Origin of the sequence: Actinospineispora spinosispora DSM 44797 (assembly GCF_000429025.1) — a bacterium.
GTDB lineage: Bacteria > Actinomycetota > Actinomycetes > Mycobacteriales > Pseudonocardiaceae > Pseudonocardia > Pseudonocardia spinosispora.
In genome coordinates, this window is record NZ_KE386833.1 from 705,948 (window position 1) to 762,146 (window position 56,199).

Annotated in this window: 58 protein-coding genes (2 of these 58 running past the window's edge); 34 read left to right on the plus strand and 24 right to left on the minus strand. The window is 70.1% G+C overall.

Annotated elements, in window-relative coordinates; translation table 11 throughout:
* The 6 genes from G406_RS0126935 to G406_RS0126960 all read right to left on the minus strand — a co-directional run.
* Positions 1-529, minus strand: partial view of a YlbE family protein gene (locus G406_RS0126935; protein ID WP_028936164.1) — the 5' portion only. 878 nt of this gene lie to the left of the window's left edge; the window shows 529 of its 1,407 coding nt (coding positions 1-529); the start codon lies at positions 527-529; its stop codon lies beyond the left edge, outside the window.
* A 31-nt stretch (positions 530-560) separates the two neighbouring features.
* Positions 561-1,748: an MSMEG_0568 family radical SAM protein gene (locus G406_RS0126940; protein ID WP_028936165.1), complete on the minus strand. Its 1,188-nt coding sequence runs from the start codon at positions 1,746-1,748 to the stop codon at positions 561-563.
* Between the two features lie 59 nt (positions 1,749-1,807).
* Positions 1,808-2,779 carry an AIR synthase related protein gene (locus G406_RS50200; protein ID WP_051342729.1) on the minus strand — a complete coding sequence of 324 codons (972 nt, stop codon included), beginning with the start codon at positions 2,777-2,779 and terminating at the stop codon, positions 1,808-1,810.
* Positions 2,772-3,392 (minus strand): helix-turn-helix domain-containing protein, encoded by a 621-nt coding sequence (locus tag G406_RS0126950; RefSeq protein ID WP_028936166.1) that lies wholly within the window; start codon positions 3,390-3,392, stop codon positions 2,772-2,774. The genes G406_RS50200 and G406_RS0126950 overlap by 8 nt, the downstream gene beginning before the upstream one ends.
* A 100-nt stretch (positions 3,393-3,492) precedes the next feature.
* Positions 3,493-4,311 carry an enoyl-CoA hydratase/isomerase family protein gene (locus tag G406_RS50205; RefSeq protein WP_051342730.1) on the minus strand — a complete coding sequence of 273 codons (819 nt, stop codon included), beginning with the start codon at positions 4,309-4,311 and terminating at the stop codon, positions 3,493-3,495.
* Entirely contained in the window at positions 4,311-5,426 is a 1,116-nt protein-coding gene (locus G406_RS0126960) for a hypothetical protein (RefSeq protein WP_156935186.1), read from the minus strand. The genes G406_RS50205 and G406_RS0126960 overlap by 1 nt, the downstream gene beginning before the upstream one ends.
* 131 nt (positions 5,427-5,557) lie before the next feature.
* On the opposite strand from G406_RS0126960, the gene G406_RS0126965 reads away from it, so the two are divergent.
* Both G406_RS0126965 and G406_RS0126970 read left to right on the plus strand, forming a co-directional pair.
* The gene (locus G406_RS0126965; RefSeq protein WP_028936168.1) at positions 5,558-6,289 is read left to right on the plus strand and encodes an RNA polymerase sigma factor; all 732 of its coding nucleotides are present in this window, start codon (positions 5,558-5,560) and stop codon (positions 6,287-6,289) included.
* 29 nt (positions 6,290-6,318) lie between these two features.
* Positions 6,319-6,612, plus strand: coding sequence for a hypothetical protein (locus G406_RS0126970; RefSeq protein WP_156935187.1), 294 nt, complete (start codon positions 6,319-6,321; stop codon positions 6,610-6,612).
* Positions 6,613-6,619: 7 nt separating this feature from the next.
* Here G406_RS0126970 and G406_RS0126975 read toward each other — a convergent pair whose 3' ends face one another.
* Both G406_RS0126975 and G406_RS0126980 read right to left on the minus strand, forming a co-directional pair.
* Positions 6,620-10,300, minus strand: coding sequence for a serine protease (locus G406_RS0126975; protein ID WP_028936170.1), 3,681 nt, complete (start codon positions 10,298-10,300; stop codon positions 6,620-6,622).
* A 154-nt stretch (positions 10,301-10,454) separates the two neighbouring features.
* Complete coding sequence (locus tag G406_RS0126980) at positions 10,455-10,826, minus strand: FliH/SctL family protein (RefSeq protein WP_028936171.1); 372 nt, start codon at positions 10,824-10,826, stop codon at positions 10,455-10,457.
* Positions 10,827-11,164: 338 nt separating this feature from the next.
* Between G406_RS0126980 and G406_RS0126985 the strand changes: the two genes are divergently transcribed.
* Together G406_RS0126985 and ppk2 are read left to right on the plus strand one after the other, a co-directional pair.
* Positions 11,165-11,413 carry a hypothetical protein gene (locus tag G406_RS0126985; protein ID WP_028936172.1) on the plus strand — a complete coding sequence of 83 codons (249 nt, stop codon included), beginning with the start codon at positions 11,165-11,167 and terminating at the stop codon, positions 11,411-11,413.
* A gap of 191 nt (positions 11,414-11,604) precedes the next feature.
* On the plus strand, positions 11,605-12,585 hold the full coding sequence (gene ppk2, locus G406_RS50210; protein WP_084216402.1) for a polyphosphate kinase 2: 981 nt from the start codon (positions 11,605-11,607) through the stop codon (positions 12,583-12,585).
* A gap of 65 nt (positions 12,586-12,650) precedes the next feature.
* On the opposite strand, the gene G406_RS0126995 is transcribed toward ppk2, so the two are convergent.
* From G406_RS0126995 to G406_RS0127005, 3 genes are all read right to left on the minus strand, one after another.
* On the minus strand, positions 12,651-13,682 hold the full coding sequence (locus tag G406_RS0126995; protein WP_028936173.1) for an NADPH:quinone reductase: 1,032 nt from the start codon (positions 13,680-13,682) through the stop codon (positions 12,651-12,653).
* A gap of 50 nt (positions 13,683-13,732) precedes the next feature.
* On the minus strand, positions 13,733-15,583 hold the full coding sequence (locus tag G406_RS50215) for an AMP-dependent synthetase/ligase (RefSeq protein WP_051342731.1): 1,851 nt from the start codon (positions 15,581-15,583) through the stop codon (positions 13,733-13,735).
* 87 nt (positions 15,584-15,670) lie between these two features.
* Positions 15,671-16,285, minus strand: a complete 615-nt coding sequence (locus G406_RS0127005) for a TetR/AcrR family transcriptional regulator (RefSeq protein ID WP_037078489.1) — start codon at positions 16,283-16,285, stop codon at positions 15,671-15,673.
* Positions 16,286-16,360: 75 nt separating this feature from the next.
* On the opposite strand from G406_RS0127005, the gene G406_RS0127010 reads away from it, so the two are divergent.
* Positions 16,361-17,107, plus strand: coding sequence for an SDR family oxidoreductase (locus G406_RS0127010; RefSeq protein ID WP_028936175.1), 747 nt, complete (start codon positions 16,361-16,363; stop codon positions 17,105-17,107).
* A 39-nt stretch (positions 17,108-17,146) separates the two neighbouring features.
* A complete protein-coding gene (locus G406_RS0127015) occupies positions 17,147-18,037 on the plus strand; it encodes an SDR family oxidoreductase (RefSeq protein ID WP_028936176.1) in 891 nt (296 codons plus the stop codon).
* Between the two features lie 50 nt (positions 18,038-18,087).
* Here the strand turns inward: G406_RS0127015 and G406_RS0127020 are convergent, their stop codons facing one another.
* The 5 genes from G406_RS0127020 to G406_RS0127040 all read right to left on the minus strand — a co-directional run bounded on the left by G406_RS0127020 (position 18,088) and on the right by G406_RS0127040 (position 23,267).
* A complete protein-coding gene (locus G406_RS0127020) occupies positions 18,088-18,993 on the minus strand; it encodes a Vgb family protein (protein WP_037078492.1) in 906 nt (301 codons plus the stop codon).
* A gap of 71 nt (positions 18,994-19,064) precedes the next feature.
* Positions 19,065-20,417 carry a BPG-independent phosphoglycerate mutase family protein gene (locus G406_RS0127025; protein WP_028936178.1) on the minus strand — a complete coding sequence of 451 codons (1,353 nt, stop codon included), beginning with the start codon at positions 20,415-20,417 and terminating at the stop codon, positions 19,065-19,067.
* The gene (locus tag G406_RS0127030) at positions 20,414-20,956 is read right to left on the minus strand and encodes an adenylyltransferase/cytidyltransferase family protein (RefSeq protein ID WP_028936179.1); all 543 of its coding nucleotides are present in this window, start codon (positions 20,954-20,956) and stop codon (positions 20,414-20,416) included. Before G406_RS0127030 ends, G406_RS0127025 begins: the two co-directional genes overlap by 4 nt.
* Entirely contained in the window at positions 20,953-22,023 is a 1,071-nt protein-coding gene (gene selD, locus G406_RS0127035; RefSeq protein ID WP_028936180.1) for a selenide, water dikinase SelD, read from the minus strand. Before selD ends, G406_RS0127030 begins: the two co-directional genes overlap by 4 nt.
* A complete protein-coding gene (locus G406_RS0127040) occupies positions 22,020-23,267 on the minus strand; it encodes an acyl-CoA dehydrogenase family protein (protein WP_028936181.1) in 1,248 nt (415 codons plus the stop codon). The genes selD and G406_RS0127040 overlap by 4 nt, the downstream gene beginning before the upstream one ends.
* 89 nt (positions 23,268-23,356) lie before the next feature.
* Between G406_RS0127040 and G406_RS0127045 the strand changes: the two genes are divergently transcribed.
* A complete protein-coding gene (locus tag G406_RS0127045) occupies positions 23,357-23,983 on the plus strand; it encodes a TetR/AcrR family transcriptional regulator (RefSeq protein ID WP_028936182.1) in 627 nt (208 codons plus the stop codon).
* 85 nt (positions 23,984-24,068) lie between these two features.
* Complete coding sequence (locus G406_RS50220; protein ID WP_051342732.1) at positions 24,069-25,634, plus strand: AMP-binding protein; 1,566 nt, start codon at positions 24,069-24,071, stop codon at positions 25,632-25,634.
* Here the strand turns inward: G406_RS50220 and G406_RS0127055 are convergent.
* Positions 25,618-26,538, minus strand: a complete 921-nt coding sequence (locus G406_RS0127055; RefSeq protein ID WP_028936183.1) for a LysR family transcriptional regulator — start codon at positions 26,536-26,538, stop codon at positions 25,618-25,620. The genes G406_RS50220 and G406_RS0127055 overlap by 17 nt on opposite strands.
* A 115-nt stretch (positions 26,539-26,653) precedes the next feature.
* Here G406_RS0127055 and G406_RS0127060 point away from each other — a divergent pair, with 115 nt between their 5' ends.
* The 14 genes from G406_RS0127060 to G406_RS50240 all read left to right on the plus strand — a co-directional run bounded on the left by G406_RS0127060 (position 26,654) and on the right by G406_RS50240 (position 40,020).
* Positions 26,654-27,172, plus strand: coding sequence for a flavin reductase family protein (locus G406_RS0127060; protein WP_051342733.1), 519 nt, complete (start codon positions 26,654-26,656; stop codon positions 27,170-27,172).
* 18 nt (positions 27,173-27,190) lie between these two features.
* Positions 27,191-28,435 carry an acyl-CoA dehydrogenase family protein gene (locus G406_RS50225; protein WP_037078494.1) on the plus strand — a complete coding sequence of 415 codons (1,245 nt, stop codon included), beginning with the start codon at positions 27,191-27,193 and terminating at the stop codon, positions 28,433-28,435.
* Positions 28,432-28,809, plus strand: coding sequence for a hypothetical protein (locus G406_RS0127070; RefSeq protein WP_028936185.1), 378 nt, complete (start codon positions 28,432-28,434; stop codon positions 28,807-28,809). Before G406_RS50225 ends, G406_RS0127070 begins: the two co-directional genes overlap by 4 nt.
* The gene (locus G406_RS0127075) at positions 28,809-29,555 is read left to right on the plus strand and encodes an SDR family oxidoreductase (protein ID WP_028936186.1); all 747 of its coding nucleotides are present in this window, start codon (positions 28,809-28,811) and stop codon (positions 29,553-29,555) included. Before G406_RS0127070 ends, G406_RS0127075 begins: the two co-directional genes overlap by 1 nt.
* Before the next feature lie 85 nt (positions 29,556-29,640).
* Positions 29,641-31,959: a CaiB/BaiF CoA-transferase family protein gene (locus G406_RS0127080; RefSeq protein WP_028936187.1), complete on the plus strand. Its 2,319-nt coding sequence runs from the start codon at positions 29,641-29,643 to the stop codon at positions 31,957-31,959.
* A 14-nt stretch (positions 31,960-31,973) separates the two neighbouring features.
* A complete protein-coding gene (locus tag G406_RS0127085; protein WP_064743088.1) occupies positions 31,974-32,759 on the plus strand; it encodes an enoyl-CoA hydratase/isomerase family protein in 786 nt (261 codons plus the stop codon).
* A 157-nt stretch (positions 32,760-32,916) separates the two neighbouring features.
* Positions 32,917-34,116, plus strand: coding sequence for a Rieske 2Fe-2S domain-containing protein (locus tag G406_RS50230; RefSeq protein WP_051342735.1), 1,200 nt, complete (start codon positions 32,917-32,919; stop codon positions 34,114-34,116).
* Positions 34,116-35,045 (plus strand): DODA-type extradiol aromatic ring-opening family dioxygenase, encoded by a 930-nt coding sequence (locus tag G406_RS0127095; RefSeq protein WP_028936189.1) that lies wholly within the window; start codon positions 34,116-34,118, stop codon positions 35,043-35,045. The genes G406_RS50230 and G406_RS0127095 overlap by 1 nt, the downstream gene beginning before the upstream one ends.
* Complete coding sequence (locus G406_RS50235; protein WP_051342736.1) at positions 35,042-36,346, plus strand: M20 family metallopeptidase; 1,305 nt, start codon at positions 35,042-35,044, stop codon at positions 36,344-36,346. Before G406_RS0127095 ends, G406_RS50235 begins: the two co-directional genes overlap by 4 nt.
* 12 nt (positions 36,347-36,358) lie before the next feature.
* The gene (locus G406_RS0127105; RefSeq protein WP_028936190.1) at positions 36,359-37,216 is read left to right on the plus strand and encodes an alpha/beta fold hydrolase; all 858 of its coding nucleotides are present in this window, start codon (positions 36,359-36,361) and stop codon (positions 37,214-37,216) included.
* On the plus strand, positions 37,213-37,359 hold the full coding sequence (locus tag G406_RS57365) for a hypothetical protein (RefSeq protein ID WP_156935189.1): 147 nt from the start codon (positions 37,213-37,215) through the stop codon (positions 37,357-37,359). Before G406_RS0127105 ends, G406_RS57365 begins: the two co-directional genes overlap by 4 nt.
* The gene (locus G406_RS0127115) at positions 37,356-38,213 is read left to right on the plus strand and encodes an alpha/beta fold hydrolase (RefSeq protein ID WP_028936191.1); all 858 of its coding nucleotides are present in this window, start codon (positions 37,356-37,358) and stop codon (positions 38,211-38,213) included. The genes G406_RS57365 and G406_RS0127115 overlap by 4 nt, the downstream gene beginning before the upstream one ends.
* Positions 38,213-39,175: a quinone oxidoreductase family protein gene (locus G406_RS0127120; protein ID WP_028936192.1), complete on the plus strand. Its 963-nt coding sequence runs from the start codon at positions 38,213-38,215 to the stop codon at positions 39,173-39,175. Before G406_RS0127115 ends, G406_RS0127120 begins: the two co-directional genes overlap by 1 nt.
* Entirely contained in the window at positions 39,172-40,020 is an 849-nt protein-coding gene (locus G406_RS50240; protein WP_156935190.1) for an IclR family transcriptional regulator, read from the plus strand. The genes G406_RS0127120 and G406_RS50240 overlap by 4 nt, the downstream gene beginning before the upstream one ends.
* Positions 40,021-40,075: 55 nt before the next feature.
* On the opposite strand, the gene G406_RS0127130 is transcribed toward G406_RS50240, so the two are convergent.
* The gene (locus tag G406_RS0127130; protein WP_037078497.1) at positions 40,076-40,891 is read right to left on the minus strand and encodes an alpha/beta fold hydrolase; all 816 of its coding nucleotides are present in this window, start codon (positions 40,889-40,891) and stop codon (positions 40,076-40,078) included.
* Positions 40,892-41,127: 236 nt separating this feature from the next.
* Here G406_RS0127130 and G406_RS50245 point away from each other — a divergent pair, with 236 nt between their 5' ends.
* On the plus strand, positions 41,128-42,573 hold the full coding sequence (locus tag G406_RS50245; protein WP_156935191.1) for a purine-cytosine permease family protein: 1,446 nt from the start codon (positions 41,128-41,130) through the stop codon (positions 42,571-42,573).
* A 17-nt stretch (positions 42,574-42,590) separates the two neighbouring features.
* Here G406_RS50245 and G406_RS59065 read toward each other — a convergent pair whose 3' ends face one another.
* Together G406_RS59065 and G406_RS59070 are read right to left on the minus strand one after the other, a co-directional pair.
* On the minus strand, positions 42,591-43,181 hold the full coding sequence (locus G406_RS59065; protein ID WP_245607227.1) for an MFS transporter: 591 nt from the start codon (positions 43,179-43,181) through the stop codon (positions 42,591-42,593).
* Complete coding sequence (locus tag G406_RS59070; protein WP_051342739.1) at positions 43,145-43,657, minus strand: MFS transporter; 513 nt, start codon at positions 43,655-43,657, stop codon at positions 43,145-43,147. The genes G406_RS59065 and G406_RS59070 overlap by 37 nt, the downstream gene beginning before the upstream one ends.
* Before the next feature lie 85 nt (positions 43,658-43,742).
* Between G406_RS59070 and G406_RS0127145 the strand changes: the two genes are divergently transcribed.
* From G406_RS0127145 to G406_RS50255, 3 genes are all read left to right on the plus strand, one after another.
* Positions 43,743-44,633 carry a LysR family transcriptional regulator gene (locus G406_RS0127145; protein WP_084216405.1) on the plus strand — a complete coding sequence of 297 codons (891 nt, stop codon included), beginning with the start codon at positions 43,743-43,745 and terminating at the stop codon, positions 44,631-44,633.
* 319 nt (positions 44,634-44,952) lie between these two features.
* The gene (locus tag G406_RS0127150) at positions 44,953-45,798 is read left to right on the plus strand and encodes a family 2A encapsulin nanocompartment shell protein (RefSeq protein ID WP_245607228.1); all 846 of its coding nucleotides are present in this window, start codon (positions 44,953-44,955) and stop codon (positions 45,796-45,798) included.
* Positions 45,773-47,563: a family 2A encapsulin nanocompartment cargo protein cysteine desulfurase gene (locus G406_RS50255; RefSeq protein ID WP_037078499.1), complete on the plus strand. Its 1,791-nt coding sequence runs from the start codon at positions 45,773-45,775 to the stop codon at positions 47,561-47,563. Before G406_RS0127150 ends, G406_RS50255 begins: the two co-directional genes overlap by 26 nt.
* Positions 47,564-47,569: 6 nt before the next feature.
* Here G406_RS50255 and G406_RS0127160 read toward each other — a convergent pair whose 3' ends face one another.
* The 3 genes from G406_RS0127160 to G406_RS0127170 all read right to left on the minus strand — a co-directional run bounded on the left by G406_RS0127160 (position 47,570) and on the right by G406_RS0127170 (position 50,821).
* Positions 47,570-48,472, minus strand: a complete 903-nt coding sequence (locus G406_RS0127160; protein ID WP_028936196.1) for a LysR family transcriptional regulator — start codon at positions 48,470-48,472, stop codon at positions 47,570-47,572.
* A 232-nt stretch (positions 48,473-48,704) separates the two neighbouring features.
* Positions 48,705-50,117 (minus strand): NAD(P)/FAD-dependent oxidoreductase, encoded by a 1,413-nt coding sequence (locus tag G406_RS0127165; protein WP_051342740.1) that lies wholly within the window; start codon positions 50,115-50,117, stop codon positions 48,705-48,707.
* Complete coding sequence (locus G406_RS0127170; protein ID WP_028936198.1) at positions 50,114-50,821, minus strand: TetR/AcrR family transcriptional regulator; 708 nt, start codon at positions 50,819-50,821, stop codon at positions 50,114-50,116. Before G406_RS0127170 ends, G406_RS0127165 begins: the two co-directional genes overlap by 4 nt.
* A gap of 70 nt (positions 50,822-50,891) precedes the next feature.
* Here G406_RS0127170 and G406_RS0127175 point away from each other — a divergent pair, with 70 nt between their 5' ends.
* From G406_RS0127175 to G406_RS0127185, 3 genes are all read left to right on the plus strand, one after another.
* Positions 50,892-52,025, plus strand: coding sequence for an FAD-dependent oxidoreductase (locus G406_RS0127175; protein WP_028936199.1), 1,134 nt, complete (start codon positions 50,892-50,894; stop codon positions 52,023-52,025).
* Positions 52,026-52,080: 55 nt separating this feature from the next.
* A complete protein-coding gene (locus tag G406_RS0127180; protein ID WP_028936200.1) occupies positions 52,081-52,278 on the plus strand; it encodes a hypothetical protein in 198 nt (65 codons plus the stop codon).
* A gap of 227 nt (positions 52,279-52,505) precedes the next feature.
* A complete protein-coding gene (locus G406_RS0127185) occupies positions 52,506-53,228 on the plus strand; it encodes a GAF and ANTAR domain-containing protein (RefSeq protein ID WP_245607229.1) in 723 nt (240 codons plus the stop codon).
* 4 nt (positions 53,229-53,232) lie between these two features.
* On the opposite strand, the gene G406_RS50260 is transcribed toward G406_RS0127185, so the two are convergent.
* Positions 53,233-53,478 (minus strand): hypothetical protein, encoded by a 246-nt coding sequence (locus G406_RS50260; RefSeq protein ID WP_037078501.1) that lies wholly within the window; start codon positions 53,476-53,478, stop codon positions 53,233-53,235.
* Between the two features lie 177 nt (positions 53,479-53,655).
* Between G406_RS50260 and G406_RS0127195 the strand changes: the two genes are divergently transcribed.
* From G406_RS0127195 to G406_RS0127215, 5 genes are all read left to right on the plus strand, one after another.
* Positions 53,656-54,147 (plus strand): DUF6328 family protein, encoded by a 492-nt coding sequence (locus tag G406_RS0127195; RefSeq protein WP_028936202.1) that lies wholly within the window; start codon positions 53,656-53,658, stop codon positions 54,145-54,147.
* Positions 54,148-54,214: 67 nt separating this feature from the next.
* Complete coding sequence (locus G406_RS50265) at positions 54,215-54,685, plus strand: hypothetical protein (RefSeq protein WP_051342741.1); 471 nt, start codon at positions 54,215-54,217, stop codon at positions 54,683-54,685.
* Between the two features lie 118 nt (positions 54,686-54,803).
* Positions 54,804-55,010 (plus strand): CsbD family protein, encoded by a 207-nt coding sequence (locus G406_RS56155; protein ID WP_084216406.1) that lies wholly within the window; start codon positions 54,804-54,806, stop codon positions 55,008-55,010.
* Between the two features lie 176 nt (positions 55,011-55,186).
* Entirely contained in the window at positions 55,187-56,137 is a 951-nt protein-coding gene (locus tag G406_RS0127210) for an acyl-CoA dehydrogenase family protein (RefSeq protein WP_028936204.1), read from the plus strand.
* Positions 56,134-56,199, plus strand: the 5' end (the start) of a protein-coding gene (locus G406_RS0127215; protein ID WP_028936205.1) for a bifunctional PIG-L family deacetylase/class I SAM-dependent methyltransferase. The gene runs 1,218 nt beyond the window's last position; 66 of the gene's 1,284 nt are visible here — the first part of the coding sequence; the start codon lies at positions 56,134-56,136; its stop codon lies off the right edge, out of view. The genes G406_RS0127210 and G406_RS0127215 overlap by 4 nt, the downstream gene beginning before the upstream one ends.

Consider the following 56,199-nt stretch of genomic DNA (forward strand, 5'->3'; position numbering starts at 1 on the left):
GCGTTCCGCCTTCGGCGTTCTCCACGACCAACACCGGCTGGCTCGGCCCGAGTGCGCTGGCCATCGGGACGACGGTGTCGTGGTGGTTCGCCGCGTCGAGTGCCACCGCGCCACGGCTCAGCAACCCGTCGGCTTCGGCCACGTCGTCGGCCCATCCCTCGGCGACCACGGCGGCACGCATGGAGCGGCGCAGCGGATCGCAGTGCTCCGGGTAGGGCAGCGGCGGTCCGCAGTGCAGCAGCATGCGGCCTTCGACACCCGGCACCGCCGCGCCGAGTGCGGATACCGTGACCAGCCGGGGGACCCCCTCGTTGAGTCGTCGGACCACCTCGGTGTTGGCGGCGTCGATCGCCTCGGCCGCGCGACCGTAGGTCAGGCACAGCGCGCGTACCGCGGCCAGGTCGCCGTCGGCCGGGATCCGCCAGTCCACCTGCTCGACCGGGCGATCCTGCGCACTGACCGCGTCGGCGAACATGGGCAGCCCGATGTTGACCACCTCGACGTTCTCCGGCAGCGTCAACTGGGTCATCGCTTGTCTCTCCTAGCCCGGTGTGGGGTCGTCAGTTCCGTCTGCCGATCTGCAGGAGCGGCGCGGGGCGCGTCGCTCCCGTCGGGCTCGCGCACGGGGGTGCGGCGCCGGCCCGCTGGACCAGGTTCAAGGACGAACAGGCCTGGCAGCGTGCGCAGCCCGCGACCGCGGTGTCCGCACCGAGCCCCCGGGCGGCCAGGAAGCCGGCCACCTTGCGGTAGATCGGCTCGGTGTACTCCCGCGACGGTGCCGGGACGTGCTCCATGAGGGAGCCGGCCACCGGCCGCAGCGGTACCACGAACGGATAGACGCCGATGTCGACGGCTCGGCGGCACATCTCGACGGTCAGATCGGGGTCCTCGCCCATGCCCAGGATCACGTAGGTCGACACCCGGCCTTCGCCGAACACCTCGACCGCGCGCTCCCAGGTCTGGAAGTAGCGGTCGACCCCGGTGCGGAACTTGCCGGGCGCGACCCTGGCCAGCACCGCCGGGTCGAACGACTCGATGTGCACACCCACGGCGTCGATGCCCATGTCGTGGACCCGATCCAGCACGGTGAGGTCACGCGGCGGCTCGAACTGCACCTCGACCGGAAGCCCGGCGGCCTCCTTCACGGCCTGCCCGCAGCGCGCGACGTACAGGGCGCCCCGGTCGGGCGCGACCGACGAGCCCGTGGTCAGCGTGGCGTCCACCGCGCCGTCCAGCTCCTTCGCCGCGACCGCGACCTCGGCGAGCATCGCCGGTGTCTTCTTGGCGATGGTGGCGCCCGAGGCCAGTGACAGGCCGATCCCGCAGAAGCCGCACTGGTCGGAGTTGCCCCAGTAGTTGCAGGTCTGCACGACGGTGGACGCCAGCGAGTCGAGGTGCAGCAGCGCGATCTGGTGGTAGGGCACGCCGTCCGCGGTGGTGAGGTCATAGAACCGGGGGCGGGAGGTCCCGGACACCGAGGCCACCTTGACCCCGTGGAGATAGATGCCCTGGCTGCCGTCCTCGGCGCGCAGGGCGTAGGGCGAGTCGGCGCTCGGCGGCACGGTCACCGGGACGCCCTCGACCCACAGCATGCCCGAGTCGGACGGACCGGCGCCGCCCTTGCGTGAGGTCTCCAGGGTCGTCTCGATGCGCATCCCGACCGCCTGGAGCTCCATGATCAAGGCGGCGACGTCGGCGGTGTTCGAGCCGGTCGACGACGGGGGCGCGGTGCTCACGACATCGGTCATTCATTTATTATAGTGGTTGCCGCCTACTATCCGATACATCAGTTCAGGTTGCTCGGATGTCAGTGTGGTAACCCGGTGACGGTGAACTCGTCGATGCGCAGCACGAGAGCGCGCTCACCATCGCGTTCCAGCGCGAGCTCGCCACTGCCGTCCAGGGTGCCGACCACCGCCGCGGCCAGGTCACGGGCCTCGAACGCGCCAACGCATTCCGCCTCTCGGCCGGGCGGCACACACAGCAGGAAGCCGTAGCTGGGGAAGCAGTTGAACCAGCGAACCAGCGGTACCCCGAGGGGACAGGGCACGGCGTCGACGTCCACCGTCACGCCGAGGCCGGTCGGCTCCAGCAGCATTGCGAGCGAACCGACCAGGCCCGCCATGCTGATGTCCTTCGCCGCCACCACGAGGCCCTCGTCGGCCAGCGCGGGCAGCAGACGTACGTCCCCGGGGCAGCGGTCGCCCCGCGCGCCGAACGCGGGGAAGAAGGGGAAGTCGGGACGCATCTCCCCGTCGAGGGCCGCCGCCACGACGAGGGACTGGCCCTCGGCGGCGCGGGTGACCGACAGGGCTCTCGGCGTCGTTCCGATCCCGAACGCGGAGATCGCCGGCTCACCGTCATGGATGGTCAGGTGGCCGCCGACGATCGGTACCTGAAAGAGCTCACTCGCCTCACGCATGCCGGCCAGCGCGGCCCTGGCCGTCGCCTCGGTGCCGACCACCGTGTCGACGATGCCCAGCGGTTCGGCGCCCATCGCCGCCAGGTCGTTGACGTTGGTGAGCACCGCGGCGAAACCGGCGCCGCGCGGGTCCGCCCGGACGAACGGCGGGAACATCGCCTCGCCGCAGGCGACCGTGCCGCCGGACAGCACCGCGCCGTCGTCGCCCGGCCCCGCGACCCAGTCGGTGCCCCCGAGTACCTCGCCGACCAGTGCGATGTCGGCCTTGGCGCGCAGACCGGGGTTGGCGAGCACCGAGGCCACGAGGTCGTCGAGGGACGCGGTGTCGACCAGCGTCCGGGGCGCCCGATCAGCCATTGAGCTGCCACCAGAGCGTGACGGCCGGCTCGTCGCCCGCGTTGTGCCAGCTGTACGGGCAGTCGGTGGGGTGGGTCAGCGTGTCACCCGGCTGCACCACGTGCTGTTTGCCCGCCACCTCGACGGTCAGCGTGCCGCCGAGGACCAGCAGCAGCTGCTTGCCTTCCCGTGCCGCAACGAGCCCGCCGCTCGATCCGCCGGGCTCGATGACCGCCTGTACCGCGTCGGATCTCAGTCGTTCTTCGGGCAGGGACAGTGACACCGAGGTCACGCCCCTGGCCTCGGGAGCCCAGTCCCGAGGGGCTGGTGGGCGGCCCGCTGCCCGGACGTGCACCGCGACCGGAGCCGGTCGATCGGCGTCGTCGACGAAGTGCGAGATCGGTCGGCCGAGTGCGCCGACGATCTTGAGCAGGGTGGTGATCGTGGGAACCATGTCGCCGCGCTCCACCTTGTGGATCGCGGCGGCAGAGACGTTCGCGCGCGCGGCGAGCTGCTGCAGGGACAGCCCCTGCTCCTGGCGTACCTCGTGCACCTTCGGGCCGATCGCCCGCACGATCGGCTCCCAGTCCGGCGTGGCTTCGGACGAGTCGCTCTGGGGATCCGGCAGGGTCATCGACGGCTTCTCCGGTGATCAGGTGTATCCATCATTCTAGATGAGATTTCCTATGATAAACGGTCGCCGTCGGATGTGGAGCACGGAGAACGACGTACGGTCACTCCCCGGTGGGCGACCGGCCGTCGGACTCCAGCCACGCCCGGCGATCCGGCTCGGGCACGGCGAGGTAGGCGCGCATCCGTTCACGCGCGTCGTCGGACAGCATGGTGTTCTGGAAACTGTCGCTCTCGATATCGAGGCCTTCGGCGAGTGTGGTGTCCGTTCCCTGGTACACGGCGGTCTTGATGTTGGCGACCGAGGTCGACGGGAGCGCGGCGATCTCCGTTGCGACTCGCGTGGCCCGCTCCACCGCGTCGTCCGCGAGCTCGTGCACCATCCCGAGTCGCAGCGCTTCCACCGGGTCGACGACGCGTCCCCTGAGCACGAGCTCGAGCGCGCGGGCCGGGCCGATGAGCCGGGGGAGCCGCTGGGTGCCGCCACCCCCGGGCATGATGCCCAGTCGCGCCTCGGGAAGGCCGTAGCGGTGATCACCGTTCTGGCCGATCCGGATGTCGCAGGCCAGGGACAGCTCGAAGCCGCCGCCCATGGTGTCGCCGTTCATCGCCGCGATCACCGCCTGGGGAAGCCGGTTGAGTCCGTCGAGCAGCGCGTGATAGCCCCGGCTGACCTCCGCGCTGTCCCGCGCCGCGTCCGGGTCCGAGGCGATCTGCTCCAGCGTCTCGACGCTGAAGTGGGTGATGAACCCGGTCGAACGGCCGTCACCGCACAGCACGATCGCCCGCAGCGAGCGATCGGTGTGCCACGACTCGATGAGCTGCCCCAGCTCCTGGGCCGCTTCGAGGGTGAAGTAGTTCATCTCCGGGTTCGAGTACGTGGCGACGGCAACACCGTCACCGGGTGTCGAGAGCGTCCACATCACCGGTTGAGCTCCTGGGCGAGCGTCGCGGTGGAGAGGCCGCCCTGTTCGCGTCCCCGAAGCTCGGCGTAGGTGACGACGAGCATCGCGGTGCCCAGCACCGCGACCGGAACTCCGACGACGATGCTGAGGACGAACGACAGGACCGAGCCGGAACCCTGGTTGAGAAGCTGCATCACGATGAAGATTCCCCAGAAGACGACGAAGCTGAGCACACCGTAGACGGCCATGCGCCCGAGGGTCGGGAAGAAGCGGGGATTGACGAGTGTGAAGCAGCGTCCGATGCCCTTGCGTTCGAGGGCGACGACCCCGATCCAGCTGCCACCCAGCACCGTCCCGAGATAGATGCCGGGCAGGAAGAACAGGAAGCAGCCGAGCGCGATGAGGAACCCGACGAGCAGCCCCCAGCCGATCGCGGGCCCCGCTCGTCTGCCGGCGAACCGGAGCGCGTCGGGGATCGCGGCGGACTCACCCGCGGCGTTGCGCACGACCAGGTACACCGACGCGACGAAGGTCGGGGCGAGTACCGCGAACATGCAGACCAGGTAGGCCAGGCCGAACAGGATGCTGGAGGCCATCATTCCGGCGAGGCTCGGCGCCTCGGCCGAGGGATCGAACTCGCGGGTCAGCCCACCGCCCGAGGTGTCGTAGCCCATCCCACTGTCACCGAGGCCGGACAGCAGACCGAGTATCGCCACGAGGATCGACAGGACCACCGCCGCGATCACCTGGAGCAGCGCCAGACGGCCGAAGTTCTGGCCGGTCACGCTCATGACACGGCTGAACCAGCCGGAGAAGTCGCCGGGGATCAGCGGATCGTTCGGGGGTGGCGCCCAACCTCCGGGCCCGGCGTACGGCGGGTAGCCCTGGGCCGGCCCGTACCCCTGGGGTGCGCCGTATCCCTGCGGCCGCGGGTAGCTCGGCGGCGACGGATAGCCCGGGGGAGGGGGATAGGCACCTGGATGACCATGGGGTGCCGGGTGACCGGTGGGCGGTGGGTATGCCGGATAACCCGGGCCGAACGGCTGGCCCTGGGGCGGCGGATAGCCCCCGCCGGCGGGCGGTTGGCCCTGGTTCGGGACGTACGGCGGATCCTGGCCGGGCGGATTCGTCATCATCGAACTGTAGTGAGTCGATACTCCGATCGGAATACCGTTGAGTCCGCAAATGATCGAGAGACTCGCGGTGACGACGCGCATCGGGAGATCGGGACAACTTTTCCGAGCCCGCTACCGTCAGACCGGTTATGACTGTCCTGACGATCTCCGAGCCGCTCGTCGTCGACGTCGTCGTGATGAGGGCGACCGGCATGTCCGTCGACTGGGACGGATGGCTCGCGGCCCTCGCTCGTGAGTTCGATGTGCGATGGCTGGCCGCGGTGCCGCGCCCGGCCCCTGCCGACCGGGAGCGGCGCGCCGGGCTGGTCCGGATCGGCCGGGACGAGAGCACCGAGCTCCGTGAGCTGGTCGAGGGGTTCTACCGGGATCACCGCGCCGAGCTGGTGCGGACGGCTCGCGGCCGGTTGTCGAACGTCGAGGACGCGCAGGAAGCGGTCAACGAGGTCATCCGCCGGATACTGACCAATCCGCCCCGCCTGAGCCATTCGGACATGCTCGGTCCGTACCTGCACAAGGCGGTGCGCAACGAAGCGATCGAGCGGCTGCGCCAGTTGATCAGGCGGCGGGAGAACGAGGACGCCCGCGTCGAGGTCACCGCTGAGCTGGTGGACCGCGTGCGGCCGTCCGGGGCCGCGGTGGAGGACACCGTGATCCGCCAGCTCGTGATAGCGAAGGCGCTCGGCCGGCTGCCGGACCGGCAACGAGAGGTGTTCCTGCTGGTTGAGCGCGAGGGGCACACGATGCAGACGGCGGCCGAGGTGATCGGTGTCAGCGCCGGATCGGTCAAGCGCTACCTGCATGAGGCACGGTCGGCGCTGCGTGCGGACGTATCGCTGCGCCAGCTGCGTTCCGTCGCCTGAACAGAGTCCGTACCGCGAGGAGAGTCCCGATGCGTCAGAGTCATGCCCTGTTGTCGATGACCCTCGCGGTGGCGGCGGCCCTCACGATGGCACCGGACGCACACGCCGAGGGTGACCTGGGATGCACCACTCGGACGACGTACAACAACGGGGTCAACGTGCGGAACACGTGCGATCGCCAGATCGCCGTCCGGGTGGTGTGGTCGAACCCCTCGTGGGTGACGGACTGCTGGCGGATCGACCCCTACCTGACGCGCCCCTTTCCGAAACCGAAGCCGACCTCGCAATACCAGGCAACTGAGGCGTGCACACCGCGCGGCTGACCGCCACTCACAGGTCGGCCTCGCACGGTGGATCGGTACCGACACCCAACGGAAGTACCGAGCGCTCGAGCGCGGTGAACGGGCGGTTCTGCGCGGCGCAGATGCGCTCGAACCAGCGTCGAGGTTCCAACGGGATCGTCGTGTCGGAGAACGGCAGGACGAGACTGAGGCGATCGGGGGTCAGCCGGTCGATGTCCTTGCTGCCCAGCAGCCCGATCGGACCGACTCGCGCGCCGTCGGCGTTCCACAGGAAGATCCCGTCGGAACTGGAGATGACCAGTTCGCCTGCCCCGTCGAAGTCGAGAAGGTGGGGTGCGAACAGCGACAGCCGCTGCAGACGGGTCCCGCTGGCCATGTCCCAGAGCTGAATCCGCTGGGTGTCGTCGACGAATGCGAGGTGCTGGCCGTCCGGACTGATGACACAGTCGACAGGCGCCGATGGGGCGGGCCCGTTGCGTCGGGTTTCCATGATCAGACGCGTCACCAGGGCCGCGGCCGGAGCATCCGCCGGTAGCGGACAGGGCCGCCGCTCGGCGGCAGGTGTTGCGGTCCCGACCGGTCCGGGCGGGGGTTCGAGGCGATAGATGTTCTGACCGTCGGCGATGATCGGGACGGGCCGCCCGGACCCATCACGGATCGCACCCAGAGTGTTGAGTGGCCGGAATGGACTCTTGTCCTGGGCGTAGTACGCCGAGGGCGGCAGGAACAGCGGATACTGCCGCCCGTCGCTCAGCGAGTAGATGGTGACGAGGGAGTGCGAGTCGTTCGCCAAGCCGGGCGAGTACGAGCGTAGGTATTCGCGGTCGCCCGACAACGACACGGTGCCCCGAGTGGACTCGACGCAGCTTGTGCCCTCAAGGCCGGGGAAGCTGAGGGCCGGAGTCCCGTCCGATGCCCGGACGATCGAGATCGTGGGATCACAACCGACGACGAGTGTGCCCTGCCGGGCGATCGCGCTGCCCGGTGCCAAACTGCGGAGTTCGGCTCCGCTGGCCACGTCACGGATGACCAATCGGGTGTCCGGGGACTGTGGATCGCCGTAGCGCAGCGCGATACGGGCGGGGTCGTCGGTGAGCCAGGCTTCGCTGACGGTGACGCCAGGGGAGATGCTGATCTGGTGCGGGACACCCTGGTTGGTCCGGAGATCCCAGATATGGACCTGCGGTGGGCCATCGGGTGTGCTGGTGATCCACACCGCCCGCGTGCTGTCGGCTGAGACCGCCGGTGCGGAGGACACGGCGAGTGGTGGCAGGTCGAGGTCGGTCAGGACGTCCGGCCCGGTGTGGTCCGCGACGTTCCAGGACAACAACCGGTTCGACTGGTCGACAGCGAGGACACGGCGACCGTCGGGGGTCAGCACGGGTCTGCCATCGATCGGGAGTTCGGGCGGCTTCCAGTGGTTCGGCGAGGTGCTGAGGGACGTGACCACCGCGTAGCCATTTCCCTGGGGAACCAAGACGGTGTCCGTCTCCGGGCCGGTCACGAGGTGGTCGATGGGTTTGTCCGCGACGTCGGTCAGCACCGCGCCGACGGACATGATGGCCAGGTACGCGCGGCCGAGTGCGGTGCGTGCTTCCGGGCTCGACGGGTCGGCGCGGAAAGCGGCCAGTGCGAGTTGGGCCGCGAAGCTCGGATCCCCTGTCTCCCGGCTCGAGTTGCTGGCCAGGATCCGGGCGTCGACCTGCCGGTTCGCGTCACGCAGCTGCAGGCCGGCGACGACGATGCAGACGACCAGGGCTGCCACCGCGGCCCCGGCCAGGGCCCTGCGTCTGACACCGCGACGTTGGTGGGCCACGCTGGCGCGGACGTAGTCCCGGTACACGCCGGGGATGTCGTCGGGCCGGGTCTCGGTCATCTCCCGAGCGGTGCGCAGGGCACCTCCGGTCAACAGGGCGGCGGACTCCCTGCCCCGGGTGAGCCAGTTCTGGCGGTGCCGCTGTAGTTCCCTGCGCCAGGTGAGGAACTCGCGGTCCTCGGTGAGTCGGGCACGGAACTGCGGCCAGTGATCGATGAGCGCCTGGTGCGCGAGTTCGAGGGACTCGCTGCCGTCGGCGTCGGCGGTGATCACGATCAGGCGTCTCGCGGCGAGCTTCCTGGCCACCGGGCGGAGCGTGGCGGGCAGTGAGCCGAGCTGCCGTGAGGTGCGCAGGAACTGGTCACTCGCCGAGGGCTTGACCAACAGGGTCAGCACCCGCCAGGCGGCCGCGCGTTCCTCGGGTGCGGTGAGCTCGGCCCAGACCTGCTCGGCACGCCGGGCGATGGCGGTGTGGACGCCGCCGAGCTGTTCATAGGTCGAGGCACGCAGGACACCGCCGTCGCGTTGTTCCCACAGCTGCGCCAGCAGCGACTCCAGCAACGGCAGCCGGCCGGGCTCCTCGCCGGTGTCGTCCAGGATGCGGTCGACCAGACCTGGCTCGAAGTACAGCCCGGGTGCGCGCACGCTGGGCGCGACGATCGCCTCGCGCAGCTGCGCCCTTCCCATCGTGCGGAGCACGACGGTGCCTTCGTCGAGCATGTCCGCGAGCGGGCCGGAGGGCAGCTCGATCATGGCGGCCCAGCGCAGCGTGACGAGCACACGCATCCGGCGCCTACCGTCCACGGTGTGTGCCTCGACGAGCTGCGCGAGCATGCGCAGCAACGCCCGGGCGTCCTCGGGCCGGTCCGCTGCCAGCTCTTCGAACTGATCGGCGACCATGACCAGCTCCGCCTCACCCACGCGGGTACGTAGCCGGGACGCCACGGCCGGTAGGTCCCGCTCCAGCTGCTGGCTCAGAGCGGAGGCGTAGGTACCGGCGGACTCCTCGACGAGGGTCGGTTCGAGGACCGGGGCCAGCGCGCCGGCCAGCATTCGGGCGGCCGACGTGGCGCCGACGGTACGGAACTGGCCGATCCGTGCACCGCGCTCACGCAGCCTCGGCAGTACACCGGCATACAGCAGCGACGACTTGCCGACACCGGAACCACCGGTCACCGCGACGACCGGTGACCGCGACAACGCGCACAGGACTCGGTCGATGTCGGCGTCGCGGCCGTGGAAGAACTCGGCGTGATGCTCGTCGAACGGTTCGAGGCCCCGGTACGGGTTGGGCAACAGCGTGGGATCGATGCCGAGCACCTGCTGGATCGGCATGGCGAAAGCGCTCGCCGGGCCGTCCGTGCGGGCCGCGACGGCCATGCCGACGACGGCACGGGACTCGACGTCCCACACCGGGGCTCCGCTGAACCCGTGTACCAGGCGGGGCGATCCAGGCGCCGGCCGTAGCTGCAACCATCCTGAGCCCTGCACATGGAGGAACTGGCCGGTGGCCCACTCGCCGTCCCTCAGATCGGTGGGGAAGCCCAGGACCCGGTATTCACGTCCGGACACGTCGTCGGGTCGCAGCATGGGCGGGACCGTCGCCTCGGACGGAGCCTGGGCCGCCAGCTCGAGCAGCGCGACGTCGCCCGAGCCGTCCTCCCGCATGGGCGACCAGCGGGACACTCGCGCCGTGACCTCTGTACATCTGGTGACCAGCGGAAACGTCAGTGTCAGTGTTCCGGCGGGCGTGCTGCCGGACTCTGGGTCCGCGTCCAGTGCTTCAGCGACGACGTGTGCACAGGTGGCGACCAGGCCGGGCGCGACGATGAAACCGGCGCCGAGAACCTCGCCATCCGGCCGATGGATCCGAACGACGGATACCCCAAGCACCCCACAGCCCCCTCTGGATTCGCCCGACAACATATATCACTGCCGCCTGCGTGCTGGATTCGCCAGCGCAGGCCCGTCGGACCGCGCGGAGGCGGGTGGCTCCGCGCGGTCCGCCCCCCTCAACTCAGCTGGTCAGGCGCGATCGTCGCCTGCCTCAGCGGTGGCACTTCTTCTCACCGGCCGCGAATCCCTCGCGGTACCCGTCCCGGTAGCCGTCGTCGCGGGCGCTCTCCGACTGGAGGCCGCGGTCTCCCCGGCACGACTTCTTGCCGTCGGCGAATCCGTGCCGGTAGCCCTCGCGGTAACCCTTCCGGTAGTCCTTGCCGGCGGGTCGGAGGCTTCCGAGTGCAACGCCGTCCGGGCTCGAGGGCCGCAGCTCGCCGAGCGCGATTCCCTCCGGGGCCGCCGGTGCCGGGACGATCTGGGCCGGCGTTGCGGCGAGCGCCATCGGGGCCGTTGCCACCATCGAGGCGGCGAATGCCGCCGACAGGACCGCTGCGACCCCGAGCTTCTGAATATTACGCATTTCTGTATCCCCTCATCGGTGAACTGAACACTACGACCATAACCTTGTCCGAGGCGAACTGTTCATCGTTCTTTAGTAGGTATCGGCAATAAATAGTTGCATTCTTTTTTTCGGGCACGACAAATGCTGCGAGTGCTTCACGAAAAGCTTGCTCGCAGGCTCGACAATGGTATTGATGAGGTAATCGTCCGGTCGATCCGGATCGCCGTGCAACCGTATATCGGCCGAGGTCAGAGCTTCGTTACACCAGGTCAAGATGCATATCGAGAGGGCGGTTCGACTCAACCCGCGCATGCCGAATCGCGCGTGACCTCGATGGGCACGCGCGACGGGAGACGGTGGCCGTCTACGGTGACGAGTGGTATTCGCTCTCGTGGCGCCCGGAGTCGGCCGGCCCGGTGGCGATCTGTGCGGTCGCCGGAGCGGACGACGTGAAATCGAACGCGGACGGAATTGCCGCCGCAGTTGCGGTGACGCACCATAAGGCGAGAGTCGTGCAGATGTTGATCCGTCGAACGGTCGAGACCATCGGGCACCCACTTCCGCTAGGCGACGCCGGTTCCGGTGCTGGAACCGGCCTCACCTGATCTGACGGGAGAGGTGACGATTTGGTTGTGCCGGCTCAGTCTCGGGCGGTGCTGGACCGGAGTCGCCGGCGTCGACTGGCCGCGCGAGTGTGTCCGAACCGACTGTGCGTCACTACCCTGTTGGGCAGCAGTTCACCGTCAGTTCGTTTTCTGTGTTTAGCGTTCCGTACCTCAGGACGACAGGGGTGGGTATGACATCGGTCGAGGCGGCGGTCAACGACTTCCGGCGCACTACCCGGGCGGACGGGCACTCCCAGAAGACCCGGCACGAGCTGCGCGAGGCATTGCGCGGTGTCGATCTGCTCGATGACCTGCACACCTGGCGGGTGCGCGAGCTGGACGACGACGACGCGGTGTTGATCGATGCCGACGGGCTCGAGAACACCACCTGGAAGCAGGACTATCCGTACCAGGAGCGGATGACCCGCGACGAGTACGAGGACATCAAGCGCACGCTGCAGATCGAGCTGCTCAAGATGCAGTCCTGGGTGAAGGACAGCGGGCAGCGGGTCGCGGTGCTGTTCGAGGGGCGCGACGCCGCGGGCAAGGGCGGCACGATCAAGCGCTTCCTCGAGCACCTCAACCCGCGTGGCGCCCGCGTGGTCGCGCTGGGCAAGCCGACTGAGCTCGAGAGCGGCCAGTGGTATTTCCAGCGCTACATCAGCCAGCTTCCTTCGGCCGGCGAGATCGTCCTGTTCGACCGCTCCTGGTACAACCGCGCCGTCGTGGAGCGTGTGATGGGGTTCTGCGACGAGGACCAGTACCAGGAGTTCATGGCCCAGGTCCCCAGCCTGGAGTCGCTCCTGGTCGACTCGGGACTGAACCTGATCAAGCTGTGGTTCTCGGTGTCGCGGGCCGAGCAGCGCACCCGGTTCACCGTGCGGGTGATCGACCCGCTGCGTCAGTGGAAGCTCAGCCCGGTGGACCTCGGCTCGCTGGACAAGTGGGACGACTACACCAAGGCCAAGAACGCCATGTTCGCCGACACGGACACCTCGGTGGCGCCGTGGACGGTGGTCAAGAGCAACGACAAGAAGCGCGGCAGGGTGAACGCCCTGCGGTGGGTGCTGACCCAGCTGGACTACCCGACCCGCGACCTCGACGCGATCGGCAAGCCGGACCCGCTGATCGTCGGCCCGCCCGCCCAGGTGTACGAGCAGAGCGAGCGGTGACTCTCATGATCACCACCGCCTGAGGGCTGATTTCCCGCCCGGTGACAGCCCTCAGGCGGTGGTGATCATGGGTGTACGTCGATGAGGACCTTGCCGACAGCGCCGTTCTCGCTGGCGCGATGGGCCTCGGCGGTGTCCGCCAGCGGATAGCGGTGCAGCGGCAGGCCCCGCTCGGGTCCGATGGCGAGCGAGCCGTCCTTCAGCGCGGCGTTCACGTCCTCGGCTCCGGCGCGGAGCTTGTCGGTGCCGACCGTGTACAGCACCAGGAACTGGTAACGGGAGTTCAGCCACAGGTTCGGGCCGAACTCGAGGGCGATCGTCCCGGTGCCCCGGTCGTCGCCGTAGACCGCGACGGTGCCGCGCGTGCGCAGCAGCTGGGGGTGAAGGGCCGCGTTGGTCCCCGCCGCGACCTCGACGATCAGGTCGAGCCCGTCGGGCGCGATCTTGCGGACGTCGGCGACGAAGTCGTCCGAGGTGTAGCGCAGGACGTAGTGAGCGCCCGCGCGCCGGGCGAGCTCCGCCTTGTCGTCCGTACTGACCGAGGTCAGGACCGTGGCGCCGGCCCAGCGCGCCAGCTGGATGGTGGCGTTGCCGACCGCGCCGGCACCGCCGGTCACCAGGATCGTCCTGCCCGCGAGCGCACCGGGACCGAGCCGGGTCGGACCGTCCTCGGCGACCGTGAGCGCGCGGTGCGCGGTGAGCGCGGGGATGCCGAGCGCGGCACCCTCGTCGAATCCGACGCCGTCGGGCAGCGCAATGACCTTCTCGACCGGCAGCACCGTGTACTCCTGGGCCGTGCCGGAGGTAGGCGCATGGTAGGCCGCCAGGATCAGCCACACCCGGTCACCGACGCTGAACTCGGAGACTCCCGGACCGACCGCGTCCACGACGCCGGCGCCGTCCTGGTTCGGGACGGTCACCTCGGAACCGCCGTCTCCGGACAGGCCGCCGGTGCGCCGCCTCTTCCAGTCGGTCGGGTTCACCCCCGAGACCGCGACACGGACCCGGACCTGCCCGGCCGCCGGTTCGTCGAGTTCACGTTCGGTCAGGGACAGCACATCGGGGCCGCCGGTGCCGCGATAGGTGATTGCGCGCATGTCACGTCGAACCTGGAGCGATCGAGGTCTATTCCGGGAGCCCGGGCTCCTCAGCCGTCCTCCCACGCCTCCGCGGTGAGCGGGTCGTAGAGCTGCTCGATCTCGTCGCGGTAGCGCTCGGCGATCACCGACCGCTTCATCTTCATCGTCGGGGTCAGCTCACCGGACTCGACGGTCCACAGCGTGTCGAGCAGCGTCCAGTTCTTGACCTGTTCGACCCGGGACAGCGCCGCGTTGCCGGCTCCGATCGAGCGGGCCAGGTCGAGCCGGACGCGTCCGTCGGCGATCGCGTCGGCGAGTGAGTCCGCCGCGATTCCGCGCGACTCACACCAGCTCCGCCAGTTGGTCGGATCCAGCGTGACCAGTGCGACGAGGCAGGGTTTGTCGTCGCCGTGGACGTACACCGAGCCGATCAGATCGGAGCCTCGGGCCAATGCCTGCTCCACGTTGCCCGGCGAGATCGTCTTGCCGGACGCGGTGTTGATGAGTTCCTTCTTGCGGCCGGTGATCCGCAGGTAGCCGTCCTCGTCGACCGTGCCGAGGTCGCCGGTGTGCAACCAGCCGTCGGCGTCGATGGCCTCCTCGGTGGCGTCCGGTCGGTTGAGGTAGCCCGGGGTGATGTTCGGGCCTCTGGCGAGAATCTCGCCGTCGTCCGCGGTCTTGAGCTCGATGCCCGACAGCGCCCGGCCCACCGAGCCGAGGCGCGGTGCGTCGAGTGGGCTCGCGGTGAGCATCGCGCTGGTCTCGGTCATGCCGTAGACCTCGATGATGGTGATCCCGATGCCCGCGAAGAACGCCATCACGTCCGGTGAGAGGACAGCCGCGCCGCTGACCGCGAGCACGACCCGGTCGAGGCCGAGTGCGTGCCGGATCTTCCCGTAGACCAGCCGTTTCATCACCGGGTAGAGCATGCGGTTGGTGAAGCCGGGCGAGCGGTTCTCCAGGCGGGCGGTGCCGACGACCTGCGCGATCGCGATCGCCTTTGCGCCCACCACACGGCGCACCGGGCTCTTCTGCGTGCTCGCGCGTTCCCGGATGCTGCTGTGGATCTTCTCCCAGACCCTCGGCATCCCGAGGAACATGTACGGCCTGGCGACCGGAAGGACCTGCGGCAGCTGTCCGATGTCACGGATGTAGGTCACGGTGAGCACACAGGACAGCGACTGGTAGTGCGAGAAGACCCGTTCGGCCACGTGTGCCAGCGGCAGGTACGACACGGTGGACCAGCCGACCGGCACCGGCGCGCCGGTGCTCTCCTGCAGCTGTCGGTCCACCTCGTCCAGCACCCACAACACCGCTGTGTGGGTGATGATCGTTCCCTTGGGCGGCCCGGTGGTCCCCGAGGTGTACACGATCGTGAGCGGATCCTGCGCCTGAACCTTCTCGCGGGACCTCTCGACCTCCGAAGCGCGCTCGGGTAACTGTGCCTCGGCCGCGGTGATCCACTGCTCGAACCGGACGACACCCTCGGGAAGCGGATCCTGGGGGGCGGTGTCCAGGACCACCAGGTGGCGCAGCTCGGGAAGGTTCTTCCGGATGGACAGCCACAGGGGCAGCTGCGCGGCGTCCACGATGGCGGCGACGGCGCCGGAGTCGCGTGCGACGAACTCGAGCTGTTCGGCTGCCAGGGTGTTGTAGTAGCTGGTCGGGGTCGCGCCGGCCATCAGCGCGCCGATGTCGGCCAACGCGTGCTCGCCCCGGTTGACCATGTGCAGACCGACGACGTCACCGTGGGCGACGCCCAGATCGATGAGCGCCAACGCGATGATCCTGGCGTGCTGCCGGTACTCCGCCCAGCTGACCCGGGTCTCGCCGTCCACGATCGCGACGACGCCGGGGTGCGCCCTGGCGTTGCGCTCGACGAGGTCGAGCAGCGTCTCGCGATAGTGCCGATTTCCCACTGCCGGAACTCCCTTGAGGCTGCCTGGTTACCGGGCAGTATCGGTCGTCTCCGCACATAGTCTCAAGTCACGGGACCGGCCGCTATGTCAGCGAGGTCGCAGCCCCGCCATGATCGTGGCGACCAGGGCGTCGGCGAACTCGACCGTGAGTGGCTGGTCCGGAATGAGGAGCCGGTGGTAGCCGGCACCCCACAGCTGGTCGACGACGACCTCGGGGTCGACGTCGGCCCGGATCTGTCCCCGGCCCTGCGCGATGCCCAGGGTATGGACGGCGAGCGCGCGGCGCGGGGCGGAGTACCGCTCGCGGAAGGCCGCCGCCAGCTCGTGATCGGTCTGTGACTGGCCGATCAGCTCGGCGATCGCTCGCCCGGCCGGACCGTTCAGCACACCGATGAATGCGCGGACCTGGCTGGTCAGGTCGGCCTCGACGTCTCCGGTGTCGGGGAACTCGAGGTCGTGGCTCACCGCGTGGGTGTAGCCGTCGAGCGCCAGCGCCCCCTTGGACGGCCACCACTTGTAGAGCGTCACCTTGCTGGCTCCGGACCTCGCCGCCACCCGCTCGATGGTGAACGCCGACATCCCTTCCTCCATCAGGATCTGCCCGGCCGCCGCGACCACCTCGGCCCGCACCTCGTCCGCCGGTCGCCGGCCGCGGCCTCGCCGTCGAGCCTCACTTCCGTTGTGTCCTACATCACTGGACATCTTATGGACGCTCCGTTCATTTCTTGATTATATGAACGCATCGTACACAACGGAACGACATCGGGGAGGCTCCCAATGACCAACACCCAGACGACCCAGCGCACCGCGATCGTGACCGGCGCGTCCGGCGGTATCGGTCGCGCGGTGGCCGAGCGGCTCGCGGCGGACGGCTTCGCGGTGGTCGTGCACTACGCGGGCAGCGAGCAGCGAGCACGGCAGGCCGTCGAGACCATCACCGAGGCCGGCGGGACCGCGGTGGCCATGCGCGCGGACGTCGCCGACGAGAAGGAGGTCGCCGAGCTGTTCGACCGCACCCGCGAGCGGTTCGGCGGCGTGGACGTCGTCGTGCACACCGCCGGGATCATGCTGCTCGCCCCGCTCGCCGAGGCCGACCTGACCGATGTGGACCGGATGTTGCGCACCAACATCCGGGGGACGCTGGTCGTGGCCCAGCAGGCAGCCCGGCAGCTGCGACAGGGCGGCGCGATCATCACCTTCTCGTCGACCGTGGTGCGGCTGGCCCAGCCCACCTACGCGGCATACGCCGCCAGCAAGGGCGCTGTCGATGCCATGACCCTCGTGCTGGCCCGGGAGCTGCGCGGGCGCGACATCACGGTCAACGCCGTCGCCCCCGGCCCCACCGCGACACCACTGTTCCTCAAAGGCAAGGACGACGCGACCGTCGAGCGTCTGGCGAAGCTCCCGCCGCTGGAGCGTCTCGGCACCGGCGAGGACATCGCCAGGACCGTCGCCTTCCTCGCGGGCCCGGACGGCCGTTGGGTCAACGGCCAGGTGCTGGCCGTCAACGGCGGCATCGCCTGAACTCCTCTTCGATCACCTACTCAGCCAAGGAGAACCGTCATGTCCACAGTCATCCTGATCAGCGGCGCGTCGAGCGGATTCGGCAACCTGAGTGCGCGTGAGCTCGCCGACGCGGGGCACACCGTCTACGCCGGAATGCGCGATCTGGCCGGTCGCAACCGGGACAACGCCGAGCAGGCCACGGCCTACGCGTCCGAACACTCGGTCACGTTGCTGCCCATCGAGCTCGACGTCGCCTCGGAGGACTCGGTCCGCGCCGCCGTCGACCGCGTGTACCGCGAGCAGGGCAGGCTCGACGTACTGGTCCACAACGCGGGCCACATGGTCACCGGGCCCGCCGAGGCATTCACCCCGGACCAGATGGCCGCGCTCTACGACACCAACGTGCTGGGCGCCCAGCGGCTCAACCGGGCGGCCCTGCCGCGCATGCGGGCGGCGGGTGACGGGCTGCTCGTGTGGGTCAGCTCGTCCAGCTCCCGTGGCGGCACGCCGCCCTACCTGGCGCCCTATTTCGCGGCGAAGGCAGGCATGGACGCGTTGGCGGTGTCCTACGCGGGCGAGCTGGCGCGGTGGGGAATCGAGACGTCGATCATCGTGCCGGGCTCCTTCACCAGGGGCACCAACCACTACGCGCACAGTGGCAGCCCGTCCGACACGCAGGTGGTCGCCGAGTACGAGACCCGCTACGCGGGCCTGCTCGACCGCCTCGCCGTCACGATGCAGGAGATCGAGCCGCCGGACGCCGATGTCACCGAGGTGGCGAAGGCGATCGTCGACGTCGTCAACACGGAGAAGGGCCGAAGGCCCTACCGCGTGCACATCGACCCCTCCGACGACGGCGCCTCGGTGGTGTTCGCCGTCGGGGACCGGGTCCGGGCGGAGTTCCTGCGCCGCGTCGGGCTGGAAGACCTGCTGCACCCCGTGGGATGAGCATGACCCCACAACCGCCCCGGCCGACGCCGAGGCGGTTGTGTAGCGAGCTACGAGTCGTCCGTGGTGAGCCGAGCGATCGACCCGGACTCCAACGCCACCCACACGTGCCCCTCCACCCCGATGGCCAGGCCGTGTGGTTCCGAGGACGGGGTCGGCAGCTCGTAGCGGCTGATCTGCCCGTGCGCATCGCGCCTGCCGACCCGGTTGGCGCCCCACTCGGTGAACCAGCAGGCACCTCGGGCGTCGAACGCGAGCGCGTGCGGTCGCGCGTCGCGGTCCGGCAGGGGGAACTCGGTGATGTCGCCGTCGGTCGTGATCCGGCCCAGCTGACCGGCGAGGAGCTCGGTGAACCACAGAGCGCCGTCCGGACCGGACGTGATCCCCACCGCTCCGGAGCCCTCTGTGGGGATCGGGAACACCGTGACGGCACCCTCGGTGGACATCCGGCCGATCTGGTTCGCCTGGTTCAGGGTGAACCACAGCGCCCCGTCCGAGCCCGCGCTGATCATGGCGGGGAAGGTGCCCGAGTCCGGCAGCGGGAACTCGTCGATCGACCCGTCCTGGGTGATCCTGCCGATCTTGTCGGTGTTCATCTCGGTGAACCACACGGCCCCGTCCGGGCCGACGGCGATGCCGTACGGGCCCGCGGCCTCGGTAGGGACCTCGAACGACGCGATGTCCCCGTCGAGGGTGATGCGGCTGATCCGGTTGGCGTGAATCTCGGTGAACCACAGGGCGCCGTCGGGGCCCGCCGTGATGACCGACGGACCGCCCGATGCCGGGTCGAGCCGGTAGGAGCGGTACTGCCCGGCCGAGGTCATCCGACCGATCCGGCCCCCGTGAACCTGGGTGAACCACACAGCCCCGTCCCCGCCGACCGCGACACCGTATGGCCCCTGAGCCTCACCGGGCACGGGGTACTCGACGACCGACACGGACGGCTGCGCGACCACTGACTGACTCCTCGGCGACTTCGCATATCGGGATCCACTTCGCATACCGCACAACCTGTGCGGAGTGCAGCTTAGGTGTGCGAAGCCGGGCCGGGGGCGAGCGGCATGGGGTGGGGGTGGTCTGCCAGGGACAGGGCCGGCCTTCGGGTTATCCGGTGGCCCAGGAAGACCGGGCGGTTGGCGTGGCCCAGCAGGAGAGGGAGCAGCTCGTCTGCTCGGACCTGGCCGTACCAGCCCCGGTGTGCCGGCTTCTCGCCGAACTCGGACACGTCGTCCGCGCGTACCGTCGGGCCCGAGACGACCAGCGGGGTCGGCTCGCCCGCGTGCATCAGGCCGTGGGTCGAGGGCGTGGCATGGTCGCCGGTGACCGCGATGATCGCGTCGTCCGCCAGGTGGAGCAGGTCCGCCAGCCCACGGTCGATCGCCTCCAGTGCGTCCCGCTTGGCGTAGGGCAGTTTGCTGTGGCCCGCCTCGTCGGTCGCCTTCGTGTGGACGTGCACGAACCGGGCACCGTCGGCGATCAGCCGCTCGGCCGCCTGTACCCGCGCGGCGAGGTCCGTCGTCAGATCGGGAACGGGGGACAGGTGGGTCGAGGACATACCGAGCGTGGCCGCCAGTCCTCGGTACAGCCTGGTGCTGGTGACCAGCGCACCGGCGATCCCGACCTGCTCGACGAAGCTCGGCAGCTCCCGGTGGGTGCCCGCCCATTTCGTCGTCAGCACGTCCAGGGCGGGAAGGCCGCGTGTCCGTCGCGCGGCGTTGACCTCACTGACCAGCAGCTGATCGCGGGCGGTCGCCAGTACCTCGGTCAGCTTGTCGGCGAACGCCGAACCGTGCTCGCTGGTCGCCACCGGGCGCAGCCAGGGGTGGAATGTCTCGAAGAACGGGTCCGAGTCCGTGATGTCGGCGTTCGGGTACCCGGGCGCGGTCAGCACGGCCTCGCCTCGGCCACCGAGCGGGTCCAGCCGGACGCCGTCGAGGACGGCGTCGAGCTCGGCCAGGAGCGCGGTCGCGTCGGCCTCGTCGTCCCGTCCCGCGCGGCCGGTGATCCACAGCAGCTCACCGTCCCGGTGGGAGGTCCGCAGAGCGGCGTGCGCGAGAGCGGTGTCCCGGGGGACCGACAGCCCGGCACCGAGCGCCTCCAGCACCGCGCGGCCGGGGAACGGGACGTCGGAGAACCCGAACATCGCCCAGTGCGCGAGCTCCGAGGTGGGGGCTCGCCCCCAGCCGAACGGCAGGTGCCAGCCGCTTGCGCCGCGCAGCGCCAGCGCGTCGAGGTTCGGGGTGTGCGCGGCCTCGGACGGAGTGCACCCGCCGAGCTCCGGGATCGGCCGGTCGCCGAGCCCGTCGAGCACGACCAGGATGATCGGGAGGCGGTCGTCGTCGAGACGGGGCTGGGTCTCGCCGTGGCCGGGTGGTCTCACGGCCGGTCCTCCTTCGTCGTGTGGGGCAACAGCGCGCGGAGCACCGGGACCACCGCTTCGGGCGTCAGCTCCTCCCAGCCGGCGCCCTGCTCGATGCGTGCCCGGATGTCGGAGGAGGACAGTCTCCCCTCGGGATCGCCGTCGAGCACGCGAACCGGGTAGCCGGCGTCGGCGAGCAGCCGTGCCTTGTGCCGTTCCCAGTCGCTGTAGGCGCGCACCAGCTGGCGCGCGTGCAGCGGCACGTACTCGGGCCAGTGCTCCGGCCGGGTCAGGTCGAACGGAACGATCGTGGTGCGCTCGGTGAGACCGCGCGCGGCCAGCGCGGCGGCCAGCAACCGCGCCCGTTCGTAGTAGGTGAACGGGTTGGCCGAGCGACGGTGACGATGGTCGGAGGTCACCTCCCGATGGCGTGCTCCGAGGTCGGGATTGGTGATCGCCACGATCAGCCCGTCCGCGTCGTTCAATGCGATCTCGAACAGCTCGAGGTGCTGGGCATGGACGGGCTGGAAGCGGCCGGTGACGCAGACCAGGCCCGTCACCGGGTGCCACCGGCAGCCACGGCGCCGGGTTCCCCGTCGATGAGCTCCCCGATCACCGCCGACCGAGGGTCCCCGCGTTCGCGCAGCCGGGCCACCACCTGGTCGGCGTGCTCGCGCGGGACGGCGAGCAACAGCCCGCCCGAGGTCTGCGCGTCGCAGAGCAGCAGCTGGCGGGTCGGGTCCAGACCGCCGGGATCGAACCAGCCGCTTGCCAGGGCGTTCGCCAGGGTGCGCCGGCTGCCGTCCGGTCCGAAACCTCGTTCGACCAGCTCCGGTACACCGGTGAGAACCGGTACCGCGTCGGCGTGGACCCTGGCCGCGAGGCCGGCCGCCGCCGTCATCTCGTGCAGGTGCCCGACCAGCCCGAAGCCGGTCACATCGGTGCCGCCGCGCAGCCCGAAGTCCCGCGCCACCTCGGCGGCGTCGGCGTTGAGCCGGGTCATCGTCCGCACGGCGTCCCCGACCAGCGTGGGATCGGCCGAGCCGTGTTTCAGCGCGGTGGTGACGACACCGACCCCCAACGGTTTCGTCAGCACCAGCACGTCCCCGGGCCGACCTCCGCCCTTGAGCAGAATCGCGTCCCGCTGCACCTGGCCGACCACCGAGAGCCCGTACTTCGGAGCCGGGTCGACGATGCTGTGTCCGCCCGCGATCACCGCTCCCGCGTCCGTGACGGCCCGGGCCCCGCCCCGTAACACCTCGGTCAGCAGCGCACGGTCCAGCTCCGAGGGCCAGGCCAGCAGGTTGAGAGCCAGCAGCGGTCGCCCACCCATCGCGTACACGTCGGACAGGGCGTTCGTCGCCGCGATGCGTCCCCAGTCGTACGGGTCGTCGACGACCGGGGTGAGGAAATCGCAGGTGGCGACCAGCGAGCCGTCGGCGGGACCGTCGAAGACGGCGGCGTCGTCGGCCGGGTCGAGCCCGACCCTCAGCGCACCGCCCGGCCCGGCGAACGCACCGTCGGCGCGGAGATCGGCCATGACGTCACCGAGCAGGGACTGAGGCATCTTGCACGCACAGCCACCGCCGGGCGAGTAGCTGGTCAGCGGTCGGGCCGGAACGGTCACGACACCTGTTCCCGGTCACGCAGCAGTCCCCGGGCGATCGCGTTGCGCTGGATCTCCACGGTCCCGGCCGGGATGCGGAGGTTGCGCGCGAGCCGGAACAGTTTCTCCTCCGGAGAGCCCAGCAGCAGCCCGCGCGCGCCGCGCGCCTGGACCGCGTTGTCGGCGACCCGGTAGAACGACTCGTCGTTGATGACCTTCACCAGGCTGATCAGCCTGGGTGCGTCGTGGTGGAGCGGGATGTCGAACGGCCCCAGCCGGTCCAGCTCGGCCTGCGCGATGAGCGAGGTGGCCCTGGCCTGGTAGATGGCCGCGTCCATGTCCGCCAGCAGGTGCTGCACAGCCTGCAGCGACCCGATCGGCTTGCCTCCGGACATGCGCTGCCGCGTGTAGTCCAGGGCGCGGTCGAGCAGCCATGCGCCCCAGCCCGCGCACATGCCTCCCCGGCAGAGCCGACGCCAGTTGATCCACGACATGGCCAGTGCGAACCCGTCGCCGATCTCGCCGACGATGTTCTCAGCGGGTACCCGGACGTCGGTGAACTCCAGCTCGCCGGTCAGCCCGTCGTTCAACATCGTCGGAATGTCGCGGCCGCGACGGAAGCCTTCGGCAGCCGCGTCGACCAGGAACATCGACAGCGACCGCGTTCCGGCGCCGGGCTCGGTGACCGCGACCACCTGGATGACATCGGCGAAGTGCGCGTTGGTGATCCAGGACTTGTGGCCGTTGAGGATCCAGTCGGAGCCGTCGCGGGTGGCGGTGGTCGACATGGCCAGCACGTCGGACCCGACGTCGGGTTCGGTGTTGGCGAAGGCGGCGGTGATCTCGCCGTTCATCAACGGGGTCAGGTACTGCTCGCGGGCCGTCTCCGAGCAGTGCTCGACCGCGGGGTTCGGTCCTTCGGTCCAGGCCAGGGCGGCCAGGCCGAGTCCCAGTCCGGACTCCCGGTAGACGAACTCCTCGACGTGGTGCATCTCCACCCGGGACAGTCCGCCACCACCGGCGGCCTCGCTGTTGTGCGGCGTGTAGAGGCCGGCGCTCGCCGCGCGGCGCTGGACCTCCCGTCGTGCCTGCCACACCTGTGGATGCATGCGGCCCGACTCGTCCAGGTGCGGCTGCCATGCGGTCCCGGCTCCCGCCGAGGCGAGCTGCTCCTCGAGCGGCGTGACCTCGTCGTGGAGGAATCGGCGGAAGCGCGCGGTGTAGTCGCGGACCCGGTCGGTGACGCCGACGCCTTCAGCGGCCATCGAGTTCCACTCCCTTGTGAACATCATTCATTTTATTGAACCTCGTTCGCACGCTAGCATCACGGACCGCTGACCGGAAGGAACGATGCATGTCGGAGGGCACTCGCGCGGATCGACGCGAGGCAGTCGGGAACCTGAAGCGGGGAATCATCCTGGAGGCCGCGCTCCGGGTCTTCGCCACGCACGGACTGCGCGGCGCGAGCATGCGGGCGATCGCCACGGAGGCCGGCTACGTGCCGGGCGCGATCTACGCCTACTTCCCGAGCAAGGAACACATCTACGCGGCCGCGCTGAGCGAGTCACTGACCCGACTGCGGGACGCGACCGAGACCGCGGCCTCGACCGCCGCCGACGCCCAGGGCCGAGTGGTCGCCGCGGGCCTGGCCTTCTTCGACTTCTACGACGCGAACCCGCGCGACCTCGACCTCGGCTTCTACCTGTTCGGCGGTGGAATCCAGCCGCGCGGGCTGTCCGAGGAGCTCAACCGGGAGCTCAACGCCGCGCTGCTCGCCACACTCGATCCGCTGCGCCGCGCCGCCGTCGAGCTGGGCGCGGACGCGGCCACGGCGACCGCACTGACCGCGGACGCGTTCGCCCATGCCTCGGGCCTGCTGCTACTGGTCCACACCCGCCGCCTGGAGCTGTTCGACCTGGATGCGAGGTCCCTGATGCGCCGCCACCTGGAGCACCTCTCAACCCGCACCGGGCCCGCCTGAGCCACGCCGCGTCGTCCGCCGGAACTGGTCCGGTCAGCGGGATACGCATGGACCCGGAGCGTGTTCTCTTGCCAGACTGCTCGGAATGGCGGGACCCGAGACGCTCCTGGATGTGCTGGCCCGGCGCGCGGTCGACGACCCCGATGCCGAGCTGCTCCGCTTCGGCGACGATCCCTGGTTGCGGGTCGGGCAGATCGACGAGGGCGCGCGTGATCTCGCCGCTCGGCTGGCGCCTCTCATCGGGCGCGGTGACCGGGTAGCCACGTGTCTGCGGCCGGGCCGCGTCAGCGTGGAGCTGATCTTCGGGCTGGCGATGCTCGGCGCGGTCGAGGTGCCGCTCGCGCTCGACGTCACCGAGTCCGCCGCCCGCGCGGTACTGAACGCGGCGCGGGTCGACCTGGTCGTGGTGGGCACCGGGGCGCTGGCGGGTAACAGCGCGTTGGCCGGTGTGCTCACCGAGGTCCGGACGGTCGTGGGCGTACCGGAGCCGGGCGCGCGCACACCGCCCGACCTGGCGCTGCTCGAAGACCTGCCGCCGGGCGGGTACACCGCGCGGTCACCCGGCCCTGGCGACCCGTTGGCGATCCTGTCCACCTCGGGTACGACCGGCAGGGCCAAGGCCGCCGTGCTGCCGCACTACGCGGCCGTCCGCCACGCCGGAAGGGTGTGCGCGACGATGGGCTACGGCACCGAGGACGTGCTGCTCAACGTCTTCCCGTGGAACCACATCAACGTCCGGCACGCCGCGCTGCTGCCCGCATTGCTCAGCGGGGCACGGCTGATCGCGCGCCCCCGGTTCTCCGCCTCCCGCTTCTGGGACTCCTGTCGCCTCGACGGCGTCACGGCCTTCAACTTCATGGGCGCGATGCTGGCTATCCTCGACCGGCGTCCGCCGGACCTCGGCGACTCCACACATCCCGTTCGTCTCGCCTACGGTGCGCCCGCGCCGATCGAGCTGGCCAGGCGGTTCCACGAACGGTTCGGGGTACGTGCGCTGGAAGCGTACGCGTGTACCGAGCTCGGGGACGTCGCCGCGAACACGGTCGACACCTGGCGACCGGGTTCCGCGGGCCGGGTCGTCCCGGAGTACGAGGTGGCGATCCTCGGCGAGGACGGGAATCCGCTGCCGGTCGGCGAGATCGGACAGATCGCCGCTCGTCCACGGCGGAACGACATGATCTTCGTCGGCTACGCGGGTGACACCGACGCGACGACGGCGGCGCTGCGTGACGGGTGGTTCCGCACCGGCGACCGGGGCCGCCTCGACGCCGACGGCTACCTGTACTTCGCGGGCAGGCACGCCGACGTGGTGCGTCGCCGGGGCGAGAACATCGCGAGCTGGGACGTCGAGCAGGTGATCGCCGCGATGCCGGGTGTCGTGGACGTCGCCGCCGTCGCGGTGCCGTCCGAGCTGACCGAGGACGAGGTCCTGGTCGCGCTGAGCATCGTCGCGGGTGCCGGAGTGGACGGGTCCTCGGTGCGGGAATGGTGCCGGACCCGGCTGCCGCGCCATGCGCTGCCCAGGTTCGTCCGGATCGTGCCCGACCTGCCGCGCAACCCGAACGGCAAGGTGCTCAAACACGTCCTGGCCGACCACGGCCCGGACGAGCAGACCTGGGACGCGGAACGCCAGGTCACGTACCGGCGGTGAGCGTCGCGGCGACCGCGCGGCACTCCTCGCCGAATGCGAGCACGCGCCGGTTGGGGCGGATGTTCGCGACCTGGATGAGCCCGAGCACGACCGGCTCGGCGTCGGTGATCGCCACCTCGTGGGTCCGGCCGCCCTCGGTGCCGGGTGTGCGGGGTCGCTGGTTCAGGATGGTGAACGCCTCACCGGCCGCCACCAGCGCGCGCATCGTCTCGAAGCTGGTGGTCCGGATGATCTCCGGTGGCCTCGCTCCGGCGCGGGCGAGCATCCCGAGCATGAAACGGCTGGACTCGGGCAGATCCAGCATGATCATCGGGAACCGGGAGAGCTGGGACAGTGTCGCCTCGGACCGACCGGCCAGCGGGTGCCGTTCGGACACCAGTGCGTAGGGCCGAAGCTGGGCGAGGTGCTCGAACGCCATGTCGTCGCCGAGGTCGAGACGGTAGGTCAGGGCGATCTCACACGCGCCGCTGCGCAGCAGGTCGTGCAGGCCGGCCCCGTCGGTCTCGTGCACCTGGACCCGCAGGCCGGCGTGCCGTGACCGCAGCCGGGTGAGGACCGGCGGCAGGTAGAACGGCGCGAGCGTGACGAAGCAACCCGCGTGCAGCTCACCGGACAGGCTGCCCTGCAGGCTCCGCGCGTTCTCCTGGAAGGCGAGGGCGTCGTGCAACAACGTCCGCGCTTCGTCGAGCAACCGACGTCCGTTGGCGGACAGCGAGACGCCGCGCGCGTGATGGCGGATGAACAGGTCGCACCCGAGCTCCCGTTCCAGCCGGTGGATCGCCGACGACATCGCGGACTGGGAGGCGTGCAGCTGCTGCGCGGCCGTCGAGATGCTGCCGGTCTCGGCGGTGGCGATGAAGTACTGCAGCTGCGCGAGCGTGAATCGAGGTCTCGGATATGCCATGTGACCTGCCTGGATCGTGGGATGCGATGCAGCGTAGCGAGAAGACGCGATTTCGCCGGCGGCGTGGCCGGGCCAACACTGAAGCCGGCGAACTTCGGTGCGGAAGGGCGGGACGATGACCGGACAGGACGTGAACCTCGCTCGTCCCGAGCTTCGGACGGCGTACGTGGCGGCCATGGCACGGACCGCGGCGGCGGTCACGGTGGTGACCACCGACGGCCTCGCGGGGCGGTTCGGGCAGACGGTCAGCGCCGCGACCTCGGTCACGGCGGACCCGCCGACGCTGCTCGTCTGCCTGTACCGCACGACCTCGGTCGCCGAGGCGGTCCGGGCGAACGGCTGTTTTGCGGTGAACGTGCTGGGCCCCGATCAGCGAGGTGTCTCCGACACGTTCGCCGGCCGAGGTGGCGCGGCCGGCCGGTACGTGTTCGACGAGGGCTGGCACACGGTGCGGACCGGCTCGCCGGTGTACCCGTCGGTGCCCGCCGCGTTCGACTGCGTGCTGAGCGACTCGCTGGTCGTCGGAACCCACGTCGTGTTCGTCGGCCGTGTCATCGCCGTCGAGTCGACCGAGGCGGAGGGGCTCACCTACCGCGACCGCGGCTACGGCCGGCACATCCCTGAACCGAACTGATTGCGTGGGAGGAGTCCGATGAAGCAGTGTCTGAGCGAACGTCAGCAGGAGTTCGTCGATCTGGCGGGCACGCTCGCCGACGTCTTCGCCGAGCGCGCCCAGCGCCACGACCAGGACAACACGTTCCCGTTCGAGAACTACGACGACATGCGGGCGAGCGGGTTCCTGCGGTTGACGTTGCCCGAGGAGCTGGGCGGCCGGGGCGCCACCCAGGCGGAGGCGATTCCGGCGATCGAGCGCCTGGCGATGGGTGACGGCGCGACGGCGCTCGCGGTCAACATGCACCTCTCGCCACTCGGGCAGTGGTCGGCGGTGTGGCGCCGCACCCGGGACCCGAAACTGGCCGAGTTCCTGCGCGCGGCCGCCGAGGACCGGCTCGTCTGGGCGGCGGTGACCAGCGAGATCGGCAGCCCGAACCTGATGACCGATGCGCGGACCACGGCCAGGAAGGTGGACGGCGGGTTCCTGGTCAACGGCCGGAAGAACTTCGGCACCAACACCTCGGTGGCGACCCACTGCTCGACCACCGCGCGCTACGAGGACCCGGTCCGGGGGCCGCGCCTGCTGCTGATGCGCGTCGAGCTGGCCGATCCAGCGGTCACCATCCACCAGAACTGGGACATGATGGGGATGCGCGGCACCCAGAGCAACGACGTGGAGTTCACCGACCTGTACGTGCCGGACGAGGCCGTGGTCCACTCGCTGCCCGTCGGACACCTCGACGCGCGGGTGTTCGAGACCGTGTTCGCCTGGGCGATGCCCGCGTTCGGCGCGGTGTACAACGGCATCGCGGTCGGTGCGCTGGGCTGGGCGACGCGTCAGGTCGTCCGGCGGGGCATCGCGACCCAGCCGCTCATCATGGACACCTTGGCCAGGGCGGAGATCCTGGTCGAGCAGTCCCGGTCGGTGTTGTACCGGCACGCCGAGGAGGCCACGGCCGGGCGGATGTTCGCCCAGCTCAGCGTCCAGGAAGGGCTCGCGCGCTGTGCGCTGGTCAAGTACGTGTGCGCCAACAACGCGGTCGAGGTCATGACGACGCTCGTCGAGGTTGTCGGCGGCGCCGCCTACGTGCGGAAGCTGCCGTTCGAGCGCATGTGGCGCGACGTCCAGGCCGGTCCGTTCATGCCGTTCGCCAACCACGCCGCGCGCGAGCTGATCGGCGCGACCTCGGTCGGCGTCGAGCTGGCCCCGGCGATCGGCTTCGACGAGACCGGGCCGGACAGCAGGCCCCGGACCACCGCAACCCGAGAAGGAGTGGCATGAGCGCGCAGGACTACCGGGAGGATTCCCGCAAGGCGATCCGGACGCTGTTCTGCATCGGGGTGCGGGACGCGTTCTTCGCCACCGACGCGGCGGAGCGGGCGCTGGTGATCGACGAGTCGAGGCGCGCGTTCGCCGACCTGGCCGGGCGCTTCGGTGTGCGGGTCCTCGGCACGATGGACGACGACGAGGTCATGGTCGGCCCGTCGACGACGTTCCCCTGGACCGCCTACATCCTCGCCGACATCCCGGACTACGCGACCGCGGCGCGGGTGTGTTCCATCCTGCGCGACCACCCGGTGGGCGAGGTGCGGCTCTGGCACTACTTCACGATCCAGGCCCGGCTCGGGCGCCCGCTGTTCTTCGGGAACGAGTGATGGCGGACCCGAGCAGGACCGCGGTGGTGACCGGCGCGGGCAGAGGGCTCGGCGCGGCCGCTGCCGTCGAGCTGCACCGCCGCGGACATCGGGTGGCGCTGCTCGACCTCGACGGCGAGAGCGCTCGCCGGGTCGCGGACACGCTGGACCCGGACGGACGGACGGCGATCGGCATCGCGGTCGACGTGCGGGACGAACGGGCGGTCCAGGTGGCCTGCGACGAGGCACGGGACCGGCTCGGTGAGCCCGATGTGCTGGTCAACAACGCGGCGCGCACGGTGTCGCGCTCGGTCTGGGACATCGAGCTGGACGAGTGGGACGACGTGCTCGCCACCAACCTGCGCAGCGTGCTCGTCACCACGAGACGACTCGCTCCCGGCATGCGGGAGCGGGGCTGGGGACGAATCGTCAACATGGCGTCGCTCGCCGGCCAGCAGGGCGGCCTGGTCGCGGGTGCGCACTACGCGTCGTCGAAGGCCGGCATCCTGGTGCTCACCAAGATCTTCGCGCGTGAGCTGGCCTCGACCGGTGTCACGGTGAACGCGGTGGCACCCGCCGCGATCCGCGGCCCGGTGATGGACGGAATGGACCCCGAGCAGCTCGATCGCGCACTCGCGGCGATCCCGGTCGGGCGGTTCGGCACCGCCGAGGAGGTCGCGGGCCTGGTTGCGTACCTGTGCGGCGAGCAGGCGGGCTACCTCACCGGCACGACCGTCGACGTCAACGGCGGCCTGTTCATGCGGTGAGTTCGCTGGGCAGACCGGATCACTTCGCACCGAGCGGCCACCGACCTAGCGTCGGCGCCGAGCGCCCCGACGATGAGGAGATCACGTGTCCGAACCGCGGGTTCTGGATCTGACCGACGAACTGGCCTTCCAGGGCGCCCGGCTGCTGGTGGGGCTCGGTGCGGATGTCGTCCGGGTCGACGAGCCCGCCGAACCGGACGGCGCCGCCACCGTGCACTGGCACGCGGGGAAGCGCTGGGTTCGGCTCGCGCCGGGGGATCGGCCCCTGGACGAGCTCGCCGCCCGGGCCGACATCGTGCTGGAGAGCGGACCGGTGGCGGCACTGCGTGGGCTGCGACCCGACGGCACGTCCCGGTGGCCGCACGCCGTGCACGTCGTGGTGACGCCCTTCGGGCTGACCGGTCCACACCGCGACCGGGTCGCCGACGACCTGGTGCTCGCCGCCGCCGGCGGTATGGCCTGGCTCGGTGGCCGCGCGGACGGGCCCCCGATGCCGCCACCGCGCGCGCAGGCCGTGCAGGTCGCGGGCGCGCACGCGGCGGTGGCCGCGATGCTCGGCGTGCTGGCCCGCGACCGGATCGGGTCCGGCCAGCTGGTGGACGTCTCCGCGCAGGAAGCGGTGGCCGCGACGCTCGAGACCGCGGCCATCAGCTGGATTCACGCGGGCCACTACCCGGTGCGCAACGGCGGTGTGTACCAGCACGTGGCCCACCGGATCTTCGCGGCGGCGGACGGATACGTGGCGGGCGGGTACTCGGGAAGCAACCGCATGTGGACCGACCTGCTCGCCTGGCTCGACGAGGAGGGCGAGGCCGGGGACCTGCTCGACGAGCGGTGGGCCGACCCGGTGACCCGCTGGCGGGAACGTCCGCACGTGGACGACGTGGTCGGGCGGTTCGTCGCGAAGCGATCCGCGCGAGACATGGCCGAGCGGGGCCGGGAGCGTGCGTTGCCGTGGGCAGAGGTCGTCGAGCCCGCCCGGCTGGTGGAGAACCCGCAGCTGCTCGATCGGCGGTTCTTCGTCACGGTGACCGGGGACGGACTACCCGGCGGCGCGGTGCGAGATGTGGGTTTCCCGTTCGAGTCACCCGGTCTGCCCAGGCCGGTGCGTCTCGACGCACTACGGGAAGCGCAGGCCACGCCGTGGGGCTCGCCGCGGCCGCGCGAGGGCGACCGTCGCGCGACGGGGCCCGGTGGCGCGCTGGGCGGGTTGCGGGTTCTGGACCTGACCTGGGTGCTCGCCGGCCCCTACGCGACCAAGATCCTTGCCGAACACGGCGCCGAGATCATCAAGATCGAGTCGAGACACCGCCAGGACCCGACCCGGTTCGCGCCGTCGATGCGGCTGCGCCCGGACGCGGGCCCCGACGACAGCGGCTACTTCCTGAACTTCAACCGGGGCAAACGCAGCGTCGCGCTCAACCTGCGTACCGAGCAGGGACAGCAGCTGCTACGCGACCTGGTCGCGCACTGCGACGTCGTCGTGGAGAACTTCAGCCCGGGCGTGCTCGACCGATGGGGCATGGACTACACCTCGCTGACCAAGCTCAATCCCGAGGTGATCCTGGTGTCGATGGCCGGGGTCGGCCAGACCGGGCCGTGGCGCGACGCCGTGACGTTCGCCGACACGCTCGCCGCCATGTCCGGCCTGTCGAGCGAGATGCGGGATCCCGGTGGCGCACCTCAAGGCCTGACGTTCGGTCTGGGTGACATGGTGGCGGCGAACGCGGCGGTGCTCGCCACGCTGGACCTGCTCTCCCGAGGGCGAGGCCGGCACGTCGACCTCTCGCAGCTGGAGGCGATGGCGGCCACGATGGGCAGCGCCGTCACCGAGACCGCGTTCCCCGGCTTGGCGCTCGACCGGCGCACCGCCGGGCAACCGAACCGCTCGCCCGCGATGGTGCCGCACGGTGTGTACCCGACACATGGCGACGACCGCTGGATCGCGATCGCCGTCCAGGACGACGCACGGTGGCGTGAGCTCGTCGAACTGGTCGGCGCCGAGCACCCCGCCGCACCCGTCGGCGCCGGTCTCGACGACAGACGTGAGGCCGAGGACGAGGTCGACGGCTGGCTCGCCGACTGGACCCGGGACCAACCGAGCAAGGCTCTGGCCGGACGGCTCCAGGCGGTGGGAATCGCCGCCGCACCGGTCGCGTCGGGCCGTGACCTCGTCGAGAACGACGAGCATCTCGCGGCACGCGGGTTCTACCCGGTGCTGCAGCATCCGGTCGCCGGCCCGGTCCGGCACGAGGGCATCGTCGCTCGGCTCACCGCGACTCCGGGCTCGCTGGGCGCACCCGCGCCACTGCTCGGACAGCACACGGCAGCGGTACTGAGCGAACTGCTCGGCATCGGCGAACAACAGCTCGACGGCCTGCGGGCGGCGGGCGCGATCGAATGACACGGGGAGTGGAGATGAGCGGCGGCCAGACGCGGTCGGTTCTGCGGGTCACCCACGACGGGGCGGTGGCGACGGTGCGGATCGACCGGCCTCCGGCCAACGCGGTCGACCCGGCGATGATCCAGGAGTTCCTCGCGGTCCTTCCGTCGCTCGCGGCGGACCCGGCGGTCCGGTGCATCGTGATCACCGGGACGGGCCGGTTCTTCGTGGCGGGCGCCGACATCGCCGTCATGCGGGACCTGTCGGCGTCTAACCAGGCGCGGATGCGGCGCTGGATCGACGTGCAACGGGTGATCGAGCTCGCGCCCAAGCCCGTTGTGGCCGCCATGAACGGGCACGCCCTCGGCGGCGGCGCCGAGCTGTCACTGGCTTGTGACCTGCGAATTCTGGCCTCGGAAGCGACGTTCGGGTTCCCGGAGATCGCCCTCGGGCTGTTTCCCGGCGCGGGGGGCAGCCAACGACTGCCCCGGCTCGTCGGGCCGCACCTCGCCCGCCGCCTGATGATCGAGGGAGAGCGCCTGTCCGCCTCCCGCGCTCTGGAGCTGGGACTCGTGGACTCGGTGGTGGACGCCGACGCGTTCGACGCCGCGGTCACCGAGCAGGCCCAGCGGCTGGCCGCCAAGCCGACCAGGGCGATCGGCCTGCTCAAGTGCGTGGTCGACGAGGGCTTCGGCCTACCCATCGAGGACGCGTTGGAACGGGAGGAAACGGGGGTGCAGGCACTCATGGGCACCCTGGATGCCGCGGAGGGACTGCAGGCTTTCCTGGACAAACGCCCCCCGACCTTCACCGGCCGATGACGCGAGGCCGGTCCGGTGAGCGGTCCAGCCTCGGCCGTGCGGACCGCGGTTCGCACAGCGGACCGGACTGCTTGGTCGCGGGACACCCCGATGGTGGACTCGTGTCGATCGCGCTCGGCGCGACGTGCGGAATTGCGAGTACCGAAATGGAGCGGTCATGAGCGAACCGAGCAGGACGGCCACCACCTCGCGTCGCCGCCCGGTCCAGCCCGGAAAGCTTCCCGGCCGGCAGGACTGGTCGACCTGGCCCAATTATCAGGCGGCCGCCGCGGGATTCCGGGGCTATTGGTATCCGGTGTGTTATTCGTCGGCGATCACCGGAAAACCGACCCAGGTGACGATGCTCGGCGAGAAGATCGTGCTGATCCGGGACAACGGCACCGTGTACGGGCTCAAGGACCGGTGCCCGCACCGGGGCGTCCCGCTCAGCGAGGGCAACCAGCAGTTCCCCGGCACGATCTCCTGCCCGTACCACGGCTGGACGTTCGACCTGGGCACCGGTGAGCTGAAGGCCGCGATCACCGACGGGCCCGAGTCACCGATCTGCGGCAAGGTCACCCAGCCGACCTACCCGGTCGCGGAACGGCTCGGCATGGTCTGGGTGTTCATCGGCGACGGTGAGGAGGCGCCGCCGATCGACCAGCACCTCCCCGAGGAGCTCGCGGGCAACGCCGCGGTGGCCGGTTCGCGGATCCAGCGGCGCGTCGGCAACTGGCGGTTCGCGTGCGAGAACGGCTACGACGAGGGGCACGCGAAGTATCTGCACCGCACCTCGCTGTGGCGGCTGTTCAAGGCCATGCCGGTGTGGAACAAGACCCGCATCGAGCGGCGCGGCAGGTGGATCTACCGGGTGCAGCTGGAACAGCACTGGGAGGCGGACTTCCCGGGGCTGGGGCCGTGGAGCAACCAGGCATGGTTCAAGCTGAAACCGCCGAAGAAGGTCGGCAACATCGGTAACACCGGGAGCCACCGCGAGGTCGATCCGGTGATCGCGGAACAGAACTTTCCCGGTTTCGCGTCGGTGGCGATGCCCGGAATACTGCGGATCGTCTACCCGACGTTCATCCATTACGAGTTCTATGCGCCGATCGACGCGGAGAACCATCTGTACGTCGGGATCATGGTCGAATTCCGTCGAGGGCTGAAAGTCCTCCCGTTCTACCTGAAGTACCTCGGTTTCGTCCGCTGGCTCTTCCACGGCCAGTTCTCGGCGCAGGACAAATGGATGGTCGAGGTCACCGACGCACCGCCGGAACGGCTCTACCGGCCGGACGACTCGCTGCTGCAGTGGCGAAAGCTCGCCGAAGAGATCTCCGAGGAGCGGGCCGCGCGACTGCGTGAGTCAGGTGTGGGCTGATGGCGGAGATCGTGGTCGGGGTCGGGGCGTCGCACTCGACGCTGATGAACACCCACTGGGACAAGGTCGTGCACGTCGATCGCGCGGACCGGTTCCGTGCGGCGCTCGGCGAGGCGCGGGACACCGTCGCGGCGGCTCGCCCCGACGTCGCGGTCATCGTCGGGTCGAACCATTTCCGTGGCTTCTGGCTGGACCTGATCCCGGCCTTCACCCTCGGCGTCGGTGAGGTGATCGGCTCCGGTGAGTCGAAGACCCCGTCCGGTCCGCAACGCACCGACCCGGTGTTCGCCCGCGCCCTCGCCGAGCAGCTCGTCGAGCGGGGCACCGAGGTGGCGATCTCGGCGCGACTGCAGATCGACCACGGCCAGACCCACGCCATCCAGTACCTGCTGCGTGAGCTCGACGTCCCGGTCGTGCCGCTGGTCGTCAACGTGTTCGCGGCGCCGCTGCCGCGCGTCGACCGCTGCGTCGAGCTGGGCCGGAACCTGGCCGAGGCGATCGAGGGACTGCCCGGCGGTCGGGTCGCGGTCATCGCTTCCGGCGGGCTGTCCCACCAGCTGCCGTGGCCGTCGGACTGGCGCAACCCGGTCGGCGATGACGAGGAGTTCCTCGTCGAGGCCTGGCTGAACGGGCGAGGAGACTGGGAGCGGTACGACGGACGGCGCCGGGAGATCATCACCGCGGCCCGCCCGGCGATCTTCCCCGAGTTCGACGAAGAGTTCCTCGCGGCACTGGAACGCGGCGAGCTGGAGCAGTACGCCGGGCTGTCCACGTCGGAGATCGAACGCAGAGCGGGCAACGGTGGGCAGGAGCTGCGCAGCTGGCTCATCATGGCCGCCGCGCTCGGCTTCGCGCCGGGCAGGGCGCTCGCCTACGCGGCCATGCCCGAATGGCTGACCGGCATGGGCGTCGCGGTGATCGAACCGTGACCGCGCCCGGCACCGAGGCGCTGCTCGGCGAGGTACTGGGCCGGATCACCGAGGAACGGCTGCGGGCGGCGGCCGTGGATGTCACCGACATCCCCAGCCCCACCGGCAGGGAGGCGCCGCTGGCGCATTGGCTGGCCGACCGGCTGAACCGTGCGGGGCTGGTCGCGCAGGCACAGCACCTCGACGAACACCAGGCGAACGCGGTCGGCAGGCTGCGCGGCAGCGGGCGGGGGCCCGACCTGATGCTGTACGCGCCGATCGACACCCTGACCACCGGCGACGCCGATCTCGACGTGCCGTGGATCGGACCGACACTGCGCCCGGACATGCTGCCCGACGCCGTCGTCGGCGGTCCGTTCGTCACCGGGCTCGGCGCGAGCAACCCGAAGGGGCACGCGGCCTGCATCCTCGTTCTGGCCGAGGCACTCGGTGCCGTCGGAGCCCGGCTCGACGGTGACGTCGTGGTCGCGTTCGGCGCCGGCGGCATGCCCACCAACAGCATCGCCGCGAGCGGCTACCCGGGCCGGGCGAACACCGGCCATGGCGTCGGCTGCTCGTTCCTGCTCGAACGCGGCTGGCACACCGACCGCGCGGTCATCGCCAAACCCGGCGACTTCATCGCGCACGACGAGGTCGGGCTGTGCTGGTTCGAGATCACCGTGCCGGGCATCCACACCTACGTGGGCAGCCGCCATCGCCTGCCCTACGCCAACCCGATCGTCACCGCGGCGACCGTGGTGACGAGGCTGGAATCCTGGCTGGCCGACTACCCGGCCCGTCATCGCACGCCGACGGCGGCCCCGCAGGGGGTGATCGGCGCGATCGCCGGCGGGTGGGAGCGGATGCTCGCGGTCACCCCCGCCGAGTGCCGGATCCGGCTCGACCTGCGGATCGCACCGGGCACGACGCCGGTGGCCGTCCGCCGTGAGCTCGCCTCCTACCTGGCACAGCTGGGGACCGAGCTGGGTGTCGACCTGGGGCTCGACCTCGTCCTGGCCGTTCCCGGCACCCACACGCCGCCGGACTCGCCGTTCGTCCGCGAGGCGATCGACGCGTGGGAACGGACGAACGGACGGCCGCACGAGCCGGTCGCGGACAACAGCGGAGCGACCGACGCCAACATCCTGCGTGCCCGGGGTATCCCGACGGTGCGGGTGGGCATGCCCAAGGTGGTGTCCGACGACTTCGAGGTCGACTTCTCCCGGGGCATGAACACCGTGGACGTCCGTGCGATGCGCCGGCTCTGCGAAGTACTCGCCCGGATCACCCTGTCCACCACCCGGGCCGACGAGACCCACTGACGGAAGGCGACGATGCACCCTCCCGCGAGCCGATACGCCGACGCGGACGGCGTGAACTACCACTATCACGAGCTGGGCACCGGCCCGGACACCGTGTTCCTGCACGGGGGCGGCCCGGGGTGCACGGCATGGAGCGACTTCGGGCCCGTAGCCGGCCTGTTCGCGGCCGACCGGCACTGCGTGCTGCCGGACATCCTGCAGTACGGCCGGTCGGACAAGATCCGGATCAGCGGGCCGATGTGGGATTACCACGCGGCGAAGACGGTCGCGCTGCTCGACACACTCGGCATCGCCGAGGCGGACTTCGTGTGCAACTCGTGGGGCGGGACCATCGCGCTCAACCTGGCCGCGAAGTACCCGGACCGGGTGCGGTCCCTCGTGGTCACCGGCAGCATGCCGGTGTTCTACGGCCCGCTCGCACCCCTGCCGGAAGGTGCGCGCCGGGGCCGCAACGCGCGCGACGCCTACTACGGGGGAGAGGGCCCGACCAGGGAGAAGATGCGCCAGCTGATCAGCAGGCTGGAGTGGTACGACGGGACGAAACTGCCCGAGGAGACCCTCGAGCTGCGGTACCGGCAGAGCCTCGACCCGGAGGAACGCGAGCTGGCCGCGATGTCGGACTCTCCTCGCGGCGACTGGCAGGACCTCACCACCGAGCTGGGCCAGGTGCAGGCACCGACGCTGTTCGTCTGGGGCATGCACGACGCGTTCCTGACCCCGGACTATCCGCTCATGCTGGCGCGCATGGTGCCGAACGGGAACCTGCACGTGATGGACCACGTCTCGCACCATCCACAGGAGGAGCGGCCGGGTGCGTTCCACGCCGTGGTCAGCGGCTTCCTCCGGTCACTGGAGGCGACGTCCGGATGACCCGTCGCACGAAGCTCTTCGCCGCGTTGTCGGCGCTGTTCGGCACCGCGTTCCTGCTGCGACGGCTCGCGGCGCGCAGCAACACGCAGGTGCACCGCATCAACCACCACCAGCCCTCGACCTCTCGGAGCAGCACATCGTGAGCATCTGGACCGACCTGACCCCGATCGCCCACCGGGTCGAGTACATCGACGCGGCCGGCGTGCCGACCCGGGCCCTGCGCGCCGGCGATCCGGACAGGGACAGCGTGGTGTTCCTGCACGGCACCAGCGGCCATCTGGAGGCGTTCTCCCGCAACCTGGTGGCGCACGCCGAGCACTTCGACTGCCACGCGATCGACATGCTCGGCCACGGCTACACCGGCAAACCCGACCGGCCGTACGAGATCTCGGACTACGTCACGCATCTCGTCGACTACCTGGACGCGGTGGGGATCGACCGCGCGCACATCGTCGGCGAGTCCCTCGGTGGCTGGGTCGGAGCCCGGTTGGCGATCGAGCACCCGGCGCGGGTGATCAGCCTTCAGCTGCTGTGCGCGGGCGGGACGGTGGCGAACCCCGAGGTCATGGACCGGATTCGGACCAGCACCCGCGAAGCCGTGGCCAGCGACGACGTGGAGCTGACCCGCAAGCGGCTGCGGCTGCTGATGGCCGACCCCGTCGACGCCACCGAGGAACTGGTCGACGTCCGGCACGCCATCTACCACCGGCCCGATTTCGTGGCGAACATCGACAACCTGCTTTCGCTGCAGGACATGGAACGCCGCCAGCGCAACCTGCTGCGCACCGAGGACCTCGCCAGGATCACTCAGCCGACCCTCATCGTCTGGGGCAGGCAGAACCCGTTCGGTGAGGTGCCGGAGGCGTCGAAGATGCACGAGGCGATCCCCGGCTCGCGGCTGGAGCTGTTCGAGAAGTGCGGTCACTGGCCGCAGCACGAGCAGGCCGCGCTGTACAACCCGCTGAGCCTCGCGTTCCTGAGCAAGGCGTCCGGCTGATGCGGGCGGCCCGCTTCCACGAGTGGGGTGCCCCGCCGGTCCTCGACGAGGTCCCGGAACCGGTGCGAGGCCAGGGCGAGCTGTTGGTCGAGGTGCGGGCGGCGGCGGTCGCGCACCTGGACGTGACGGTGTCCGGCGGCGACTTCGGCATGCGCCCTCCGCTGCCCTACATCGGCGGCGTCGAGGGCGCGGGCGTCGTCCTCGAGTCCGACGACCCGTCGTTGCCACCGGACACCCAGGTCATGCTGCGTGGTGGCGGCCTCGGACTGCTGCGTGACGGCTGCTGGGCGGAACGGGTCGCCGTCCCGGTGAAAGCGGTGACCCGGCTGCATCAGTCGTTGCCGCCTGCCGTCGCCGCGACGTTCTTCGTGCCGGCCACCACCGCACATGTGGCCCTGCACGACGTCGCCCGGCTGGAGGCGGGGGAGACCGTCATCGTGGTGGGGGCGGCGGGTGCGGTCGGGTCGATGGTCGCGCAGCAGGCTCGCGCGGCCGGCGCGACCGTGCTCGGTGTCGTGGGGCGGCCCGACCAGTTGGGCCAGGTCCCGGACGGAGTCGAGGCGGTCGACGCGACCGACGCGGCGACCACGGAGCGTCTGGCGAAGGAACGAGGGGCGAGCCTGCTGGTGGACACACTCGGCGGCGCGGACCTCGTCAGCCGCTCCCGCTGGGTACGCCAGGGCGGTCGCGCCGTGGTGATCGGCTACGTGACCGGAGCCGAGACGCGGATCGATCTGCCGTCGTGGCTGCTCGACGACGTGGCACTGCTGCCGCTCAACATGATTCGGCGGGAACGTCGGGCCCGTGAGGTGGCCGGCGAGCTCGTGGCGCGACTGGCGGCGGGGGAGCTACGGGTCCCGGTGCAGACCTTCGAGCTGAACGACACGGCGCTCGCGGTCGAGAAGCTGCGTGCCGGACGGGTGGAGGGTCGGGCAGCGGTCCTCCCGCACTCCGTCGGGTGACCCGCGTTCCGGTGAACGGACTGGGTCCGTTGACCGGGTCCGAGACGCTGGGTGACCCTGACCGGATGCACGCACTCGCCGAGGAGTCGCCGGAACGGGGCAGCAGCGTTCTGGGCAAGGTCCAGCTCATCCTGGAGACCTTCGGACCGGACGACGAGCACCTGAGTCTGTCCGAGATCGCCCGCCGGTCCGGCGTGGCCAAGGCGTCGGTGCACCGGCTCGCGCAGGAGCTGCTGCGGTGGGGGCTGCTGGAACGCCGGGGCTCGGACTACCGGCTCGGCATGCGCCTGTTCGAGATCGGGCAGCGCGTGCCCCGGCAACGCATCATCCGTGAGGCGGCGCGGCCGTACATGGAGGACCTGTACCAGGCCACCAATGAGACGATCCACCTCGCGGTGCTGGACGGTCTCGAGGTGTTCTACCTGGAGAAGGTGTCCGGCCACGGCCAGATCACCCGGCCGTCGAGGGTCGCCGGTCGCATGCCGCTGCACTGCACCGCGACCGGCAAGGCACTGCTCGCCTTCGGTGCCCGCACGGTGCTCGACGAGGTACTGACCACGCCGTTCGAACGGGTCACCCCGCACACCGTCTCCACACCGGGGCTGCTGATGCAAGAGCTGGCCCGGGCTCGGGAGCTCGGCTACGCGGTCGAACGGGAGCAGACCCGGATCGGTTTCCTGAGCGTCGCCATCCCGCTGGCCGGGTCGAGCGGCGCCACGATCGCCGCGTTGTCGGTGACGGCGCCGGTGTTCCGTGCCGACGTCACGAAGTTCGCCGGTCTGCTGAGCATGGTCGGCGGCCGGATCACCAAGACGATCTCCACCCTGGGCCGCGCAACCGCCTAGCCGACCTCGAAGATCATCACCGCGTCAGGGCTGATCGGGTGCCACGACACAGCCCTCAGACGGTGGTGATCTGCTGGGGCGAGCCGAGGAACGGGAGTACCTCGGCGGCGACCTCGGCGGCCTTCTGCTCCATCAACGGGATCGTGCCGCCGGCGATGACGGCCGTGCGCGGCAGGGTGGGCAGCGCGGCGGCCAGGCGCTCCAGCGCCGGGAGCGCGAACGGGTCGGCCTCCGCACCCAGCAGGAGCACCGGGGCCTCGACCAGCGGTATCCGATCCTCCATCCGATAGCGGGCGCAGGCCTGGTGCCCCTCGGCGGGGTCGACGCCCGGCGCGAGCGCGTCGTGGACGAAGCGGTCGAGCAGCGGTGCGGACGGTGCGGGGTAGTACGGGCGGCGCTGTTCCCAGAGTGCGAGGAGATGGCTCCCGTCCTCGGTCGGGTCCACGACGTCGACCGAGGGCCCGGCGGCGTGCGACGCGCGGTACGACGGGTCGGTGTACGGTGTGGAGGACAGCACCAGTGCACTCACCCGCTCCGGGGCGGAGGCGGCCATCTCGATCGCGACGGCCCCGCCGGTGTGATGGCCGAGTACGGCGGCGCCGTGCACGGACAGCGCGTCTAGCAGGGCGAGCGCGCCCACCGCGAAGTGCTCGATGGTGTGCGGCGGCGGGCACGTGGCGCTCCTGCCGAAGGTCGGCATGTCCATCGCGATCGCGCGGTGACCGGCGGCGAGCAGCGGCAGCAGCTCGCGGAACTCGTCGTGCGAACGCGGCGTCTGGTGCAGCAGCAGCACCGGCGGTCCCTCACCCTGCTCGACGTAGTGGAGCTGGCCGAGCGGGGTGTCGGCGTAACCGAAGCGGGCGGGACGCATACCGCTCACGGTGAGCGCTACCGCCGGCTCCCTCAACCACAGCGGACCGGTGAACGGACCATCCGCACATCGCGCACCGTCTGTTCACCCCGCGCCACGTGCACATCGCGCGGCGTGGACGCGGCGTGCGCGGTGTCGTCTGAGTCGTGCCCGGTCCGGAGAGCGAACCGGATTCGTTGTAGCCGGTTCGGGTGCTTGTGAGGGTGGGCACACCCGAACAGGTGAGGTGCAGCTCTGTGGCGAACGACAAGACGCAAGTCGGCGGCCGAATGTGGCAGGCCATCGACGACAACTCGCTGACGCCGGTTCCCGCCGACCAGCGCAAGTCCGGGTGGTACCTGTCCTGGCTGCCCGCCGGTGTCGCCACCTCGCTGCTGCAGCTGACCATCGCCGGCACGATCACCGCACTGGTCGGCTCGATCATGGGACTGGTGGCCGGGGCGCTGGTCGGCACGCTCATCATGGCGCTGGGCTGGCTCTTCGGGAACATCGCACGGAAGGAAGGCTTGTCGAGCACCGTGCTGCCGCGGTTCTACGGCCTCGGTCTGCGCGGCTCCGCGATCTCCTCACTCGCCTTCGGGATCATGATCATCGGTCTGCTGGCCAGCGAGAACGTTGTGCTCTACCACGGAACGCTGTTCGCTCTCGGTTGGCAGGACACGACCGGGACGAGAGTGCTGGTGTACGGCGTGCTCACCGCCGTATGGGTGCTGCTGAGCATGTTCGGCATCACGATGGTGACCCGGACGTCCTCGGCGCTGGTCGTCGTGTTCCTGTGCCTGCTCGCCTACATGACGTTCCAGATCTACCACGGCTCCACCGTCACCCTGGCCGACGCCTTCACCCAGGCGAGTACCTCGATGACCGGGTCCGACGCGTCGCGGTTCATCACCGTCATCGGCATGCTCGGTGGCCAGGGCGGCGCGCTGATCCTGGTCAACGCGGACTACAACCGATACGCCCGCAGCACCGGCGCGGTCGGCGGTGTCAGCCTGACCGGCGTGATCATGCTCGACATCGTGGGCATCGCGCTCGGCATCCTCGTGCTGACCGGCGGTAACAAGCTGGTGGGCGAGTACCTGGTTGCGCACGGCGAGTCGACCGCCGCGACGGCGGTGGCCCAGGCCGGAGTCCTCGCCACGCACAACACCGGTGCCTACTTCGTGATCCTGTCGGGGACGCTCGGGTTCGTGCTCATGTACGTGGCGCAGACCAAGGTGCAGGTACTGAACGTGTACTCCGGGGCGTTGGCGCTGTCCAACCTGTGTTTCGTCCTGTCCGGCAGGCACCCGAACCGGTTGGTCATGATCCTGCTGGCGAACGCGATCTGCCTGCTGATGATCGCGTCGAACGTGTTCGAGAAGCTGGCCGGGTTCCTCGCGGTGCTCGGCATCGTGATCGTCGGGTTCATCGCGCTGGTCGTCGCGGACTACTACATCGTCGCTCGGCGAGCGCCCCGCCCCGCGCAGGTCGAGCAGGTCAACTGGGCGGGTGTGCTGACCCTGGCCGGTGCGTCGGTCGTCGCCTACGTCCTGAGCGAGACCGGGGTGTTCCCGTTCGGGTTCATCGCATCCACCGTGCTGGTACTGGTCGTGTACCCGGTCGTCCGGCTGTGGACGGTGGGACATCCGGCCCCGGTGGCGACCGAGCACAGCCTGGCCGACTCCGGGCGCGCGTCCTGACAACGCGCGCGTTCGCGTCACTCCGGATATTCTCTGGTCGCTGTCGGTACCTCCCCCGGGACTGACAGCCTCGAGGGCGCTGGTTGAACGCCCTGCCGGTCGGCCCCGCGGGAACCCTTCGTCCGCGGGGCCGATCCACGTGACGCGTGCGAGCTGATCGCGGCCGCGGTGACGACAGCGATCGTGAGGACGAGCAGGCCGGTGCTCACCCACAGCACGGCGACCGTGCCCTCGACGTCCATGACCAGCCCGCCGATGAGCGCTCCGGCGGAGATGCCGGCGTTGAACGTGGTCACCAGCAGCGCCGAAGCTGCTTCCGGCATTCTCGGTGCGGCGGCCAGCAGCCACATCTGGGCGCTCACCGACGCTCCGCCGTAGCCGAGGCCCCACACGACGAGGAGCACCGGCGCGGTCGAGGCGCTGACCCCGAGCGCTGCCATGACCAGGATCGGAACAGCGATCAGAGCGGTGAGCACCAGCACCGTGCGGTGCACCGCACGGCTCACGAGAGCGCCCGCCGCGAAGTTCCCGACCACCCCGGCGACTCCGTAGGCCAGCAGCACACCGCTGATCAGCGCCGGCCCGACGCCACCGAGCTGCTCCAGCACCGGGCGCACGAAGGTGTAGGCGGCGAAGTGCCCGGTGACCAGCAGGTGGCGCGTGCCACCGACCGAGGCGGGACCAGGCGCATGGCGAGCCCGGCAGCCATGGCCCACACCCCGCCGGTCGCCAACCCGGCGGCCAAGCGTGCCACCAGCAGGACCGGGAACACGGTGGCCACCGTCGACACCGCGTTGGCCAGCACGAGCAGCCCGACCAGGCCCGCCAGCACGAAGCGGCGATCCCAGCTCCGGATCACGAGCGTCAGCAATGGGGCGGACACGGCGGCGACGAGCGCCGGCACGGTCATGGTCAGCCCGACCGTGCCGGGCGCAACGCGCAGGTCCGCCGCGATGGGGGTCAGAAGGCCGACGGGGAGCAGCTCGGTGGTCACCACGGCGAAGGTCGCGGTGGCGATCGTGGCGATGGCCGCCCAGGCACGCGGGGGTGACGTGCCGGTACCGGGCTCGGTCGTGGTGGTCATGGCTCAACCCTCGGCCGCCGTCCGGAGCGGAACAACAGCGAAGATCGAAAGGTTTGATGAGTGGAGCTAATCGATCGGGGGCACGGTGGAGCTGCGTGAGCTGGAGTGCTTCCTGGTCCTGTGCGAGGAGCTGCACTTCGGCCGGACCGCGCGGCGGCTGCTCGTGTCCCAGGGCCGGGTCAGCCAGCTGATCGCCGCGCTGGAGCGCCGGATCGGTGCGCGGCTGATCGACCGCACGAGCCGCCGGGTGGCGCTCACTCCTCTCGGCGCGGAGTTCCGTGCGGAGCTGCGGCCCGCGTACGAGGCACTCGCCGCCGCCGTCCAGCGCGCCACCACCAGCGCACGCGACGTCTCGGGCCTCCTGCGCATCGGCTTCGTGGGCACCCTGCGCGGCCCGCTCCAGAACAGCGTGTGGGACTTCCAGCGCCGCCACCCGGCCTGCGACGTGAAGGTGGTCGAGCTGCCGCTCGCCGACCCGTTCGGCCATCTGTACCGAGGTGAGGTCGAGGTGGCGATCGTGCTGGGCCCGATCGAGGAACCCGACCTCGTCGTCGGCCCGACCTTCTCCGAGGCGCCCGCCGCGCTGGTCGTGTCCAGCCGCCACCCGTTCGCGCGGCGCGGTTCGGTCACGGCGGAGGAGCTGGCCGACACCACGCTCATCAGGATCGCGGAGTCGGCGCCGCGCTACTGGCGGGAGCAGCAGGTGCCGCTGCGCACCCCAGCCGGCCGGCCCATTCCGCAGGGTCCCGCCGTCTGCACGGTGTCCGAGGGACTGTTGCTCGCGGCGGTCGACCGAGGCGCCCTGTTGCTGTGTGCACCCACCGCGCGCTACCACGAACGCGACTCCCTGCGAGTCGTGGAGATCACCGGTCTCCCGGAGACGGAACTGGCTCTGATCTGGCACCGGGACCGTGAGACGGCGACCGTCCGAGCCTTCGGCGACGCGCTCACGCGCGTCGACTGGTCGACCGAGTGACCCGGACGCCGATCAACGGCGGGTAACGGATTCGAGTCGTGCCGATACGTCGTCGGCCCGGGTCCCATGAGTCATAGGCCGTATCGATGGATGCCTCGAAAACACGCATTGGACCCGCTCCGGTACCGCTGCCAGGGTGGCTTCAGCGAATACGGCCATTCGTCGGGATCGCCCACGCTGTCGCCCCCCACCGCGCCGCCGTCACCATTGATCGAGGAGAGGTCACATGACCACCGCCGCGAATCCGTCATCGCAATCGATGTCGTTGAGCGATGCGTCCGCACAGACATTGGCGAACTCCACCAAAACCGTTCCCCAGATGGCGAGCATCACGCCTCGCTGGCTGACGCATCTGATGTCCTGGGTTCCGGTGGAAGCCGGTATCTACCGGGTGAACAAGGTGGTGCACCCGGAGTCGGTGCACATTCAGTGCGACAACTACGACGAGTCGCCGTTGCCGGACACGTTCGTCGATTACGAGCAGGAGCCGAGGGAATACCGGCTCAAGGCCGTCCAGACGATTCTGGACGTCCATACCCGAGTGTCGGACCTGTACTCACACCCGCACAACCAGATCGCCGAGCAGCTGCGTCTCACGATCGAGGCGGTGAAGGAGCACCAGGAGAGCGAGCTGGTCAACAGTCCGGACTATGGCTTGTTGGCCAGCACCGTCGAGTCGCAGCGGATCTCGACGCTGGGCGGCCCGCCGACGCCCGACGACATGGACGCGCTGATCGCGAAGGTGTGGAAGCAGCCCGCGTTCTTCCTGACCCATCCCGAGGCGATCGCCGCGTTCGGCAGGGAATGCACCCGCCGAGGAGTACCGCCGCCCACCGTGAGCATGTTCGGTTCGCAGTTCCTGACCTGGCGGGGCCTGCCGATCATCCCGACGGACAAGATGCCCCTGGAGTTCGGCAAGACGAAGGTCATCCTGCTGCGCACCGGTGAGGCGCGCCAGGGCGTGGTCGGGCTGTTCCAGCCGGGACTGACCGGTGAGCAGGGCCCGGGACTGTCGGTACGGTTCATGCAGATCGACCGCAGTGCCATCGCGTCCTACCTGGTGTCGCTCTACTGCTCGCTGGCCGTGCTGACCGAGGACGCGATCGCCGTGCTCGAGGACGTCGAGGTGGACAAGTTCCATGACTACGCCCCCAACTACCGCTGACGGTGCCGTTCCGCCGTGGCTGCCGGACGAGGCGACGCTGACCCGGATGGCGAGCGAGCTCTTCAGCGCGCTTCCGGGGCAGGACCCGTCGGCGGCTGCCGGAGCGTCGCCGTCCGGGCTCGGTCACGGTTCGCCGAGCAGCTCGGGAGCACCCGTGCCGGTCGGCATGCCGGCCGCGGACCTGCCGCCACCGGCGCCCCGGTCGAGGCCGAGCTCACCCAGCCTTCCGCCGCCGACCAGCGCGCCGGTCGTGCACGGCGCCACGGCGGCGGGGTTCGTGCCGCCGATGATCCCGGAGGTGCCGACGCTGATGAACCTGGCGCCGGAGCCCGGCCCCGGCACCTCGGCTGACCCGGGTGCGTTCTACTTCCTGAGCGGCCGGCCCGAGCTGCCGACGGCCGTGCCCTCGGTGCCCGGATTCGAGCACCGATCAGTTCCACGACTGTCGCCTGTCTCGCCGGAACAGTTCGGCGGCGAGCGGTTCTACTTCCTCGACGGGGGCGGCCGGAACGAGGTACCGGATCTGCCGCTGGATCCGCACCCGGCGTTCGACGTGCACGCGGTGCGGCGGGACTTCCCGATTCTGTCCGAGCGGGTCAACGGTCGGCCGCTGATCTGGTTCGACAACGGGGCCACGACGCAGAAACCCCAGTCCGTCATCGATCGGCTGGCGTATTTCTACGCGCACGAGAACTCCAACATCCATCGCGCCGCGCACGAGCTGGCCGCCCGTTCCACCGATGCCTATGAATCGGCGCGGGACACCGTGGCCCGATTCATCGGGGCCGGCTCGTCGGACGAGATCGTGTTCGTCCGCGGCTCCACCGAGGCGATCAATCTGGTGGCCCAGAGCTGGGGCAGGGCGAACATCGGCGCCGGGGACGAGATCGTCATCTCGCACCTGGAACACCACGCGAACATCGTTCCGTGGCAACAGCTGGCTGCGGAGAAGGACGCGGTCCTGCGGGTGATTCCGGTCGACGAGGACGGCCAGATCGTGCTGTCGGAGTACCAGAAGCTGGTGAACGACCGCACCAAGCTCGTGGCCGTCACCCAGGTCTCGAATGCGCTCGGCACGATCACCCCGATCCGGTCGGTCATCGAGATGGCACACGCGGCGGGAGCACTGGCGTTGGTGGACGGCGCGCAGAGCGTTCCGCACGCGCCGGTCGACGTGACCGAGCTCGACGCCGACTTCCTGGTCTTCTCCGGTCACAAGGTGTTCGGACCGACCGGGATCGGAGTGCTGTACGGCAAGTCGGCCGTTCTGGAGTCGATGCCGCCATGGCAGGGCGGCGGGAACATGATCGCCGACGTCACGCTCGAAGGGGCCCGCTTCCAGGACCCGCCGAACCGGTTCGAAGCGGGCACCGGCAACATCGCCGACGCGGTGGGTCTCGGCGCGGCTCTCGACTACGTGCAGCGCATCGGCATGCCCACGATCGCCCGGTACGAGCACGACCTGCTGATCCACGCCACCCGCGGCCTGCGGACCGTGCCCGGTCTGCGGATCGTCGGGACCGCGCCGGACAAGGCGAGCGTGCTGTCCTTCGTGCTCGACGGGTACGAACCCGTGGAGGTCGGCACTGCGCTCAACGAGGAGGGCATCGCCGTCCGGGCCGGCCATCACTGCGCCCAACCGATCCTGCGCCGCTACGGCCTGGAGGGCACCGTGCGGGCATCGCTGGCCTTCTACAACACGCGGGACGAGATCGACGTGCTGGTCGCCGCGCTCACCCGGCTGGCCGAGAACGCCGGACGCTGACACCGGTCAGACGGGCCAGTCGGGCTCGGTCACCGTCGCCGCCAGCGCGTCGAGCAGGACCTGGGCGGGTTGCGACGGCGGAGGTTTGCCGCACACGGCGGTGAGCACCTGCCTGCGCAACCCGGGCACCCGGTCGAGCCGCACCCCGGAGTGCCGGTTGGCGACCACGGTCAGGCCGGGCAGCAGGCTGACTCCCAGGCCCGCCGCGACCAGGGCCTGCACGGCGACGTAGTCCTCGGTCTCGAAGTCCACGGTCGGGGTGAACCCGGCCTGCTCGCAGGCCACGACGAGATGTTCACGGCAGCGTTCGCACCCGGCGATCCACCGGTCCTCGGCGTAGCTGGTCAGCTCGGTGCGCTGCCCCTGCCAGGCCCGGTCGGAAGGGGTCACGACGTAGAGCGGCTCGTCGAGCAGCGGTGTCATGGTGATGTCCCGCCGGTCGCAGCTGGGCGGGTCGCCGTGTTCGAAGATGAGCGCGACATCGACGTCGTTGTTGCGCAGTGCGCTGAGCGCTTCCGCCGGCTCGGCCTCGGTCAGCGAGAGCTTGATGCCGGGGTGCTCCGCCGTGACCCGCGCGGCGGCGGCCGGGACGAGCGTGGCCAGCGCGGAGGGAAAGGCGGCCAGCCGAACCTGCCCGGCGCGCAGCCCGGCCAGATCGTCCAGCTCGGCGTGCACCGACTCGACCTGCGCGAGGATCGACTCGGCTCGCTCGGCCAGCAGCCGGCCGGCGTCGGTCAGCCGGATGCCGCGACCCATCCGCTGCAGCAGGGGCATGCCGACCTCGGCCTCGAGCTTCGCCAGGTGATGGCTCACCGAGGGCTGCGCGTAGTGCAGCGCCTCCGCCGCCGCCGTGACCGAGCCTTCCCTGGCGACGGCGACCAGAACCCGCAGCCGGCTCAGGTCGATCATGGCCGGGTCACCGGCTCGCGCGACTGTCTCATGATCACCACCGCCTGAGGGCGGTTTCCGAGCCGACAAACAGCCATGAGGCGGTGGTGATCATGAGAATCGAACCTGACTGAATTGGTCAACAATCGCGGGACTGTGCCGATCATGCCCGGTCCGGCGCCGGGGCGACCGAGCTGTCGACCACTCGGGTGTCGTCCTGTCCGGTGACGCACACCCGAAAGGGATGCGGGGGTCAGCGGCCGGTGAGGAGGTTCGCGACGCGGGTGATGCGGCTGGGTCTGCGCAGGCCCGTGGCCTCCCTGCGGTCGGCCTCCCGGTAGAGCAGGTACATCGCGCGCACTCCGAGCCAGCGCAGCGGTTCGGGCTCCCACCCTCGGACCCGGCGGTTCGTCCACGGCAGCCGGGTCAGCTCGGTGTCGCGTCGCAGCACCAGGTCGGCGAGGGTTCGCCCGGCGAGGTGGGTGGTCGTGAGCCCGCTGCCGACGTAACCACCGGCCCACCCGAGCCCCGTCGCCGGGTCGAGGGCGACGCTTGCGCACCAGTCCCGGGGGACGCCGAGCACACCGCACCAGGCGTGCGCGAGCGGAACGTCCTGCGTCGCGGGGAACTGGCTGTGCAGGATCGCGGCGAGTGAGGAGATCGTCCGGTCCTGCGTGATCCCGTCGGTGTCGGTGCGCGAGGCGTAGCGGTAGGGGACACCGCGCCCACCCATCGCGATCCGGCCGTCGGCGGTGCGTTGCGCGTAGCTGTAGGCGTTCGCGGCGTCCCCGACCAGCTCGGCGCCGTTCCAGCCGATCTCGTCCCAGACGTCGCCCGGCAACGGTTCGGTGGCCACCATCGACGAGTTCATCGGCAGCCACTCCCGCCGGGCGCCTGCCACGCCGGCCGTGTAACCCTCCAGGCAACGCAGCACGGTGTCGGCGCGCACGACACCGAAGGGCGTGACGGCTCTGCCCGGCGCGATCCGGGTGACCTCGGTGCCTTCGAAGATCGTGACGCCGAGCCCGCGCACGGCGTCGGCGATTCCCCGGACGAGCTTCGCGGGCTGCACCCGCGCGCAGTGCGGGCTGTAGATCGCGCCGAGCGCGCCCTCGACCCGGACCCGGTCGTGGACCTCGCGTCGGGTGAGCGGCCGCTCGTGGTCCTCGCCGATTCCCCAGTCCGCGTTCGACGCCAGCGCCGCCTTCATCCTGGCGAGCTGCGGTTCGGACCGTGCCACGTGCAGGACGCCGTTCTTGACGATGTCGGCGTCGATGTCCTCCCTGGCGCACACGTCGATGACGTCGTCGACGGCGCGCTCCATCGCCCTGGTGAGCGCGACGACGCCGGCACGCCCCCCGGTGGCCGCGTACCGCTCGCGGTTCCCGGCGAGTTCCGCCGACAGCCAGCCACCGTTGCGCCCGGAGGCGCCGAAACCCGCGAACTCCTTCTCCAGTACGACGATCCGCAGGTCCGGCTGCCAGGTGGCGAGGAAGTAGGCGGTCCACAGGCCGGTGAGGCCGGCTCCGACGATGCAGACGTCCGCTGTGCGGTCGCCGGGCAGCGCGGGTCCTCGGCTCGGAATCCCGGTCTGGCCGTACCAGAACGACACCCCGCCGTTGGTGACGCCGTCACTTCGCCGCGTGCGGTAGCCGCGCTCGCTCATGGTCGATCCTTCGTCGCGGTGATGCCGGCCAGGATGAGATCGATGCCGCCGAGGAACTGCTCGCGGTCGTCGTGGTGGCGCATCTGACCGGCGACGGCCCGGGTGAACGGGTAGTCGGCCGGGTCGAGGTCCTCCCACGCCGAGGACACGGAGTCGAGGAACTCACCACGGTCCCCGTGTGGCCGTAGCGTGCGAGCGCTCACCGCGTTGGCGGAGTTCTGGCCCGCGGCGCCGAGGATGTAGTGCACCAGCGCGGAGGCCGCCGAGAACCAGCTCGCCTCGGGCGTGCCCAGGTCGCGCACCTGTTGGCCGATGCTCTCGAAGATTCGCGGCGTCACCGAGCCCGAGGGGTCACGGGAGATCAGTGTCGAGAGCTGTGCGGCGAGCCAGGGGTGTTCGTCGATCGCGTCGAAGAGGCTGAGTGCCACGGCGCGGATCCGGTCGCGCGGCGAGATCGGGGGAGGGGCCGGCGCGATGACCAGGGCGCCCGCGATGACGCGCTCGGCCGCCGCGTCGAGCAGCTCGCTCTTGTTCGCCACGTGCCAGTAGACGGCTCCTGGGCCGGTGGCGAGACGTTCGGTGAGTGTCCGGAACGTCAGTCCGCTCTTGCCCTCGGCGTCGAGAAGATCGACGGCTGCCTCGACGATGCGTTCCCGGGACAGCGCGTCGGTGCGTCGCTGAGACCGTCGCGTGCGTGGTGCCATGAGTCATCTTGACATGCATGGAATTGCGTTCCAATAATGGAACGAGATTCCATTCTAGGAAGGAACCGTCATGCGTACCCCGGTCACGATCATCGGCGCGGGTCTGGGCGGGCTCACCCTGGCTCGCGTCCTGCACGTCCACGGAGTCCGGGCCACCATCTACGAGGCGGACCGATCGCCGATGGCACGGACGCAGGGCGGCCAGCTCGACATCCACGAGCACAACGGACAGCTCGCGCTCGACGCGGCCGGCCTCACCGCCGAGTTCCGGGCCGCCGTCCACGAGGGCGGCGAGGCCACGCGGGTACTCGACCGGTCAGGCAGGGTGCTGCTGGACGAGCCCGACGACGGCACGGGTGGGCGCCCCGAGGTTCTCAGGGGAGACCTGCGCCGGATCCTGCTCGACTCCCTGCCGCACGAGACGGTCCGGTGGGGGCGCAAGGTCACCCAGGTCGCATCCCTGGGTGACGGTCGGCACGAGCTCGCCTTCGGCGATGGGTCGACCGTGACCTCCGACCTACTCGTCGGCGCCGACGGTGCGTGGTCACGGGTTCGGCCGCTGCTCTCCGACGCTGTGCCCGAGTATGCGGGCGCGTCGTTCGTCGAGACCTATCTGTTCGACGCCGACACCCGTCACCCGGCCACCGCGAAGGCCGTCGGCGGCGGGGCGCTGTTCGTTCCCGAGCCGGGGAAGGGGATCCAGGCCCATCGGGAGCGCAACGGGACCCTGCACACCTACGTGGCGCTCTCGAGACCCTCGGACTGGTTCGCCGGCGTCGACTTCACCGACTCGGTCTCTGCCTCGGCTCGGATCGCGCGGGAGTTCGACGGATGGGCGCCGGAGCTCACCGCGCTGATCACCGACGGCGACACCGCGCCGATTCTCCGTCCGCTCAACGTGCTGCCGATCGACCACCGATGGGACCGCGTGCCGGGCGTGACGCTGCTGGGCGACGCGGCCCACCTCGCTCCGCCCAACGGAGAAGGCGCCAACCTGGCCATGTACGACGGAGCTGAGCTGGCGAAAGCCCTCGCCGCGTCCCCCGGCGACGTCGAGGCCGCGCTCGCCGACTACGAGCGGGCACTGTTGCCGCGCAGCGCCGACGCCGCGGCCGAAGCAGCCCGCGACTTCGACCTCTGCTTCGGCGACAGCGCACCCCACAGCCTGATCGCCCTGCTCACCGGGCACGACCAGGCCCGCTAGCGGCATCACGCGGCCACCGACGTGTGGGTCGGGCGGCGGACGGGTAGGCGGATCCATGGCATCCGATGAGTCGAACGACAGCACCCGCGGTACGACCGAGCTGGAGCGTTCGGTCGACGAGATGGAAGAGAGGGTCCTCGGCCACACGGTGGGGCAGGAACGCCACGAGGACGACGACCCGGACGCGCCCGCGTTCGAACAGGACCTCGACGAGGGCGACGCCTCGAAAGCCACCCGGGAGAACCCTGTGTGAACACGGGTTCGCACACATCCGGTGTCGTTGTTGCTACTCGATGTCGATGCACGGGTAAGATTCGCGTCGAGCACGGCTCAACCGGTTGAACTCACAGCTGGTGGTCGCCGAGCCCGCCCCCGAAGGTTCGTGGGGGCTGGTCCGGCGGCGTCTACCAGTGGATCGCGGCTAGCGCCGCGTGTGTGAGGGCGGTTTGGGGCACGTTGAACGCGGGGAAGCCGGATCCGTTGGACAGACTGGACCAGGCCGCGCAGGCGATGGCGGGTCTTCGCGACGTCGTCGAGGCCGAGGAGCCGCTCGACGAAGCGCTGCACCAGGTCGCGGTCGGAGCGACGCAGGTCATTCCGGATGCCGACGCGGTGACGGTCACGGTGTTGAACGGCCGCGAACCGAGCACGGTCGCCTGGACGGACGACCGTTACCTGGACATCGACAAACAGCAGTACGCGGGTGGTCGTGGTCCGTGCCTCGTGGCCGCGAGCACCCAGCGGCCGGTCCGGGCGAGCACGGTCGAGCATCGTCTGGAGTGGCCCGAGTTCTCGGCGGCAGCGGAACAGACCGGTGTCGGCGCGTACCTGGCGGTCCCGCTGTTGTTGGCCGCTGTCGGGCGCAAGGCCGAGTGGGTCGGCGCGCTGAACCTCTACAGCCTCAACCCTGACGGCTTCGACACGTTCGACGAGGGACTGATGCGGGTCTTCAGCCTCGCGGCGGCGCAGTCGATCAACAACGCCCGGCGATGGCAACAGTCCCGCGAGCACATCCGGAACCTGGAGACCGCACTCGAGTCACGTGCCGAGATCGACCAGGCCAAGGGCATCCTGATGGGCGCCTACCGGTGCAGCGCGCAGGAAGCCTTCGAGAAGCTGGTCGAGCAGTCCCAGCGACGCAACGTCAAGTTGCGTCAGGTAGCGCTGGACCTGTTGGCGTCGGTCTCCCGCACGCCGCACTGACCGGTCAATCGCTCCGCAGCGTCCGGGAGGCGTAGGCCACCGGGTGGTTGGGGTATCCCCGGTCCATCAGGCGTTCGTTGAGTGCCTGAGCGACGACGTCGTGGTCGTGCTCGGTGAGGTCGCCCGTTCCCTGCAGCGCGGCGTCCAGCTTGCTCAGGCTCAGGTTCCCGCCGAGTGCCACCTGCGCGGCCCACAACTGTTCGACGCTGAACTCGCACAGTGCGAACCCCGCTTCGAGTGACAGCGGCACCTCGCCTCCCGACGAGTCCCGAGGAGCTCCACGGTGCGTTGAGACCATCACAGCCGTCAGGTACCCCCTGTGTCGTCGCCCAAACGGGACCGGGCCACTCGTCCGGCCGACTTGATGACCGGGGCGATGACGGGAGATTCTGGCACTCCCGGATCGCGTGCATGGTCGGAGGTCGTCATGACCGGTGGAGAACCCGACGACGGGCGTGGTGAAACCCATGCAGAACGGCTGGACCGGAACTGGAACGACCTGCTCCAGGAGCTGCGGGTCGCGCAGACGGGTGTGCAGCTGCTGACCGGGCTGCTGCTGACATTGCCGTTCCAGCAGCGTTTCAGCGAGCTGACCCACCTCCAGCGGATCATCTACCTCGTGACGGTCGCGTTGTCCGTCGCGGCCACCGGACTGCTCATCACACCGGTCGGTCTGCACCGTGCGCTGTTCCGTCAGCGGGCGCGTGGTTCGCTGGTCGCCGCGGGGCATGCGCTAGCGCTGGGCGGGCTGGCACTGCTCGGGCTGGCTGTGACTGGCGTGGTGCTGTTGATCTTCGGAGCTGTACTCGACGAGACGGCCGGGGTGGTCGCCGCGCTGTGCGCCTTCGTGCTCTTCGCCGGGTTGTGGGGCATGGGGCCCTGGATATGGCGATTCAGAACACGTGACCGACAGGGCTAGAACCGGTTCGACACTCGATCAGGCGGGTATGTGCTGGTGTAACGGTTGACTACGGGAGGACAAGATCATGGGTAACGGGGCGTACCTACTCGTTCTGTTTCTGGGGGCTGTCCTGGTCGTGATCGACGGTCAGCTGATACTGCGCAGCAGCGCCGGATACTTGGCCGAGGTGTATGACAATCCCAAAGAGGCCAAGCAGGTCGCCGCTCTGGTGACCGTGCTGTTCCACCTGGTGATGCTGGGACTCGTCGCGTTGATCGCGTCGGTCGCCTTCTCCCCGGACGACGGCGTCCGGTCGGTGCTGGCCAGGGTCGGTGTTCTGCTGCTGGTCACCGCCATCGGCCACGCGTTGACCATTGTCGTGTTGTCCAGGATGCGCGAGCAGCAGCTGAGCACCCAGCTCGCCGAGGCACAGGTGGCGGAGGTGGAGCACGGGCACCCGCACCCCAACCCCGCGGCGGACAAGGACGGGGTGCTGCGGAAGAACTACCGGGCGGCGCACGAGTCCCAGGCGCCCGCCGACAAACCCGCGACCTGAGTCGCTGATTACTCGATCGGGTGCGAGACGGCGCACAGAGGTCGGTTGCGTTTCCGAGGGGTGCGCATGGGTAGGGCTGAGGCGTCCGCCGAACAGCAATGGAAACGGAGGCTCACTCATGGGTGCAATCGAAGAGGCAAAGGGTAAGGCCAAAGAAGCGGCCGGGAGCCTCACCGGTAGCGATGATCTTCGCAGGGAAGGTCAGGCGCAGCAGAACAAGGCCGATGAAGAGGAAAAGGCCGAGCGTGCGCGCCTGGAGGCGGAGAAGCACGAGCACAAGGCCGAAGGCCACGAAGGCGTGGAGCGCAAGCACCAGGGCACCTGAGCTACATCGGGACCCCCGGTGAATCCGGGGGAATCGGTAGTCATCGGTGTTCCGTCGACCACGGTCGGCGGGCACCGGTGACTATTTCTTTCGGATCGCTCGATCCGATTTCGTGGAATTCCTTTTTCGGTGCCGCCCGCGGTGTGCGGGCGGTCCAGAGGTGATCAGGAGCGCTCGTGGGTGCACGACATCCCGGTGAGGACACCGTCCGAACGATGCTGGCGGCCGGAGAGCTGGACCTGGTGCTCCCGGCGGGCGGTCACACAGCACACCGGTGGGCGGCTCTCGCCGACTGGGGCCGGGCGGACCTGGCCGTCGCCCGGCTCGCCGAAGGGCACGCCGACGCGGTGGCGATTCTGGCCGAGGCAAGCCTTCGTCCGGAGACCGGGGCACTGTACGGCGTGTGGGCCGCACGCTCGGGCACGCATCTCGCGACCTTCGAAGGCGGTTCCTGCGTGCTGCGCGGCTCCGCGCGCTTCTGCTCCGGAGCGGGACTCATCGATCGTGCGCTGGTCGTGGCACGGCCGATCGACCCCGCCGCCGCTCCCGCGCTGGTCGAGGTACGACTCGATCGCGGCGGCGTGCATCCGGACGCGGCATCCTGGCAGGCCGACGGGATGGCGCGGTCCGACACGCTGGACGTACGGTTCGCCGACGTCACCGTGGAGCGGACCGTGGGAGGGCCGGGCTGGTACACCGAGCGTCCGGGTTTCGCCCTGGGCGGAGGTGGCGTGGCCGCCGTCTGGTGGGGCGGTGCCGCGGGTGTGCTGCGTGGCGCGTTCCAGCACCTCCGCGACCGTGAGCCCGACCAACACCAGCTGGCGCACCTGGGGGAGCTGCACGCTTTGGTCGTTGCGGCACGTGCGCTGCTGCGGGACACCGCCGACGGTATCGACGCCGCGCCCGCCGGGGACCACGGCGTGGCGATCGCGACCACACGCAGCGCCGTGGAGCGGAGCTGCCGGGACGTCGTGGACCGGGTGCCGAGGATCCTGGGACCCGGTGTTTGGAGCGGCGACGGGCGGCTGTCCACGCAGCTGGCGGACCTGCAGATGTACGTCCGTCAGCACCACGGTGAACGGGACAACGCCGCGCTGGCCGAGAGGCTGCTACAGGAATGGGCATGACCGCCGTGCCCCCTGGGCGTTGGACCGAGGCTCTGGCCCGGCGAGCGCTGCCCGAGTTCGAC

Bases quoted from the DNA above. Each gene is read 5' to 3' on its own strand.
- G406_RS0126940 (WP_028936165.1), bottom strand. From the start codon at position 1,748: ATGACCGATGTCGTGAGCACCGCGCCCCCGTCGTCGACCGGCTCGAAC.
- G406_RS50200 (WP_051342729.1), bottom strand. From the start codon at position 2,779: ATGGCTGATCGGGCGCCCCGGACGCTGGTCGACACCGCGTCCCTCGAC.
- G406_RS0126950 (WP_028936166.1), bottom strand. From the start codon at position 3,392: ATGACCCTGCCGGATCCCCAGAGCGACTCGTCCGAAGCCACGCCGGAC.
- G406_RS50205 (WP_051342730.1), bottom strand. From the start codon at position 4,311: ATGTGGACGCTCTCGACACCCGGTGACGGTGTTGCCGTCGCCACGTAC.
- G406_RS0126960 (WP_156935186.1), bottom strand. From the start codon at position 5,426: ATGACGAATCCGCCCGGCCAGGATCCGCCGTACGTCCCGAACCAGGGC.
- G406_RS0126965 (WP_028936168.1), top strand. From the start codon at position 5,558: ATGACTGTCCTGACGATCTCCGAGCCGCTCGTCGTCGACGTCGTCGTG.
- G406_RS0126970 (WP_156935187.1), top strand. From the start codon at position 6,319: ATGCGTCAGAGTCATGCCCTGTTGTCGATGACCCTCGCGGTGGCGGCG.
- G406_RS0126980 (WP_028936171.1), bottom strand. From the start codon at position 10,826: ATGCGTAATATTCAGAAGCTCGGGGTCGCAGCGGTCCTGTCGGCGGCA.
- ppk2 (WP_084216402.1), top strand. From the start codon at position 11,605: ATGACATCGGTCGAGGCGGCGGTCAACGACTTCCGGCGCACTACCCGG.
- G406_RS0126995 (WP_028936173.1), bottom strand. From the start codon at position 13,682: ATGCGCGCAATCACCTATCGCGGCACCGGCGGCCCCGATGTGCTGTCC.
- G406_RS0127005 (WP_037078489.1), bottom strand. From the start codon at position 16,285: ATGTCCAGTGATGTAGGACACAACGGAAGTGAGGCTCGACGGCGAGGC.
- G406_RS0127010 (WP_028936175.1), top strand. From the start codon at position 16,361: ATGACCAACACCCAGACGACCCAGCGCACCGCGATCGTGACCGGCGCG.
- G406_RS0127015 (WP_028936176.1), top strand. From the start codon at position 17,147: ATGTCCACAGTCATCCTGATCAGCGGCGCGTCGAGCGGATTCGGCAAC.
- G406_RS0127040 (WP_028936181.1), bottom strand. From the start codon at position 23,267: ATGGCCGCTGAAGGCGTCGGCGTCACCGACCGGGTCCGCGACTACACC.
- G406_RS0127045 (WP_028936182.1), top strand. From the start codon at position 23,357: ATGTCGGAGGGCACTCGCGCGGATCGACGCGAGGCAGTCGGGAACCTG.
- G406_RS50220 (WP_051342732.1), top strand. From the start codon at position 24,069: ATGGCGGGACCCGAGACGCTCCTGGATGTGCTGGCCCGGCGCGCGGTC.
- G406_RS0127055 (WP_028936183.1), bottom strand. From the start codon at position 26,538: ATGGCATATCCGAGACCTCGATTCACGCTCGCGCAGCTGCAGTACTTC.
- G406_RS0127060 (WP_051342733.1), top strand. From the start codon at position 26,654: ATGACCGGACAGGACGTGAACCTCGCTCGTCCCGAGCTTCGGACGGCG.
- G406_RS50225 (WP_037078494.1), top strand. From the start codon at position 27,191: ATGAAGCAGTGTCTGAGCGAACGTCAGCAGGAGTTCGTCGATCTGGCG.
- G406_RS0127070 (WP_028936185.1), top strand. From the start codon at position 28,432: ATGAGCGCGCAGGACTACCGGGAGGATTCCCGCAAGGCGATCCGGACG.
- G406_RS0127075 (WP_028936186.1), top strand. From the start codon at position 28,809: ATGGCGGACCCGAGCAGGACCGCGGTGGTGACCGGCGCGGGCAGAGGG.
- G406_RS0127085 (WP_064743088.1), top strand. From the start codon at position 31,974: ATGAGCGGCGGCCAGACGCGGTCGGTTCTGCGGGTCACCCACGACGGG.
- G406_RS50230 (WP_051342735.1), top strand. From the start codon at position 32,917: ATGAGCGAACCGAGCAGGACGGCCACCACCTCGCGTCGCCGCCCGGTC.
- G406_RS0127095 (WP_028936189.1), top strand. From the start codon at position 34,116: ATGGCGGAGATCGTGGTCGGGGTCGGGGCGTCGCACTCGACGCTGATG.
- G406_RS0127105 (WP_028936190.1), top strand. From the start codon at position 36,359: ATGCACCCTCCCGCGAGCCGATACGCCGACGCGGACGGCGTGAACTAC.
- G406_RS57365 (WP_156935189.1), top strand. From the start codon at position 37,213: ATGACCCGTCGCACGAAGCTCTTCGCCGCGTTGTCGGCGCTGTTCGGC.
- G406_RS0127120 (WP_028936192.1), top strand. From the start codon at position 38,213: ATGCGGGCGGCCCGCTTCCACGAGTGGGGTGCCCCGCCGGTCCTCGAC.
- G406_RS0127130 (WP_037078497.1), bottom strand. From the start codon at position 40,891: ATGCGTCCCGCCCGCTTCGGTTACGCCGACACCCCGCTCGGCCAGCTC.
- G406_RS59070 (WP_051342739.1), bottom strand. From the start codon at position 43,657: ATGACCACCACGACCGAGCCCGGTACCGGCACGTCACCCCCGCGTGCC.
- G406_RS0127150 (WP_245607228.1), top strand. From the start codon at position 44,953: ATGGCGAGCATCACGCCTCGCTGGCTGACGCATCTGATGTCCTGGGTT.
- G406_RS50255 (WP_037078499.1), top strand. From the start codon at position 45,773: ATGACTACGCCCCCAACTACCGCTGACGGTGCCGTTCCGCCGTGGCTG.
- G406_RS0127160 (WP_028936196.1), bottom strand. From the start codon at position 48,472: ATGATCGACCTGAGCCGGCTGCGGGTTCTGGTCGCCGTCGCCAGGGAA.
- G406_RS0127165 (WP_051342740.1), bottom strand. From the start codon at position 50,117: ATGAGCGAGCGCGGCTACCGCACGCGGCGAAGTGACGGCGTCACCAAC.
- G406_RS0127170 (WP_028936198.1), bottom strand. From the start codon at position 50,821: ATGGCACCACGCACGCGACGGTCTCAGCGACGCACCGACGCGCTGTCC.
- G406_RS0127175 (WP_028936199.1), top strand. From the start codon at position 50,892: ATGCGTACCCCGGTCACGATCATCGGCGCGGGTCTGGGCGGGCTCACC.
- G406_RS0127180 (WP_028936200.1), top strand. From the start codon at position 52,081: ATGGCATCCGATGAGTCGAACGACAGCACCCGCGGTACGACCGAGCTG.
- G406_RS0127195 (WP_028936202.1), top strand. From the start codon at position 53,656: ATGACCGGTGGAGAACCCGACGACGGGCGTGGTGAAACCCATGCAGAA.
- G406_RS50265 (WP_051342741.1), top strand. From the start codon at position 54,215: ATGGGTAACGGGGCGTACCTACTCGTTCTGTTTCTGGGGGCTGTCCTG.
- G406_RS56155 (WP_084216406.1), top strand. From the start codon at position 54,804: ATGGGTGCAATCGAAGAGGCAAAGGGTAAGGCCAAAGAAGCGGCCGGG.